The following is a 57671-nucleotide window of genomic DNA, read 5'->3' as shown; positions in this document are numbered from 1 at the left end:
CAGTCAAGAAAAAAGTTTCCGTCCATGTCCTCTATGATGGCACCCTGTGCCCGTTTCATTGCGCAGGGATAAACACATCGGATCGCTCCGGGCGTCGCTTTTTCCCGCCTTGCGATCAAAGCTTCGGATTTTTCACCCGGTACGGTTTTTGTAATAATCTTTGGCAGCTCATCTTTCAGCATTTCGATTCCTCCATAAAATAGATATCATTTATTCCAGGCGTTTTGTAAAACGTCGAAACCTGCGGTAATCTTTTGGCAGCGGTCGTCACTTTGTCCCGACCGCTTTGCCGGATTTTTTACTGAATCGTTTTTTCAGCTTATTGGTGCCGCTGGTAAATTCCGATTTGCTGTTTAAAACTCCGCCTGGTAGAAAGATCATTACCAGAATTAAAATACCGGCGTAAATAAACAGCTTAAAATTGGCAAGGGATTTTAAGGATTCCATTAAAATAGTAATAAAGAAAGCGCCGAAAATGGGGCCGCTGATAATCCCTGTGCCGCCGAATAAGCTCATCGCGATAAATTCCGTCATCAGGTTCTGACCGAACATGGCGTCCGGGGTCAGGATCTTCATATAGTGCGAATAAAAAGCGCCAACTACGCCGGCCATGAACGCGCTGACAACAAAAACCTTGATTTTGGTCCTGGCGATATTTACTCCGATTGCCTCCGCCGCTTCCTGCGATTCGCGAATGGCTTCCATGGCCAGACCCGTCGGAGATTTTACGATGTAAGCGCAGGCGCCTACAATCACCGCGAAAATAAGGAGGATCAAATAATAATAAGGGATTTTATCCATGCCGCTGAAGTCGATTCCGGAGATGTTTTCATACGAACGGATCTGCCAAAAGCCGCTGGAGCCCCTGGTCCAGGTCTTAAGGTTCGTAAAGACAAGCCTGACGATTTCCGCCAAAACCATGGTCGCTATGATGATATAAGGCGCTTTTTTCAGCCGAAGGCAAGGAACGGCAATAACGACACTGACTAACGCCGCACAAACGCCGCCGATCAGAAAACCCAGCCAGGGGGATGTCCCGGCGTACAGGCCGAACATAGCCGTGGCATACGCGCCGATCCCGAAAAAAACCTGATGGGCCATGCTGAAAATTCCAAGATAGCCCGCCACCAGATTCCAGGAGGAAGTAAGCGCAGCCCAGTAAAAGCACATGATAAAAATGTTCAGGAAATAGTTCTGCTGACTGTTGTCACAAACCAGACGGATCAAGACCGGCAAAATGAGCAGCACCAGAAAAAACGCGACGGAAACATTCCTTTTGGACTTTTTATGATCAAATAGTTTCATGATTGTTTCTCTCATATTTAATGTCCCTTCTTTTCAAAAAGTCCATTCGGCTTAAACCAGAACATGAGAATCAGCAGGCTGTAGGCCAGAACATTCTGCCAGTCCGTTCCGATATACTGTACCGCAAAGCTTTCGATCAATCCCAGAAGGAGTCCGGCTACGATGGAACCGCCGATATTTCCGAATCCCCCAATGACGCAGACCACAAAGGATTTCAGCTGAATGCTGGCGCCCATCCAGGGGTTGATCCCGTAAATCGGAGCGAGCAGGCCACCGGACAGCGCCGTCATCCCGGCAGCTAATCCAAACGTATACATATAAATCTTTTTTGTGTCGATTCCCATCAGGGTCGCGGCGAAGGTGTTCTGGGAGGTCGCCGAAATCGCCCAGCCAAATCTTGTTTTCCGGATAAAAAGCATGGCGGCGAACATAGCAAGAAACGCGACGATCACAACGATGATCCGCTGAGCCGCCAGGGTAACGCCCAGAAATTTGATAATGGCGTCGTTAAAATAGGGAACGCTTTTATATCTTTCGCCGTAAATCAGCTGCACGAAATTCTGCAGCAGAATGGACATCCCGAGCGTAATGACAAACGGGGAATTTCCCATGCTGTCCCGTGTCAAAGCCGGCGTAAGGATTGCGCGCTCCAGAATCATTGCCAGAACGGCGGCGACGAGAACGGCAATAATGACGGCGGGGATTACGGGAACTCCAACCATGGTTAAAAAGGTATATAACATATAAGCGCCCAGCATATAGAAATCGCCGTGGGCCACATTGATAATCTTTAAAACGCCCCAAATGATGGTCAGCCCCATCCCCAGGACCGCGTAATAGGAACCTGCGACCAGTCCGTTGATTAAATTCTGTAAAAAATTTGTCATAATGTCACCCCTTACAGCCCGAGATACAGTTTCTGTATTTCGGGGGACTCCAGCATCTCATGGGCGTTCCCCGACATTTTGATTTCGCCGGTTTCCATAACATATGCCCGATCGGCCGACTGCAGAGCCATATTGGCATTTTGTTCCACGATAAGAACTGTGATGTTTTTTTCCTTATTGATTTTACCGATGATGTCGAAAACAAGGTCGACAATATTGGGAGCCAAGCCTAAGGACGGCTCATCCAGCATAAGAAACTTCGGGTCGGAAATCAGCGCTCTCGCAATGGCGCACATTTGCTGTTCCCCGCCCGACATGGTGCCCGCAAGCTGATTCAAACGCTCTTTCAGCCGCGGAAACATATCCATAATCTGCGTGAAGGATTCGCTTTCGGCAACTTTTCCCTTCTTTGTGTACGCTCCGAGCAGTATGTTTTCCTTTACGGTCAGCTCCGGGAAAAGATGCCTGCCTTCCGGTATCAGCGCGATTCCTTTGGAAACGAGCCGATAGGCCGGAACCGCCATGATATTCTCGCCGTTCAGCTCGATGCTTCCGGAGCGATTTTTGATAACGCCGCAGATTGTTTTCATCAACGTGGTTTTGCCTGCCCCGTTGGAACCCAAAATGGTGACGATCTCGCCATCCCGCACTTCCAGACTGATATCGTACAGCACCTGTACATCGTCGTAAAAAGCGTTTAAACGGTCGATCTTAAGCATGCTTGACCTCCCTCTTATTCCCCAGATAAGCGCTGATCACATCGGGATTTTTTATGATCTCCGCCGGTTCGCCTTCCGCGAGCTTTTCTCCGTGGTTCAGGACCAGAATCCTGTGGGAAACGCCCATGACCGCTTTCATAACATGCTCGATCATCAAAATGCTGACTCCTGATCGATTGATGCTTTTGATGATCTCCATCATATCGACGACCTCCGTCGGATTCAATCCGCCGACGACTTCATCCAGCAGCAGCAGCTCGGGCTCCGTGCTTAACGCCCTGGCCAGCTCCAGCTTTTTTCTCTGGGATACGTTGAGGCTGCCGGCCGGATCATTGATTTTATCCGAAAGCCCGACCTTTTCTATCAGATCATAAGCTTCTTTTTCACAGTCCTTGATAGAGCTTTTCTTTTTCAGGCTTTTACCATAATAAGCGCCCACCATGACGTTTCCAAGAATGGAAATATTTTCGAACGGCTTTGTAATCTGGAAAGTTCTGGCGATCCCCATGCAGCACCGTTTGTCCGGGCGCATGCCCCGCACCGATGTTCCATTGAAAAGAATCTTTCCGGAATAAGTCTGGTAATATCCCGTGATGGTGTTGAACAGCGTCGTTTTTCCCGCGCCGTTCGGCCCGATAATCCCTAAGATACTGCCTTTCTCCAAATCAAATGAAATGTCATTGAGGGCCATAAAACTGTCAAATTTCATTGTTATATTGCGAACGCTTAATATCATATTCTCTGCCATTTTGTCCTCTCTTCCCATATCATGTGTCAGCATTGGGCGCCGTCCCACAACACTTTAAAGCCGCATCACACAAGTTCCCATACAGGCTGAACAAGTTTGCTGTCAAGCCCTTCCGCCGCCGAAAGAGCATATCTTCCTTGGAAAACATGCTCTTTTCAAGCAGCGCCGGGTCAAAATATTCTATTAATAAATTATCCCTGTGAGGGCCACACGACTTTATTGCTTCCGCTTTCGATCTTGCAGATTTTGATCGGAATGAAGTCCGCGCCGTCTTTGCCCGTGTGGGTCTCAGGATCGAACGAGTAGGTTCCCGAGTATCCTTTGTAATCAAGGCTCAGCAATGCCTGCGACAATTGCTCCCCTTTTGTGGTTCCGGCCTTTTCCATTGCCTTCAGCACTTTCATCATCATATCGTAGCCCTGAATATTGTCGAGATTCACCTTGTCTCCGTTATGCGCCTTGAGTTTCTCCGCAAATTCCTGAATGCCCTTATCTTCTTCATTGATCAAAAACGGAGTCCAATACAAACCGTTTGCAAGGTCACCGACCTGACTGACAAATTCCTTCTGAGACGGATAATAAATCGCGAAGTGAGTAGACTCGATGCCGTTTTCCTGATATTGCTTTACAAGCGCGGCCCCTGCGGCGGTGGAAGTAAAGCAGGAGACCAAAAGATCGCTTTTCTTATTTTTAATATTGCTCAATACCGAGTAGAAATCAGTTGTATCCATGGGCACATAATCTTCAGAGTCGATCGTATAGCCCGCCTGTGTCAGCAATTCTTTGCAGGCGCCCAAATTGGACCGGCCGTAATCGGAATCTTCTCCGAGCAAGGCCACCTTTTTATCGCCGGCATTCAGTTTTCCGGATTTGGCCATGTCTATGATCGAATTTGCGATCGCGTTGCCATACGCTTCGCTGTTAAACTCAAATTTGAAGAAATTTTTGTAGCTGTTCGGATCGGAAACATATTTTTTTGAGATTTCGGTACTTACGCATTCCAGAGTCGCAACACAGATATCGGTGGTTTTGGCGACTTCCATCGCCGCAATGCCAACGGAGCTGTTGATCGTATCGGCCCACAGAAAATCGACATTATCCACGGAAACCAGTTTCTGGCAGTTGGAAAGTCCCGTCGCTGTATTCGTCTGGCTGTCGTAGAAAATCGCTTTCACCTGCTTCTTGGCACCGTCAACCTGAATGCCGCCCGCTTTATTCACGTCATCAATCGCCATCTGAATGCCGGTATTAATTGCAACGCCTGATTCGGCACTTGTTCCCGACGTAGGGCCGGATACGCCAATTTTAATCGTATCACCGCTTGAACCGCTGCCGGCCGCATTGTTCGCCGACGAGGAAGTCGTACCATTTGTTTGACCGCACGCACCTAAGCTTACGGACAGTGTTACTGCCAACAAAATAGATATGAGTTTTCTTTTCACTGTTCTTTCCCCCTTAGAGATGGTTGTGTTTTTGAAGTTCTGTGTATGATAAAAGCAAAGAATTCTCTGCTTCTATTTCAAGCTGAAAATGTGCTGACAGAAAAATCAAAAAAGCAAAGGGGCTTATCCGGATGAATAAAGCCCCTTTGCTTTTAACCGTGCTCGACAGTTCCCAATATTATAATTTCTGTTTTCTGTTGCTTACAGAATTTCCAGTTGATTCTGCAACAAGTTTGTCTTGCAAACTGAAATGGAATTGCTGTAGATTCTTTCTAAATTGAATAAATATGCAGACTTTAATGAATAAAAAAAGGGCAAGGAAACTCCCGTTAAGGAATAGCTTCTTTGCCCTCAATTTGTAAAATTTAGTGTATGTGTCTTATGTTAGGACGATTATAGCAGATCATATCCGGATTGTCAACGAACACGATTGCGAATTATTTTGTGCGCATGCACAATTCATAAAAGATCATCCATAAAAATACTCAGATGAATTTTTAGCCTGTCCTCCCAGTTTTCCAAATTTATATTACATATTTTTTCAATTTTTCTCAATTGGTAATTAATTGTGTTTCTATGGACAAAGTTTAAGTCGGCCAGTTTCTGAATACTTCCGTTCATTTTAAAATACTGCTTTAACAGTTCGCAGCAATTTGTATGGTTCGCTTTGTCATATTCGGCAAGCCGGCCATAGGTATTTTTGTGAAAATCTTTGATTTCATTCTGTGAACCGACTGCCAGAATCAGTTTGTAAATAACTTCCTCGTCATATTCCGTCATTTCCCGATTCTTGCCGACGGCCAGCTTCAGCATTGCGTTCAGCCGCTTATAGTAATCACTCAGAGATTCAACGGGTAAATTCCTCGGGGAAAAAACCGCATTCAGCTGAAATTGTTTCAAATACGTCTTTTGAAGCTTCTGAAGACTCTGTTTGATTAAGTCGATTTCTCCCTCACTATAATTTGCAGAGACCATATAGATATGTTTATCCCTTGTAAAAAGGATAAAGGAAGCATTGACCCTATTTAAATCCTCGATGAGCTTACCGGTTACCAGATTGATATAATATTCTATTTTCTCTTTCATGCCGGCCTGCAGGGCCAAAGCGATCAGACAATATCTGGTTTCCTCGCCAAAGCCGTTTCTGGCCAGTATTTTTTTATATACATCCTGTTCCTTCGGTGAAAAAATAGCATTCTGAACTGCTTCGGATAGGTTGTCTTCAATCTGCTCTCTCTTCAAAATGGAGCGGCCCATATCATGCATGATATCAACCAGACGGACCTCCCATGGTAAGACGAAAAGCGGAAACCCTACTTTATTGCAGTATTGAATGATTCTGGGAGATATGTTTTTTATATAAGGTCCAATATTAATAATCAGCCCGCTTATATTCCTGTCATATAACTGTTTGCAAAAGGATATCAAACCTTCTTCGTCATGGTTCGCAACGCCGGTTGAAATAACCAGCTCATTCTGTCTCTGGAAAGGAATCAGGTTGCTGTTTTCAACAATCTGGACCCAATCCACTAAATTAAAGATTCCTTCTTTCCCCGCAATCAGTTTCAGCTGATACTTCGGGCCAATTTCGGAATATAATTTCCCCAGTAAAACCGCCATAATGCGCCTCCTTTAAACCATGAAGAGCGGAGGAGCTTCTCACCTTAACCACACCCGGCAATCGGCAGATTTTCATTCCGCTAAGGCTTGGACATAATAAATTAGTATATCACAATTTCACCTTAGAAAGATAAAAGATAACGAAAAAGGGTATCGGCTTTTTTAATAAATCTTAGCGGCATTTCTGCATCCAATAAGGTAAAGGATCGCTTTGTCGAAGACACAGTAAACAGCCTAAGCAAAAAAACGTCTTAAATGGGCTGTCAGAAGCCACTTTAAGACGTTTTTTTGCTCTTTTTAAGGCCGTCGCTTTATGCAATGTGTTATTGTATGTTCAATTTTCAGATTGATCCTTAAATATTTTTCAACCAGCAACGAAAAAATTTTATTGATAGAAGCATTGACATCGGCATAACAACACCCTATAATAATAGTTGAAAAATGATTCAACTATTCAACAATTGGAGGTTATGATTATGTGCGCGTATGCAGCTGATATTGACCGTTGCGATTGCAATACGATCCACGAAGAAGTCGTAAACGATGTCCGCAAACATATGCCGGATGACGATACCCTCCTGGATCTGGCTGATATATTTAAAGTATTCAGCGATTCAACGCGGGTGAAAATTCTTTGTGCCTTATTCCGTGCAGAGATGTGTGTCTGCGATATTTCCGTTCTTTTAGGCATGACTAAATCCTCTATTTCTCACCAGCTTCGGATTTTAAAACAAGCGAAACTGGTAAAATACCGTAAAGACGGGCGTGTGGTCTATTACTCGCTTGACGATGAACATGTCAAGTCCATTTTTGACCAGGGATTGATTCATGTCTGCGAAAAATAACTTTTGCAAACATACCTGGTCCTCCTGAGTATCTTTCATTAGCTTTCCCGGCCTGTGGCCACAGGCTTTGGGATTTTTTGCATTTTTAGTTGAATATTTAAACAACTATTCAATCAAATAATATTTTAATTTGAAAAGGAGAAATTAACTATGGCAATCAGCAAAAAGCAATATCTTCTGGAAGGACTTTGCTGCGGCAACTGTGCCGCAAAAATTCAAAACGATATCCGGCTTTTGAATGGTATTAAAAACGCAGAAGTAAATGCTGACACCGGAATCCTTTTGCTTGAATTGGATACAGATATTGAAACACTGGTTAACGATATTACCAATATAGCCGTTTCCCATGATGAGGACATCGTTGTGAAAGAAATATAAAGGAAAGGGATGGAGATCAGAAAATGAACGCAGCTATTAGAAAAGAGTTTACATTAGAAGGGCTCTGCTGTGGAAACTGCGCCGCCAAGATCGAGCGGGACATTGGAAAACTCAACGGTGTGTCTTTCTCTGCCGTCGATTTTGTAGCTAAGACCCTCACCATGGAAATAGAGAACAGTTCTGCGGAAAACAAATTGATTTCCCAGGCGGAGGCAATCGTAAAGCAGCACGATTCCCAGGTGATTATGAGTGAAAAGCCAATTTCCCAGCCGGGTCAGAAAACACTCTATTTACTTGGGCTGTGCTGCGGAGAATGCGCACAGAAAATAGAATCTCAGGTCAAGCGCATTGAAGGCGTCAAAACAGCTTCGCTGGACTTTGTTTCACAGAAGCTGAGCATTGAGGCAGTCGACCGGAAAGACCTGCCCGCTATCGTACGCCAGGCGTCCAAAATCGCACTGGACATCGAACCCTCGATCCAGATTTCCTTTACCAATCAAAAACCGGCTGAAAGCGACGGCTCCGCGAATCTGAGGAAATGGGCGTATCGCTTCAGTCTCGGTATAGGAGCAGTTCTTTTTGTGGTAGGCATCGCGTTTGACTTTCCGCAGCCGGTCGGGTTTCTTGTATTTCTTGTAAGCTACCTTCTGGTGGGTGGCGAAGTTGTTCTTCAGGCTCTGAAAAACATCGCAAAAGGGCAGGTATTCGATGAAAACTTTCTGATGAGTATCGCTACCATCGGCGCTTTCGCGATTGGCGAGTATCCGGAGGGCGTGGCGGTCATGCTCTTTTATCAGGTAGGAGAAGCTTTTCAGAGGATGGCTGTCAACCGTTCCCGAAAATCCATTTCCGCACTTATGGATATCCGGCCTGATTTTGCGAACCTGAAGGTGGGCAATGAAGTTCGTAAGGTTTCCCCGGAGGAAGTGGGAATCGGCGACATTATCGTTGTTAAGCCCGGCGAAAAAGTTCCGCTGGACGGCCGCATTACAGAGGGCGTCTCCGCTCTGGACACCTCTGCGCTCACCGGAGAATCCCTGCCCCGCGACGTGGAACCCGGCAGCGAAGTGCTGTCCGGTTCGATCAATAAAAACGGAGTATTGACCATAGAGGTCTCAAAGGAATTCGGTGAATCCACAATATCCAAAATTTTGGATCTGGTACAGAACGCCAGCAGCAAAAAGGCTCCTACCGAAAATCTGATTACAAAATTCGCCAGATACTACACACCGGCCGTAACCTTTGCCGCACTCGCTTTGGCGGTGATTCCGCCGCTCGTAATTCCGGGAGCCTCTTTCAGCTCATGGATTTATCGCGCGCTTGCGTTTTTGGTGGTATCGTGTCCCTGTGCCTTGGTAATCTCCATTCCCCTCAGCTTTTTCGGCGGTATCGGCGGGGCATCCAAGAACGGAATTCTTGTTAAGGGAAGCAACTATCTGGAGGCACTGAATAATATTGACACGATTGTCTTTGATAAGACCGGGACCCTGACTAAGGGCACTTTTAAAGTGACGTCTGTTGTGGGCGCAAACGGCTGGTCAGAGCAGGAATTGCTCTCCTATGCCGCCCATGCGGAAAGCTTCTCAAATCATCCCATTGCTCTTTCCATACAGAAAGAGTATGGCAAGGATGTTGAAACCCAACGGCTCACAGAACAGGAAGAGATTCCCGGACAGGGAATCCGCGTAAAGATTGATGGAAAATCCGTGCTGGCCGGTAACGGCAAGCTGATGGAATCCGGGCATATTGACTGGAAACCTGTAGACGCGTTGGGCAGTGTGGTGTATCTTGCGGTCGACGGCAATTTTGCCGGCTATATCGTAATTTCCGATGAATTGAAGCCGGACAGCAAAAAAGCGATCTACGACCTGAAAAAGATTGGTGTGAAGCATACGGCGATGCTGACCGGAGACAGTAAAGCCGTAGGAGAAGCCATTGCCCGCGAAATAGGGCTGGATACCGTCTACACGGAACTTCTTCCCCACCAAAAGGTCGAACAGCTGGAAAAGCTGGACAAAAACAGAAAAGGAAAGGGCAAGCTGGTTTTTGTAGGCGACGGAATCAATGACGCGCCCGTATTGGCAAGAGCAGATATCGGGATCGCCATGGGTGCGCTGGGGTCTGATGCCGCTATCGAGGCGGCCGATGTCGTACTAATGACCGATGAGCCCTCCAAAATCGTCTCCGCCATCCGCGTGGCACGGAAAACGCGCTCTATTGTCTGGCAGAACATTCTGTTCGCAATGGGTGTAAAGGTTGCTGTCCTGATTCTCGCCGCAGTGGGTATTGCAACAATGTGGGAAGCCGTGTTTGGCGACGTCGGCGTTACGGTGATTGCCATCTTAAACGCTATGCGGGCGATGAAAACAATACGATAAAGGAAGCCGGTACAGGCACGGGACCCCATTCCCAATTTTTGGGCCGGATAAAGACGGATAGACAAAGAGCAGGCACATTTGCTGTACAAATGTGCCTGCTCTCATTTTTTGTCTTTTCCGTCTGCGCCTTTAAACCAATGATTGCCACGGACGGACGATACCCAAGTGGAAGCGGATATACTAGAAATTTTCCGACATTAATTTTCGTATCCTCTGTACCGCATCGTCCTCGTCGGGTCCTTCCACCGTAACGGTGACTTCGTCGCCGAATTGTATATTCAGGCCCAGCAGGGAAAACAGCTTTTTCAGGGATGCGTTCCCCTGCTTTCCGCTAATCTGGATTTCCGACTGAAATTCTTTGCAGAATTTCACAAGGGTACCCGCCGGGCGGGCGTGTATCCCGTTTTTATCCTTCACCGTGTAAGAAAATTGTTTCATATCAAATTCCTCCTAAATGATGCTGAACGATCAGATTGAATCGGCGGATGCCTTCAGCTCTTTTGAGATCTCCGCTCCAAGCAGGCTGCAAAAAACAAAGTTCGAGGTGCTTGTCTCGACACATATGGGATAATGCAAAGTGCTCCACGTAGGCAGGCAAACCGCTTCATCCACCGCCCCGAAGAGCGGGTGCTTGGGGGACTGCGTAATCAGAAGCGTACGCGGGCGCCGCGATGCGGACACCTCCGCCGCCATAGCCAGGAAGTCCTTGTGTGTGGCATTTTGGGCGGAAAAAAGAATCACCAGATCGTCCTTCCGCATGATGTGCAGGGCCTCCACCTCCAGTCCGGGTTCTATAAAATAGGTAGGCAGGCAAAACTGAACCAGCTGACTGGCCAGCAGCTGCGCGGAAATACTGCTTCTGCCCGTTCCCGCGACATATATATAATTTGCCTGTGTAATCAGTTTCGCCCAGGAAGTCAGAAGCGCTTTGGGAACGGCCTTCTCCGTGGAACGCGTCAAATCGCACAGATAGTCCGTTAAGCCTCTTTCCTCCTTTTCTTCCTCTGCGGAGAAGGAATGGGAGGAAAGGGACAGAGTCAATGCCATTCGAAAATCTGCAAAGCTGTTGAACCCGATTTTCTGGCAAAAACGGCTGATGGCGCTCTGCGCAATTCCGTAACGCGCGGCGATTGCCACCGTTGTATTCTGTGCAATGACATCGGGTTCATTTTTCAGAATCCGGTAAAATTGCTTTTCACGGGGAGTGAAATCATTTTTGCGCAGCTCCATTTGATCGAAAATATCCAATTGATCTCCCCTCTTTATCATGATTTCAGATGGATAATCCATTTAAAAAACAGTTAAGCATCTGATTGTAGTGTAGCATAAAGTTGATCTATTTACAAATATTTTTTATAAAAAATATATTATATGTGAATTCTATACAATAACAAAAGATTTGTTTTGTTGCATATTTCATTCAAAATTTATTGAATGGATTATCCATTTGTGCTATGATGATCACAGATAAGAATTCACCTCCACGTTGTGAGGTATATCCTTTGAAAGTAATCTTAGTAAAGGCGGCGACTTTTAGAAATGGTTCGTTTTACAAGGGAGCAAGTCACGCCCAGGATCAGCCGAATCCGGGGCGCGGGAGATGTATGCATGTATTTTGTCGAGGGAAGCAAGCGTGCCGCCCTGATCGACACCGGCTATGGACTGGGAAATTTAAAGGCGTATCTGGACAGCCAGACGGACAAGACCTATGACGTCATCCTGACGCACGGACATGTGGACCACGCGTCCGGGGCGGGGCAGTTTAACCGGGTTTATCTGAATGAGGCCGATTTGGAAACGCTCCGCAGGCATTGCGGCATCGAAAAAAGAAAGGAAGCGCTGAAAACGCTTTCTCCGGAGGTTTTCAGGACATTGACGGAGGAAGACTTTATTCCGCCGAAGGAAGACGGGTTCCTTCCTCTGGGAGACGGACAGCTCTTCGATCTCGGCGGAGTCACCCTGGAGGCAATCCATGTACCGGGGCATACGAGGGGAACGATGGTTATCCTAATCAGGGAAGAGCGCGCCGTGATGTTCGGCGACGCGTGCGGTGTAGGCGTCCTGCTGTTCCTGCCGGAATCGACCAATATTCTGGAATATCACAGGAGCCTTTTAAAGCTGAAGCGTTTTGAACCGCAATACGACAAGGTGCTGCGGGAGCATGGGGCCTGTGAATCCACAAAGCATGTGCTGGAGGACTGTATCGAAATCTGCGAGCGGATCCTGAACGGAACGGATGACGCCGTACCGGCTGAATTTATGGGAGAAACGGCTTACCGGGCCGTAAAAACCGATCCCCGGACGGGAAAACGCCTGGACGGCAGAGAAGGCAATATCCTGTACTCAAAAGCCAAAATCCGATAGAGCAGGCTTCGCAGCCTGTACGATTCGGATCTATTACGCTGAAACTGGAGGTATTTTTATGAAAAACGGAATTATTCATGTTCGTGTGGACGACCGCATGCTGCATGGAATCGTGGCGACGGACTGGATTCCGAAATCGGGAGCCACCCGCGCGATGGTAGTCGATGAGGCGGCCTCAAAAAATGATATTGTACGCTCCTCGCTGAAAATGGCGTGCCCGGCCGGCGTGGCTCTCTCGGTTTTGGATCCGCAGAAAGCGGCGGCGAATATTTTAAGCGGGAAATACAATTCCCAGAAGGTCTTTGTAATCTGCCGTTATATTAAATGGGCCTATACGCTTTTCCAGGCCGGGGTGTCTCTGGAGCAGATAAACCTGGGAAACGTTACGCAAAATAAGGAGAACGTGACCGCGCTGGACAAGACGGTGCGGGTTTCTCCCGAAGAAAAGGAGATGTTAAAGGAAATGCGGGACGCGGGCGTAAAAATCACTGTGCGCTTTCGCCCCGACAACCCGGAGGTAGGAGTAGGAGATCAGTTAGGCTGATTTTTTAAAAGGGAGGAAAAAACATGTTCAGTCCACTGCAAATTATCTTTATGACCCTGTTCATCGCATTTTTAACCTGGCAAAAGTACAATATCCAGATGTTTATGTACGCCGGGGTGGTTTTTGTGGGTCTCGTTTCGGGAATCGTCATGGGAGACGTTCAGACCGGCCTGCTTATTGGCGGCGAAATGTGTCTGATGAGTCTGGGGATCGGCGCCTACGGCGGTTCCTCTGTTCCAGACTATATGTTTGGCGCGGCCGCCGGTACGGTATTTGCCATTGGGATGGGCCAGAGCGGTGAAACCGCGCTGGCAACCGCACTGGCGATCGGCGTTCCGGTCGCGGCCCTGAGCGTTCAGTTGGACGTTGTGGGAAAAATGTCCGGCTCTTATTTCATTCATAAGGCAATGGCCTGCTCTGACCGGCAGGACTGGAAGGGAATGGGCAGATGGATCTGGCTGTCCCAAATTCCGTTCGTCGGTCTGTGCGCGCTGCCGATGCTGCTGCTCATGACGGTCGGCTCCAGCTATGTGCAAGCCCTGGTCAACAATTTCCCGGCATGGCTGTCAAGCGGGCTGAGCGTCGCCAGCGGGATGCTCCCCGCACTGGGATTTGCCATTCTGCTGAAATACATGCCCATGAAAAAATACGGATATTTTATGCTTCTGGGCTTTGTTCTGGCCGCCTACCTGAAGCTGAGCATTCTGGCGATTGCGATGCTGGGTACGGTATTCTGCATTTTCATTTTCCAGCTGAAGGAAGAAAGCGCAAAGCGTGAAATGGCGGCGGCGACCGCGGGAGGAGACGACGAAGATGAGTGAGACAAATTCGGTGCTGACCAAAAAAGATCTGACAAAAACTTTGACGCGTTATGTTCTTGCGCGGCAAATCTGCTTTAATTACGAAACCATGCAGTCCGGGGGCTGGGTATGGTCCATGCATCCGGCAATGAAAAAGATTTACGGCGACGATCAGGTCCTCAGTGAAAAGTATAAGTCTTACTTCAAATTTTTCAATACCAACCCTTGGTTCGGCAACCTGATCCTGATGGCCTGCCTTGCAGTCGAATCCACCAAGGATGAAATGGCGACAGAAACCGCCGTGGACATCCGCACCGGTCTGATGGGACCGCTCGCCGGTCTGGGAGACGCGATCGTATGGGTGCTTCTGCCGACGGTCATGGGTGCCATAGCCGGGTATCAGGCGATGCAGGGAAGCGCGATCGGCTGGCTTCTGGCCGAAGCGGTCGGAATCGCGCTGTGGATCGCGTTCTGGAAAATGTCCTATGTGGTTTATCATCAGGGAATTTCCTTCATTACCTCAAAGAGCAGCTCCCTGAAAAACCTGACCGACGTCTGCTCCATCATGGGCCTGATCGTTATCGGCGCAATGGTCGCCTCCACGGTCAACGTCAACATCGCGCTCTCCTGGACGGTCGGGGACCTGACCCAAAAGCTGGGAGACCTGCTGGATTCGATTATTCCCCATTTCGGAAACGTCTTCTTCACGGTACTGATCTATCTGGGCCTTGGAATCAAGAAGATGACTTCCGGAAAAATGGTGTGGATTGTTCTGATTCTCTCTATTCTTCTGGGGGCTTTCGGAATCTGCGCTTAAAAAAGCAAAACTACCGGGAAAAGGCCGTCAGAAATACGACGGCCTTTTCCCGACATGGAGGTAACTATGAAGGTAAGCACTTACCGAACGAAGATCACGCCGGAAGGCAAATTCTTTCCGTGCTATCTGATGGGGCACGCTATCCGTACGAAGCCGGCCACCGGCATTCTGGATGATTTGTGGGCAACCGCCCTGGTGCTGGAGGTGGACGGAGAACATCTTGTCTGGGTAACGGTCGAACTGATCGGCCTGACACGGGAATTTACGGATCGGATCCGCTCCGCGATTTCACAAAAGTACGGAGCCGCTGTGGATGCGGTAACCGTTTCGTTCACGCACACACATTCCGCGCCGGAATACGAGGAACGCCGCGATTCCATGATCTTTGGAGAAGGGGCCGTCCCCGGTTACATGGACTGGGTGGAACAGCAGATTCTGAGCGCGGTCGGCGGCTGCTTTGAGGCCGGATTCACGGAAGCGGAGCTTTTTACGAACAAAGTGACGATTGACGGCTGCTACGGAAACCGGAACGGCAAAGAAAAGCCCGGCGATCCTTCGTTTGTCACGCTGGAATTCCGCTCCGGGGACAGTGTCGTTGCCGGTGCTTTCAGCTTCGCGTGCCATTCCACGGTACTGGGTCCGCAGAATCTTTGCGTCAGCGGCGATCTGGCGGGATATGCCGCGCGTTCCCTGAAAGAAAAATGGGGCGTTTATCCGGTCGCGATGATCGGCGCCGCGGGCGATATGAGCAACCGGCTGTACCGCCGGGGAAACGATGAGGCGGAACTCAGGCGCGTGGGGGATCAGATGATGCGCCAGATATTTGCGGCCGGGGGCAGCGGAGAATCCCTTGCGCTCCACAGGCCGGAAATCAGGACCTTCCGTTACAGGGAGACGTTTTACCCGGATCCTGCCGAAAAACGGAGGCAGTACGATTCCATCCGGGACAAAGTTGAGCATGCAAAAACCTTTGACGAACGGAAGGTATATTCCTCCGCCCTGCGTATTGCCGAAATCGGCCTGAAAAGCAGCGGACCTTTTGATTTTGACCTCGAATGCCGCTACGTCAATCTCGGCGATCTCCGGCTGTTCCTGATGCCGGCGGAACTGTTTGCGCGTTTCGGCCTGCAAATAAAAGACGCCATGGGCGGCAGATGCCCTGTCTGCTGGTGTTACAGCAATTACAGCGCGGGATATCTGGCCGACCGGGAGGACTACGGGAAAAGCTTTGAAACCTCCGCCTCAGACATTCCCGCGGGGACAACGGAAAAAATCGTTGAGAAGGCAATTGCCTTCATCCAAAACGAGCATCAGCAATCAGGAGGAGCACTGCAATGAAAATTCTTTTGGTCAGTCATGGAAAATTTGCCGAAGGACTCTGCGATACCATGAAAAATTTCTTTGACGACGATCATTTTTATTTTGCCTCGGTCACACAGGAATACGGCTCCGACGGTCTGAAGCAGGCGGCAGAACAATACCTGAGCCAATGGGAGGGCGAACAGGTGGTCATCTGTTCGGATATGATGGGCGGCAGCGCAAATCAAACGGTCTTTCCGTTTCTCAGCAGGCCGAACACGTTCCTTGTCGCCGGTATGAACCTGCCCCTTTTAATGCAGCTGCATTTGGAGGACGGAGATATTACGGCGGACTCTCTGCGGGAAATGATCCAAGAGGCGCAGGCGGAGATTGTGCTGGTCAATGATCAGGATTTCAGCCGGATGGACGAAGACGACGAATAAGATGGAACGAAACACTGTACTTTGGCAGGCGGCAAAAAATATCCGCCTGATCGCCATGGATCTGGACGGCAGCTGCCTGAATTCATCGAAGGCTGTTTCCGAGCGTACCGCAAAAGTGATCCGAAAACTGATCCAAAAGGGTGTGGAGGTCGTTCCGGCCACGGGCCGCGGCTTCTATCGCCTAAGGGAAGACGTAATAGGGGTCGGCGGCATCCGCTACGTAATCTCCGGTAACGGGGCGGTTGTGACGGACGGCAATACCGGACTGCATCTGTCGGAGCATTTGATTCCGTGCCGTACGGCGGCTTCTCTGGCCGATGAACTGCTGGCGCTGCGGGCCTGTGTGTATATCCATCAAAACGATGGAAAAAGCACGCATATCGCCGCGTGCCGCGACGCGGAAGTTCTGGATCACTGCCGCCGGGCACGGGAAAAAGGCAGGTCGGAAGCGGGCCCTGTGCTGAGAGACGGATTGGGCGATTTCATTTTAAGGGCCGGACAGGATGTGGTAAAGCTCGGAGCGGCCCTCTGGAAGTTTGACGGTTTTTCCGCCCTCTCGGAGCGATTAAAAACCGATTATCCGGATATCAGAGGGTTCCGGGTAGATTCTTCCTCAATGGAATTCGTTTCCCGCCGGGCAGGCAAGGAAAAGGCCCTGCTTGATTTATGCCGGCATCTACGCATTGCTCCGGAGCAGATCTGCGCCTTTGGAGACTACGAAAATGATATCGGAATGCTACGCATGGCAGGAATCGGGGTTGCCATGGGCAACGCCGCGGAAACGGTAAAGCAGGCAGCCGACACTGTTACAAAAAGCAACGACGACGAGGGAGTCGCCGAATTTTGCGAAACCTATATTCTGACGGAGCAGGAGGATGAAGAATGCGGCAGGATGTAGAAAAGCTGTTGCATAAAGATAAGGTGTTTTTGTGGGGAGCCCGTAAGAAACGGCTGGAAGCCCTTTGTGCCCTGCTGGACGGAAACGAAACAGCGGAAATCATTCTTCTGGGGCAGCTGGACATGTATCATGGGACAATCAGCGCGCCGGAGCGCATGGAGGCGGCCATCTGCGTGACCGACCGCGGGATCGCGCTCTACGGAAGTGTCTGGAAATACTCCGCTTCCTTTCGTCAGACGTGGCGGCAGCTGAAAAAACTGGACACAGAGAATGGGCTGGCCGCGGGGGTCCGTATCGGGCTTGCGGATCAAAACACCGGATATCTCTTTCGGGAAAACTATCGGGGAAAACTATCGGAGCAGCACAAAAAGGAGCTTGAGCGTATGAAGCAAATCTATTTCTATCAAAAGCCAACGCCGGACGGAGAAAGCCTATGAGCTGCTTTAAGGACCGCGTTGAACAGTTCTATGCCCAGTTTTCCCGGGAGGAGCCGGAGCTGCGTACCCTTATGGACAACGGGGAAATGGAACCGGCCTCCCGCCGGATGCGGGAGCTGCTGCAGCCGGTGCTGGGAGATCTGACGTTTCAGCTTTATAAGAAACCGGGATGCTACATTCTGGAATGCAGCACGATGCTGGATTCCGGCAAAAAAATTCCCTGCTTCTATTTTTGCGACTGCCTTCCGGAAAAGCTAAGGAAACACTGGACTTTTTATTATTACCATCCTGCGTTCCGGGGAAGCCTGACCATCGGGGATACGATGTTCTCCCCCCAGGATTTCCGCATCATTCCGTCGGTTAACGAAAAATTGCATAAAATCGACCTGAAGATTTCCCTGACGGAGAAATTCACAAAAGTCGGCGACGAGGACCGGTTTGCCGTCACTTATATGATGCTGATGGATTATCTGGGGGAAATCGCAGCAGAGGCCTATGCGGGCCAGATTTCCTTCAGCCAAAAAAGCAAAGCTTTCCAGCAGGCCCTTTCCATGGAGGAGCTGCAGACCTTTTTGCAGCATACCATTCAGTCAAAGGGCTGGGTAAAGCCAGGCGATATCCGTCTGATTGCCGACAGCTTCCAGCTGAAAAACCGGAACCGGGAACTCCGCCGGGATATTTTGCACGGGATCTCCTACAGCCTTGATTTACTGAACGAGGAAGAGAAGCCCACAGGGGACCGCGCCGGAACACAATATATTCTGTCCTGCGGTATCCGGTACGGCTCTCTGGTTCTTCCGCGCGGTAAGAATACCGAAGAGGCGGTTCGCCGTGAGCAGGAAAAATGGGAAAAAAGACTTTCCGAAATTTTTTCTGAATCCCGTTCCGGTACGATTGTCACCTCATCGGTCGGAAATACCTATTGCTATCTGGACTTCTTTGCTTACGACGACGAAACCTATCAGCTAGTGTGCAGAGAGGCATCCGGTGCGGAGGGTACTGTGTCCGTCTTGGATTTGGGAACGTTTCAGGCGCCCTCCTGAATTTGACGGCGTGACCGTTACAGCAACATTCCGCCTGTTTGTCTGGTGCGCTCCGACAGCGTGAATTTACCGACCAGCGCCTTCATTGCCTGCGCCTGCCCGGAGAGTTCTTCGCTGGCGGCGGCACTTTCTTCGGCTGCTGCGGAATTTGCCTGTACAACATTTGAAATCTGCTCTATTCCCGAGGTTATCTGACCAATAGAATTTCCCTGCTGAATCGATGCCTGTGAAATCTGGTCGACAGTATCCGATACGGTTTTTATACTGCTTACAACTTGAAAGAGGGATTTGGCAGTTTTATCCGCGATTTCAGTTCCCTTTTCCACCTGATTTACGCAATTCTGAATTAAAGCGGCGGTAACTTTTGCTGCCGCCGCGCTTTTACTGGCCAGATTTCTTACTTCATCCGCTACGACAGAGAAGCCTTTGCCCGCCTCCCCCGCTCTGGCCGCTTCAACGGCCGCATTCAGCGCCAGTATATTTGTCTGAAAGGCAATGTCTTCAATCGTCTGAATGATTTTCCCGATTTGACCGGATGATTCGTGAATCTGAGATATCGCTAAAACCATATCGCTCATATCCCGGCTGCTGATTTCTATTTCTGAACTGACCTGATTTACATTTTTACCGGCTTCCGCCGCATGCCGCCCGTTCTCCCTGACCTGTACCGATATCTCCATAATAGAAGCGGACAGCTCTTCAATAGAGCCCGCCTGTTCGGTTGAACCCTTTGAAAGTGCCGCTGCACTGACGGAAATCTGCTCTGAACGTAAGGAAACCGATTCGGCCGCAGTGCTGATATCGTAGAATGCGGTATTCATGGAATCAATGATATTTTTCAGGGCGTTTTTTATTTCAACAAAATCACCGAAATATTGCCTGTGCGTTTCTACCGTCAAGTCCCCTTTTGAAATCCCGCTCAGCACGCTGGAAATTTCGCCTATGTACATTTGCAGGCTGCGGACGGTGTTTCCGAGAGCGTAAGCGACCTGCCCAACCTCGTCACCAAAATATGCGTCGTGAACAGCCGTATCTCTGCCTGTAAAACTGATTTCACCGTGTTCCATGCTGTTGGCAAGGGTCACGACCTCATTCAGCGGTATTTTGATCCTTTTCTTGATAAACCGCCTCAATATTATGGTAGAAACAAAAATCATCAGTACCGCGATTCCATTGGAAAAAAGCACGGTAACGTTCAATGTTTTTTCCATTTTGGTGATATCTTTTCCAGCCATTAGCGCACCGGCCGTTTTTCCATCGGGACCTAAAACCGGAGCGTAAGACACCATCAGGCTGCTGCCTGATACATTCATTTTTTCCTCATAATTCTGTTTGTCGGCAATCACTGTCTTTGCGGCCGCGCTGCCCATTTTTGCGCCGGTCCGGCGTTTTCCGTCTTTTTCGAAGGTCGTGTTGATTTGTTCATCACCGAGGAAAACGGAAAAATCGCATCCGGTATTTTCTTTGAGTTTGTCAAGGAAGTTTGGGGTATTCAAAGAACGTACGGCAGAAACCGTTCCAATAATTTCATTGCCCTTTTTTATCGGTACACCGTAACAAATACAAAGAGTCTTCCCGGCGATGACCTCGCTGGTAAGACTTTTTTTATTTTTGAGGGCCGACTGGACATGGCTCAGCTTTGAGAAATCAGGGAAATCAAGGTCCTTGGCCGTTGATACAACTACTTTTCCGCCGGAATCAGTCAGAAAAGCATAGCTCAGACTGTAGGCGCTTACCTGGCTGTTCAGTATACTTGACAGCGTGTAATGGTTATTTTCAGCTGCGGCATCAGCCAGGTTCCGGTCTTCCGCCATCTGGTCGCCAGCCTGCTTCACATTGATCTGATAGCCTTTTATGGTGCCGGTCAGATTCTGTAAAGCAACCTTGCTTTCCTCTTCAAAAGAGCTTTCAAACGCCCTGCCGGTAAATATGGAATTTATCGATACAACAACTATCAGAATCGCTGTCAGAAATGCAACAAAAAATATAGACAAAATTGAGCTAAGATTTTTACAACTCTTTTTCAAAAAGCTCACCCCTTTGTTTGCATCGCCAAATCATCATTTTTACAAGTATCCTCCACTTTGATCTATATACACGGTTGCGTATAATCAGGATGGAATCTCATCATGTTACAGCCCATCAGGAAACAAAACAACAAGGTCTACAGCGAAGAGAAGAAGCTATAGATCTTGTTGTTTTCCTTGTAGCGGGGGGATTTTATCAAATAAATTAAGCGGCCTTTTTATTCTTACGGGTTGTGATATCGAAAACAACGGCCAGAACCAGAATAGCGCCTTTAATAATGTATTGGAACGAAATATCCACGCCCATCAGATTCATGCCGTTCGTCAGAGAAGACATTACAAAGGCTCCTACGATCGTACCCGTAACCTTGCCGATGCCGCCGTCCGCGGATACGCCGCCAACATAAGCCGCCGCGATCGCGTCCATCTCAAAGGCGGTACCCGCGGTTGTTGTGGCTGATTTGGATCTTGCCGTAAACAGGATACCGGCGAGTGCCGCAAGAACACCCATGGACGAGAACACCATAAAGGTAATCTTTTTTACATTTACACCGGAAAGCTGTGCTGCCTGGGCATTGCCCCCCACCCCGTAAACATGACGCCCGAACGGTGTTTTGTTCAGCGCAAAATTATAAATAGCAACCACCGCCGCTACAATGACGAGCGTCCAGGAGATACCCTTGAAGCCCGCAAGAATGTAAACCACGTAACCGATGATGGCGGAAATAAAAGCGAGCTTGATGATAAACATTGGCATGGATAGAACCTCAAAGTGATATCTGATCTGATTGTTTCTGTTTTTCACCTGAGAGAAAACCAGGCCGATAATCGCCAGCACACCGACCAGCAGGGTCAAAAAGTTATAGCCGCCGATTTTGGTGATTTCCGGAATAAACCCGTTTCCGATCGCATTATAGGCATCATCGGGAACGATAATCGTACCGGTCCCCTGTGTTACAAGCATCAGCAGCCCTCTGAACACCAGCATTCCAGCCAGAGTCACGACGAAGGAGGGAACTCCTACCTGTGCCACCAAAAAGCCTTCGAACATACCAATACAAAGGCCGAGGGCCAGAGAGGCAAGGATTGTCAGCCAAGCCGGAAAATGCGCCTGCGTCATTAAAATGGCCGAAAATGCGCCGATGAATCCGCATAAGTAGCCAACCGAGATATCGATGTGCCGGATAATCAGAATCAGTGTCATACCAACTGCCAGAACAGCAATATATCCCGTTTGATTAATCCAATTGCTGATATTTCTGGAGGAAATAAAATTTCCGTCGGTACCCAATGTAAAAATGATAATAATGACTCCAAGCGCTATGTACATTCCGTAGTCACGGATATTTTTCTTCACCAAAGATTTTGCTTCAGCAAAAAGGTTCATAATTCTATCACTCCTAACCAACTGTTGCCATTCCCATAATAATTTCTTCTGTTGCGTCCTCTGTTTTGATTTCTCCGGTGATTTTGCCTTCGGACATGACATAAACGCGGTCGCTCATACCCAAAATCTCCAGCAATTCCGAAGAGATCATAATGATGCTCATGCCAGCCTCTACAAGCTGATTCATGATCGTATAAATTTCATATTTCGCGCCAACATCGATTCCCCGTGTCGGTTCATCCAGAATCAGGGTGTGAGGGCCGATAAACAACGATTTCGCGATGGAAACCTTTTGCTGATTGCCTCCGCTTAGATTCCCCACGATCTGATCCACCGACGGAGCCTTGATATTGATGGATTTCAAATATCCATTTGCGACACGCACTTCTTCGTTCTGATTGATAATCCCGCTGCTGCAGATCGCCTTCAGGTTTGCCATCGTGATATTTTCTTTAATATCCTTAATCAGGACAAGCCCGTTGCCCTTTCTGTCTTCCGTTACATAGGCAAGGCCGTCCCGGATCGCTTTCTCAGGATGTCTGTAATTTTTTTCTTTCCCATTGACCAGAAGCCTGCCTTCGATTTTGTAATTCTGCGGATTTCCGAACACACTCAGCGCAAACTCTGTGCGTCCGGCTCCCATCAATCCCGCGATCCCCACAATTTCCCCTTTGCGGACATTGAGGCTCACGTTGTGCAGGATCTCTCTGCCGGCGGCCGGGTCGAATACGGTCCAGTCCTTTACTTCAAAGCTCACATCTCCGTACTCGTGCTTTTCCCTCGGCGGGTAAACGTTATCGATCTCGCGGCCCACCATATACTTAATGATCTCACTTTCGGAAATCCTGCGTTCTTTCGCATCCATAGAGCAGATTGTTTTTCCGTCACGCAAAGTTGTGATGGTGTCGGCGATTGAAATGATTTCTTTCAATTTGTGGGATATCATAATGCAGGAAACGCCCTGTTTTTTAAGCTCCCTTAATAAGTTCAGCAGATTTTCGCTGTCTGCTTCTGTCAAAGCTGCCGTGGGTTCGTCCAGAATCAGCAGCTTGACATTTTTACTGAGCGCTTTTGCGATTTCGATCAGCTGCTGCGTCCCCACGCCGTATTCCTTTACCTTGGCGACCGGATTGGCGGAGGAACCCACCTGTTTCAGAACTTTCTGCGCATTAATAATGGTTTGGTTCCAATTAATTGTTTTGCCGCTCATAATTTCGTGGCCAAAATAAATATTCTCATACACGGTCAGCTCCGGAATCAACGCAAGCTCCTGATAGATAATTGCGATCCCGGCTTTTTCGCTGTCCGCAATGTTGGAAAAATGCTGTTCCACTCCGTTTAAGACAATGCTTCCGCTATATGTTCCGTGCGGATATACACCGGACAGCACCTTCATCAAAGTTGATTTCCCCGCTCCGTTTTCTCCTACCAGACAGTGAATTTCTCCCCGTTTCACTTTGAAATTCACCGTATCCAGGGCTTTTACTCCCGGGAATTCCTTTGTGATGTCATTCATTTCGAGTATGTAGTCTTCCATATCCATAGTTCCCCTTTTGAACACTTTAAGAAAACAGATGAGATGCTCGGTTTTTTTCACCAATATCCCATCTGCTTTTCTTATTGCGGTATGTATCAGCTATTGAAAAACATTTGCTTTTTTACTTCAGGTTTGTAAAATCGGAAGCCGGATAGTAGCCGGATTCTATAATCGCACTTTTCACATTCTTCGCGTCGACAACCTGAACCGCCGTCTGCTTGGCTTTTACGTCGATCTTATTATTGTTATAAGAACCGGTTGTTTCGGGAGTTTTTCCTTCCAGCACGGAAACAGCCATTGCGATGGAATCCTTCACAAGAATGCGGACGTCCTTAAATACGGTCATGGTCTGCTTGCCGTCGATGATATACTGGATCGACGCCTTTTCGGCATCCTGTCCGGTAATCACATAGGACTTGATGTCTTTATCAGCCTTGAATTCGTCCGCGATGGAACGTGCGGTACCGTCGTTCGGGGCAAGAATGCAAACATCCCCTTTGTCGGCTTTGGTAGCGGAGGTCAAATGCGCCTGCGCCTTGTTTTTTGCCTCGTTGAAGTCCCAGTTTGTGGTAACCTGCGCAATGATTTTGCTTTCTTCATCACGGGTGAGCTCCGCTTTATCTTTTAAGCCTTCCGCTGCACTGGAATTCTTGATCACAAATGTTCCGTCTGCAATCTTCGGCTGCAAAGTCTCCCACGCGCCCTGGAAGAACAGGAAAGCGTTGTTGTCGGTCGCAGCACCTGCGTAAATGTAAAGCGGAACACTTTTCTTGCCGGCGGCGTTGTCGATTAAGTACTGGCCCTGCGCTTTTCCAACGGAAACGCTGTCAAACGTAACATAATAGTCAACCGAGCCGGTATCCGTAATCAGTCTGTCATAGGAAATAACGGTGATTCCTTCTTCTTTGGCCTCGTCAACCGCTGCTGCGGCCGCGGCGCCGTCCTGCGGGCAAATAATCAGGACTTTGATTCCCTTGGCGATCAAAGCTTCCACATTTTCTTTTTCTTTTGCGGACGAGCCTTGGCTGAACAGTACCTCTGAAGAATAATTTGTCGATTTCAGCGCTTCGGTAAACCTTGTCTCATCCTGTACCCATCTCGGCTCATCCTTGGTAGGAAGAACAATACCGACGTCCACCGTGCCTTTTTTTGCTTCGCTGACCGCAGCTTCGCTTGCCGTATCCGCCGTACCGGAAGCTCCCGTCGTGCTTCCGCAAGCGGCCGCACTTATGAACATCATAACGGAAAGGACTATTGCGAAAAACTTTTTCAATTCATTTCCACCTTTCAATATCACGTCCAGAGGCAAATGTACCACATTTATTCGCATCATTCGCCGTCTTTTGTTGTATTTATGATACTATGGCGGCAATTCCTTTACAATGGAACCAATTGCTGTCTGTTATGACTATATTGTTTAAAATGCTTACGCGATCATAGCGAGGTAAAATATTGTCCTGAATCAGGAAAGGAAAGCCTGACCGGACTGCCCTTGACACAAAAAAGCCCCCCTTTTGTCGGTCCGGTTTCAATGAAACTGATCAACAAAAGGAGGGGCTCCTATTATCCCGCGCCCGCCGCTGTAAATAAGCGGCGGCACAACCTATTTTGATGTTCTGTAAACATCCTCCTTTAACTGAAAGCCGTCTTTAATCACGGTAGCGTCAATATTATCGATGGTCACCGGAATTACATCGCACATCAGATAGGGGACATCGTAAGCGCCGTTGTTGATTGTTTGCTCATAGGAAATCTTTTTCTTCTGCGCTAAAGTTCTACATATTTCCACCGTTTTCTCCACCAGTTTATCAATCGGCTTATAAATGGTAAGATCCTGCGTACCGTCTACGATGCGCTGGCAGGCGGCCAAATCGGCATCGTGACCCACCACAATCACCTTTTTGGTGAGCTTTGCCTCGGAAAGAGCGTCGATGGCGCCCCAGGCAAGCGAGTCGTTGGCGGCCAGAATCGCATTGATTTGTCCGGCATTGTGTGTAAGCTGTTCGGAAACAAAGCTGTACGCGTTTTCTCTGAGCCAATCCTGCACCCATGTTTCCGCGATAATTTTAATTTTCCCATCCAGAACAGACGGCTGCAGTTTATCGAAATACCCCTGATGGTACATCGTACTGTTGTTGTCGGATTTTGCACCGTTTAAAATAAGATACCCGCCCGTGGGTACCTTTTTCAAAAGCTCTTCCGCCTGTAGCTGCCCCACTTTCACGTTGTCGAAAGAAACGTAAGCGTCCACTTTGCAATTGCGGACCAGACGGTCATAAGAGATGACCGGTATGCCCGCATTGTTGGCAAGCTGTACACAGTACGCCGAACGCTCACAGTCCTGCGGGACCATGACCAGCAGATCGATCCCCTTGTCTATCATGCTTTTTACTTGCCGGTACTGCTCGTTGATGTCGTTGTTGGCATTGGTGACAATGACGTCAATGTTCTCCTGTTTGGCCTTGGCAGAAAAAATATCCCGGTCGCGGAGCCAACGGTCTTCTTTGAGCGTGGCCATAGAAAAGCCGATGGTCATTTTTTTCGTTCCGGAAGAAACCGGGGCAAAATCATTTTTACTGGTGCAGCCCGCGATGGTTCCACACAGCAAGCTGCAAATCAAAAGACAGCAAAGGCATCCAATCGAACGTTTTGGGGTAAATTTTTCTGACACTGTACTCATCTCCCATATTGTTCTTTATATTCAGTTGCTGTTATCCCGGCAATTTTTTTGAAAAGCTTGGAAAAATAATTTGGTTCCATATAACCAACCTGTTTTGAAACTTCCTTGATCGACGCATCTGTTTCGGATAAATATTCTTTTGCCTTTTCAATGCGGATCGTCATCAGACGATCGATAAAATTAACGCCTGTCTGCGCTTTATAAAAGCGGCTGAAATAGTAGGGACTGAGATTGACCTCTTTGGCAATTGAATCCAGCGTGATCTCGTCGCTGAAATGTTCCTCCATGTATCGATTTGCCTTTTCAATGATACTGTTTATTTTTTTCTTCTTTCCCGAAACGGTCCGGTTTACTGCCGACGCGATACAGCAGCAGCATGCCCTGCGAAGCTCGTCCGGTTTCTGAGCCTGTAAAATCTGACCGAGCATCACAGAATGATTGCTTCCCAGGTTCACCCACAGCTTGCTGAAACCCAGGATGAGAGAAATGCTTTTATTCTTCAGCTCGTCAAAATCAGGCATTATCTCCGAGCACATACGTGAAAATATGCTTTCAAACGCAAGCTGAGCTACCAAAGCGTCCTCCGTATCCACACTAAGGTAATAGCTTCGCATAAACTGCTTTTCATAGCAGGTTTCCACACCCCCCTCTTCCGCCAGAACATCATCAAAGTGTAAAATATTGCAGTCGATTTTCGAGATGGAAAGCATAAGCAGCGCGCGCAGAGCCTGCTGGTAGGACTCGTGCGCATTGTCAACGCTCTTACAGTGTCCTCCTATTCCCACAGAGATTTCGATGTCCAGCTTTTCTGCGCGTTTATAGAAATTCTGTACTGTTTTTTCAGCGGAAAATTTTTGCTCAAATCCATTTTCCTGCTCGTCCAGGATATAAACAATCAGCCGGTTTAACATCATTGGTCCCACAACACAGACACAAATCGACTTTAAAATGCTGTAGTAATGCTGGTACAGCTTTTGGCTTTGTACCCCCGCGCCGATTTTGTTTTTCACCTCACCGCCCTCCTTTTCGCCAAACTGGATCGCAATGACATACCCGCTGGTACTTTTGAAATCAAAGATACGGCAATAATTATGAAGATCCGTACCGGCGTCGTCGAAAATGCAAATGGCGTTGATAAAACCTGTTTCCAAAATCGGCATGACCATCTCGAATTTCTCTTTCAGCTCCATCTCCCGCCGTGTTCTGTCGCGCCGGGCATCAATCTGTTTCATTACCTTTTCGAGCGTTTCCACCAGCGTTGCCTCTTTGACAGGCTTTAAAAGATAATCATCTACATTGAGAGCGACCGCCTCCACCGCATAATTAAAGTAATCAAAGGCAGAAACTACAATAAAACGGACATTCGGATTCCCTTTTCGAATCTGGCGCATCGCCTCCAATCCATTGATTCCCGGCATATTGATGTCCATAATTATAATATCGGGGTAGGTACTCTCCGCTTTTTCAATGGCCGCTCTGCCCGAGCGCTCTGTACCTTCCACTTTCAAAGCCGTAAACTTTTTATTGATAATGTACTCTATAAATTTCAGCTCAATCGGTTCGTCATCCACAATCAGCACACGATACATGCTCCTCCCCCTTCTCTATTTCTGTCGGCAGTATAAAAGTAAATCTTGTTTCTCCGTCCGTACACTCAATTTTCATCACATCCTGTTTCCCAAAGAAAAGGCGCAGCCGTTTCATCACATTCTCAATGCCGATGCCCGTAGTGTGGCCCCTCTGCCTGGGTTTCTCCTCCGCCGATTCTTCCGGTTCCCCGTTTATAATGGCAGCGATCTTTTCCTCCTCAATTCCTTTCCCGTTATCGCTGACGGTCAGATAAACGTATTGAGCATCCCGCCGGGCAATGAGCCGGATGGTTCCCCCTTCTTCGATTTCTCCTATCCCGTGAATATACGCATTTTCAACAATCGGCTGCAGGATCATACGGGGCACCACAAAACCGAGCAGTTTGGAATCGGACTCATCAAGATCAAGAGAAAACTGAATTCTGTCGCTGAACCGTGTTTTAAGAAGATACATATAGGAGACCACATTATCAATTTCTTCTCTTAACGTTGCGTTGGAATCCAGCCCGTTCAGATTGTAGCGGAAAATATCGGCGGCGTTTTCAAGGTAGGTACAAGTGGCCGCGTCTCCCTGCAGCATTGCGATCTTTGCACCGATATTAATGGTGTTAAATATAAAATGCGGGTTGACCTGCGACTGCAATGCTAAAAGCTCCGATTCGTGCAGCGCGTTCCTCATCTTCAAGTTGTTCACTTTCTGTTCGCTGATCGTTCTTTCCAGTCTCCTCTTTTCTTGCAGCTCGTTCACATATTCTTTCACATTGACCGCCATGGAAGAAAAAACGCTGTAAAGCATATTTACTTCCCTGCTGGACTTGACGGGAGTAATTTTAATTTCAAAATTTCCTTTTGATATTTCAGCGGCATAGGAAGCTAGCTTTGTAATCGGCTTGGTAATTTCAAAGCTGAAAACAAAAATCATTACGATAACGTAGATCATGACAAACAGAATAAAGATATTGTTGAACACCGTTGCCTGCAGCTGCCGTTCGCTGATCGCTTTATATTTTTCGGCGCTGTCCACAATATCCTGACTCATGATTTCTTCCATATATACCGTTATATAGTTACATTCCTTCACCGTGATTTCATAAGCGGTCACATACGCGTCTATATTCCTGCCGCGCTTCGCGTTGATTGCGTTTTCCGCTTTTATCATATAATCCGTAATCATGTTGGCGACATTTTTGATTTTCACGCCGCGCGGCGTATAGGTTACTTCATCCATCAGCTTGTTTACGTTATCAGTAATGGCGTTGCCATCGTCGTAAAATGCCAGCAGGCTGTCCGAGCTGCCGGTGGAAAGATACAGTTCTATGTCATTTTGAATCTTTCTCAGCCGGCTGTATGCTCCGGTAAGCTCTAAATTTTTCCGGAACATTTCCGACGTATCCTGCATTAAAATCTGGGAGGATATGTAAGTGTACACGCTTGCCAGCATTATAATGACGGCAGAAGACAGGAAAAAGGTGATCAGCAGTGTACGGAATTTCATATCACGGGATTTGACCGCATTATATTTCATCTTATCTTTCATTCGTTTTTACCATAAATTGATCAACATTGGTCTTATTAATCGGAAACAGCTCGGTGTTGAGGCTTTCGCTCACCTGGTTGCCGTTTAAAATGGCGTAAAGCTGAGAAACCGTATCGTAACCGATATTATACGCATCCGGGCATACCGTGCCGTAGATCACCCCGCGCCCCCCAATGTACTTCAGAGTCTGCGGCATGGCGCCGTACCCGACAATGGATACATCGCCCACCCGGTCGGCGTCAACAATGATCTGCGCGATACTCGGCGTGTTGCGCTCGTCGGTGCAGACGATCAAATCGATTTTCGGATTCTGGGCCAAAATTTTACTCATTAGTTTTTCTGTTTCAAACATGCCTGCACTCAGCGTATAAACCGCCTGTACGGAGATTCCGGCATGCTTTGAAAAAACATCCATAATCCCCTGTAGCTTGAGGCTCTTAAACTGACTGCTTTGGCTCCCTGCTCCGTTTACAATCAGGACGGCGTTTCCCTTTCCCTTGCAGGCCTGTACCCCCAGCTCTCCTTCTTTCTGGCCGATATCATACAGGTTTGAGCCAACCGTCGGCACATCGGGAATATAACTCAGCTCATTTTCAAAAGTGATCGCAGCGATGTTTTTTGATTTTGCAATTTCCAGCACGGCAGATGTCTTCGTAATGTCCTGTCCCTGCAAGGCAATGCCATCCACGCTGGAGTAAATCGCTTTTTCAACCGCCTGTACGGATGAATCCACATCTTTTTGAGTAACGTCGACAAATTCTACATAGGTGTTCAATTCAGCTCCTGCGGCGCTTGCACCTTTTTTAAACATCGTCCAGAAATGCTCATCCGAATTCTGCGTAATAACCTGTATGTGATATTTCGGCTGTTTTCCCGCCTCATTTTCCACTGTCCCATCATTGACGGTTCCATACAGATCATAAAATAAAGCGGCAATAATCACCAGCGCAACAACCAAAGATGCAAAGATCCTCTTCATTATGACCCTTCTCTTCTAAATAATTGTAGTAGAAATATTGATGAATAAATGGCCGATGCTCCTGTGCACGGCGTAAATTATAAATTTGAGCGGTCTGATAATCATTGAATTTCACTCTATAATTTTGAAAATTAGGTAAAAATAATTATATATAACTTCCATTTTTATTTAATCTATTTGACAGAACTTATGCAGCATTTAACAAAATGGATGAACAAAGAGGTACCCAAACCACCGATTTCCGTGATTCAAGTACCTCTCCGTCTGGAATTTTCCGAGAGGCCTTTTTGCCTCTCCACGCTGCCGTATTATGCTACTTGACTACTGAGATATAGCACAGGATTACCGGCTGCTGTCCAGGCAAAGTGCTGTAGACCGCAGTCATCGTACCAACTGACCCAACCGCTTTTACGGTGAAATAGTACTTGTTTCCCTGACGCTTTACCATACTCGTAAATGCCTGGCCGTTCCCCACGCCGAATGACGGAGTCGAATTTTCGCCGGCTGTCATCATAAAGGTATAGCTTTCTCCGTGCTTCACCCCGACGGGATAAGTAGTGTCTGATTTTACAGGATACGGATTTACCGCGGCTTTCGGCAGCAGCACGTAATCGGAACAGTGGATAATATCAATTTCCACATACCCGTTTGCATCCACCGTGTACTCGCTTCTCGGCAATTGCTCCAGAACCTTTGTTGTTCTGTTTAGATAATAGAGGAACACCTGTGAATTCGGAGCACATCCCTGCTGATTTCCCACATACACCCTGACTTTTGCGAGTCCGGGGAGAAGTCCTTTATTACTGAATTGAATCAAAGTACCTAAGGAATTTTGATCCGCAGCATTTTTTGCCACTACTTCGGCAGCCGATGTGTCATTTCTCACCGCGACAACGTTCAGCGCAAGATTCACGTTTGTAACGGGAGCAATGGAACTGCTCAAGTCTGCACCGGAGAAGGTCCATGAATAAGCTTCACTGCCCATGTCCGAATCGGTCACTGTAAGGGTAATGTCCTTCTTCGCATCCTTAGCCGCCTGCAAGGCCGCTTGTGATGCCGTTATGGATATATTTGCATTTGCATTGGTATTGTTTGCCACAGAGGAAGGAACCTGCATGTTCACAGTAACGGTTTGAACCGTACTGCTGCTTAATTGTTCCAGTATTGTTTCGGTTGGCAGAGCGATCGTTACCTGGGCGGGTTTTTCCGCCGTTGCATTGGAGATCACGGACGTGATCTCTGTCGGGATCGAAACGGTAACGCTTGACTTGCTTCCCGACACAGCCGGTGCTGTATCCGGTTTTGTTGTTACCTCTGCCGCCGTGCCTCCGCCTGCGGTTGTTGTGGTAGACATCGTACTTTGCGTTTTTGGAGTATTGCCGGTACTGCTTGAAGAAGAGCTGCTGCTTGAGTGATTGCTCTTTTTCGGTTTAACGGTTACTGAAATGCCGGGAAGTCCGGCGTTATCTTCCAGTACATAGCCGCTGTCCAAAACCGGCGCAAAGCGGTATGTTTTGGAAGCCAGCGGGTTGTAAGTGATGTCGCTGACCCATTTGGTTATGCTGACCCAGGTATCCTTTATTCCGTCAACTTCCGCCTTGAGCTTCTGAGGCAGATTCAGGGAAGAGAACGGCGTTCCATAGGCAACTGTTTGATTTTTCACCGACGGATTCAGCGGATTAAATGAATTGATGATTTTATCCGTGCCGGGGGAGGAACTGTCCTCTACCGTAATCTGAATGGACGCCTGTATATTGCTTGTATTGGTTATGCCATCTTCCAGAATCAGCGAGCCCTTTAAGGTGTAGGTACCCGCGCGATTGCCGTTGTAGCCGCCCTCTATCCAGTTGACGGAAAGGCTGATATCGGTATCGTCGCTGAGAGTCACATCCACAGTTTCAGGCAGCTCTAAGCTGTCATAATCGGTACCGTACTCAACAGTCAACGGATCAGACTGCTGAACGCTGCGGATATTCAGTGTATCGGGAGTTACATCCTGCAGCTCCACATCGACGGTAACAGACGACGCGGGCATGACAAACGTATATTTTTTGCCGGCCGTTACCTCCGCAGTAACGACGGGCTCGCCGTCCGCATCGGTCACAGAGATCGATTTGAAAGCTTTGCCCTGCACGATATCTTTAATGGTAACGCTCACGACTTCATCCGCCTGTGCCTGCGATTTGTCTGCAGTAACCGTCGCACCGCTGACCGGAGTCACCGTTATGCTGTTCGCGGAGGAGGCCTGAAGATCAAATCTGATGGAATCCAGATTAAAGTTTCCGGAATTTTCGCTGCCTTCGGAACGGATCTTGAAGGTATGGATGCCCTCTTCAATGGGGATACCCTCAATGACATGTTCAAACCATTCGCCCCATGTTTCGTGTACTTCGAGGCCAAAATCCGCGGCCTTTACGCCGTCGATGTACAGTACACCCGTACGAGGAGTATCATCATACTGCGAAGCATTCTTCTTGCCGTTGGCGACGTTCAGAGTAACATCATAGTTCCCCGTCTGTGCAACGTCCGCCTGGAATTCCACATAATTCCCCACGGACTTCCAGCCCGCGACGTAACCGGTACCGGTATATCCCGGCCACTGATTATCGACCCGTACGGTCCCGCTGCCGTCACCGGCCGCGCTGGTTGTATCGCCTTGTGCATCTTCCGCCTCAAAGGTATCGCCGGAATCAATTCTTGGAATGAAGCGGAACCAATCCATGTCGCAATCCAGATCTGATGCAGAGTTTGCGACGAATTCGAAGAAAATATTGCTTGTATCCGCGTCTGTGTCCTTGGACTTTTCCGTAAGAGTCGTCCACTGCCCGTCCTCCGGCAGGTCAAAGGTGGCAAGCACCTTATCGCCCACACCGTTTTCATAAGCTATGATACGGCCCCCCGTCGTGCTCTTTACCCGAAGCTGGAGCCCGCCTTTGTTGGAACCTCTCACTTCATTAAACTGCGCCCACGCTCCGTTTGTGGATGTGCTCAGGACATTGGTGCCGTCTCCCAGAGCCGCCTTCGACACATTGGTGAGTGTGCCGGCCGACTCCGCTTCAATCCGGCTAAAGGCGTTTACCGTGGTATCCAATCGGTTGAAGGTAAGCGAGTCCAGATTGTAGTTGCCGGGGTTGGAACCTTCCGCCTGGATTTTGAAGGTATTGACGCCGGCGTCCAGCTTGATGCCCGGAATGGTATAATCAACCCAGACTCCCTGTTTTACACTATTTACGGTATTTCCCCAGACATCCGTCACCGCAAAGGACAGATCGGCCGCTTTTGTTCCGTTGAGGTACAACCCGCCTGTACGGGGTGAGGAATCATATTGGGGATCGTTTTTCTTTCCGCAGTTTACGCGTATTTTCAGGTTGTAGGTGCCCGCCTTTACAATATCGGCGTCGAACTGAACCGCATCCCCGGCCACCTTAAACCCTTTTGCAAAGCCCGTTCCCGTATAGCCTTTCCACTCCGTGTCGGCGATTACCTGACCGCCGGACTGCGGGAGGAATTTCCCCGTTTCCAGTTCAAACGTGTCTCCATCGTTTACCTGCTTGGCGGGAATCCCTTCGTTTTCATTGCCGAGCGCCGGTTCAACAATTCCGCCGGAAGCGAGTTCCACATTGATTTCCTCTCCGGTGTCGGGAGTCTTCACATAGACAATGTTATTTGTTGAATCAAGCCAGTAAGCCTCCTGCGAAGCATTGTACTGCTCCAGTGTCGATACGCCGGAAATGTTGTTTCCGTTTACGGTCACACCGTTTATCTGAGCAATATGGTTGAACTTCAGATTGTAGGAGCGTTCGACCGGTTTGTAAACAGCCGCGTTGTGATCTTCCCTTGCAAAGATTTTAAAGGAAATATCATTCCCGTTCTGTGCACTTTCGTATTTTGTCGTGCTGTATGCATTTTCAGTTATGTATTTACGGCTTACCCCATCGTCTTCATAAAGGGTAAAGTCCGTGGTTCCCTTCGGATAAATATCCAGTGTAAGGGGATCCAAAGGTTTTTCATCCGCATAATCCATATCCGGACCCATGGGAACAATGGCCCCCGCTTTTACGAACACGGGTATATCCGTCAGGGCTGCCGCGACGTTGATCGTTTTTCCGCTTGCGCCTCCCTCATAGCGTTTCCCTGTGTAATAATTGTACCAGGTAGTCTGCGGAGGAAGCCAGACCGAAACCACGGTATCGCTGGTGTCCTGTGCCGGGGCCACCAGGAACCAATCTCCAAAATAATACTGTTTGTTCAGATTCCATGCCGCCGGGTTATTTTGGCTGCCGTCTTCCAGCAGCATGGCGCGCATGATCGGTGTCCCCTGGCTGTAGCCCTGCCATGAAAGAGAATAAATATACGGATACAGCTCATAACGGGTCTTCAGATTCTTTTTCAGCGTATCCTGAGCCGTCTGGCTAAATGTCCACGGCTCGCGGCCATCGTGACCATGGGTTCTCATAATGCCGTTCCATGCGCCGAACTCCGAGACCCACCGGGTATACAGAGCATCGGTAGGCCGCGACATAAATCCGCCGAGGTCATGCGAGGTCGCCCAATAACCGATCAGGCCGGTATCAATGCTGAAACCGATCTGGTTGCCGATTTCCGCAGAGGTGGGATTAATATCGCCCGACCACGCGGTCGCAAAGTGCTGTCCCGCGTAACCTCCTCTGGCCATAAACATCGGCCGCGATTCATCGGTGTATGCCTGCCAGGCTTCATAAGCGCCTTTGGAGGAAAGCGTAGGCGCCGTATTGGAGCCAAGTACGTCAAATTCATCGGGCCAGAAAAAATCCCCGAACCCGGTGGTAATGACGCTGTCCATATAGGATTTTACCCATTTCTGTTCGTTTTCAGGCAGGTAAAGCGTCTTGCCGCCCGAGGCTTCCGGCGTACCCGCGTTGTTGTGAAGTCCTACATGGAACCCCAACTGCCGCGCTTCGTCAAACATTGCCGGAATATCCGGGAACTTCGCGGTGTCGTTGCTCCACATCTGTTTGCCGAATTTTTGGCCTGCTCCGGTTTGGTTGCCGCCGTTGTCCGCAACATCGCCGCGCCAGCCGTAGTCAAAAACATAGGCATCGCTGGGATAGCCTTCATCTCTCAATTTGTGGAGCCATTCCAGAAACTCTGCCTGTGTTGCATTGTCATTGCCGTATTTCGACAGCATGAAGCCGTTTGCCCATTTGCCGTAAAGCTCCATCCTTCCGGTAATTTCCGCGTATTCATTCAGAATTGTTTTGAAATCAGGACCATACATGAAATAATAATCCAAATAGCCCTGTGTCTGAAAGCCGCCGCCCTGTTTAAAAAACTTCGTGTTTGTCTCGATGGTGTTCAGGAAAATCCCATAGCCAACGGTACTCATGAAAAAAGGAGCGACCACTCTGCCGTGTGACATAGTGAATTCACTGAAATCCGTGCTATATCGGTTCAAATCCGCTCTGCGGCCATGATCTCCGGAGCCAAAGCCGAAAATGCCTCCCGCATTTTTTGTACCCTCTGTTTTCTTGACGCCGCGGATTCCCGTATCATCCCAATACATTCCCTGGTCATCGGCATCCTTACTCAGCAGGTTGCCGTCGAGATCATACATTGCAATACGCAATGGACTTTTTTGTATATGAATATCCATCTTGCTTGTCAGAATCCTGATGTATCCGCCTTCGTCCGTAACGGTTCTGCTTACAGGATCCCAAATATTTTTTTGCACCATGTAGTATTGAGGATCGCTGGGACGGTATCCGTCCGCGCCGTCCAGCGACAGCTCAATATGCGCCGTCTGTGGAGTACACAGTTCGACCTTAACTTCCTGCTCCCCGCACGTAAAGGTCAGAATGTTTCCATCCTCCGCCACCGACGTGTTATCCCCGATTTTTACTATTTCCGCCGCCTGTACTTCCGTCTGGAGAGTATCCGGCAGAATCAGTAATGAAAACACGATGGAAATGGAAAGCACCATACATAAAATCTTTTTCTTAATCATTCTTCTTCCTCCCGAAATCTCAAAGCCCCGTATCATCCGCCGATTCTCATTTTCAGTTCTATGGCGAACCTCCTTTTTTAGATTAAATGTTTCGTTTTTTTGTAAGTGTTTCTAGTATATTGATGTTTTTAATCATTATCAATAGAATATATTGCTGACCATTACATCTTTTTTGCCATTTTTTATATAAGGCACCCGTATTGAAACTTCTTGCTTCCTCACTGTCTTTATAAGCAAAAAAACTCAACACCAGGCTCGATGAGCCTGGTGTTGAGTTTTTTGCTTATGCTTCTTCTGCGGCGAAATTTTTTCTGGTGTAAAGGCAAATCCCGCTGCAATCCGATCGTTTATCTATCTGGACAGCGAGCCTTCCGGTCAGTCTGTGCTCAGAAGTCAGGCATGGTTATTGGAACCTAACAGCAATATTTTATCCCGGACAACCTTCTTCATCGCTTCAACCGGTTCCTTATTTGCGGTGCAGGGCCAAATGGACATGTTTTCCGTTTCGTTTAACTCTTTCTTCATGGCCGAATAGAAAGCAGCCAGCATCTCTGAAAAGATATTCAGTTTGCAGATGCCGAGCTGAACGGATTTTCGGATCAGATCGTCGGGCGTACCGGAACCGCCGTGCATGACCATCGGGACCGTGGAGAGGCTGTTCAGCTCTTCCAGGCGGTCAAAATGGATTTTGGGCTTATGGACATAAACGCCATGAGCTGTCCCGACAGCAACAGCGAGAGCATCCACCTTTGTTTCCTCAATAAAGCGGGTCATTTCCCCGGGATTCGTGAGATAATCGTCGGGATTATCGAATGCCGCGTTTTTGTCTTTTTTTACTCCGGTTTCCGAATTTCCAACGATGCCGTCGCCCACATGCCCAAGTTCCGCCTCAACCGATACATGGTGGCGGTGCGCGTACTCGACGACTTCTTTGGTGTTCTTGATATTTTCTTCCAGGGGAAGGGTGGACCCGTCATACATAACGGACGAGAAACCGCTGTCCACGCAGTTCCGGATAAAGTCCGGATCGGTCGCATGATCCAGGTGGATGCATACGGGAACCTTTGCTTTTTTCGCCATCGACTTGAGTCCCTCGATCCAGTACTCAAGCTTATCGCCCTGCAGGTCTACCGTCAGGCCCATCAGGATTACGGGGGATTTCTGTTCCTCCGCAACATCCAGCACGGCCAGCGCCATATCGTGATTGCTTACGTCAAATGCTCCGACCGCATATTTGTTTTTGCGTGCATCCTGAAGCATTGTGTTTAAATTTACCAGTGACATGAAAGGATACCTCCAAATCAATCATTTTTTCGTTGTTTTCTTTATCGCATCAGCATTCCGCCTGAAACGTCAATGGTTGCGCCGGTGATATAATCCGCTTTGTCGGAAGCCAGAAACAGCACCGTGTAGGCGACTTCGTTCGGCTCTGCAATCCGTTTGAGGGGAATCCGGTCTTTGTAATATTCTTCTCCATTCTCCGAAGACAGCGCTCCGGACATCAATTTGGTCCGCATGATCCCGGGGGCTACGCAGTTGCAGTTGATCCCGTACTGGGCGACTTCCCGCGCAAGGGAAACGGTGAAAATCACCAGGCCGCCTTTAGCCGCGGCGTAATGCGCGTGGCCGGTCGTGGAACCATGGAAAGCCGCCTGCGAAACAATATTGATGATTTTCCCCCTGCTTTTTTGCTCAAGCAAATGATTCACCATTTTTTTACTGAGCAGAAACGGCGCTTCCAGATCCACCGCGAATGTCTTTTCAAAATCTTCTTCCGGCATGTCTTTGACGTAAGACGAGAGCCAGACTCCCGCATTATTGACCAGGATATCCAGTTTTCCGAACGTTTCGCAAGCCGTATCAAAAAGGGAACTCAGATCCTGCTTATTCGAAATGTCCGCTTTCACGGCAATGCTTCTTGTGCCGTACCGGCTGTTGAGTTCCTCCAGAAACGCTTTGGTTTCCTTTTCTTTTGAGCGGTAGCTCACCGTAACATTGACGCCCTCCCGGGCAAATTCCTCGGTGATCGCTCTCCCCAGGCCGCTGCCGCCGCCGGTGACAAGAGCCGTTTTGCCTTTCAGGTTTAAATCCAAAGTCTGTCACACCATTTCTCTGTTAAAATTACATTTATTACTTCTTTTGAAACTGCTGACGATAAACATCGGGGTTCAGCACAAAACGTGAGTCCGTTCCCTCGAGGAGCTTGATCATTTCCGCGGCCAGCAGCTTGGGGGAGCTGGTAAAAGCGTCCCGCGTTCCGCCGGCAAGGTGCGGAGTAACCGTTATGTTCTCCAGCTCAATGAGAGGGTAACCCTTGCGGGGAGGTTCTTCGTCAAATACATCGATTGCCGCCCCCATTATCTTTTTCTCTTTCAAGGCTTCGCAGAGGGCGTTTTCATCGACCAGACCCGACCGTGCCGTGTTGATGAGGTAAGCGGTCGGCTTCATCAAATCCAGCATCTCTGCGCTGACCAGATGCTCCGTTTCCTCGGTAAGTCGGGCATGGACGGTGACAAAATCAGAGACCTGCATCAGTTTTTCCAGCGGCAGCATTTTCACGCCGTCCGGGGCCTGCTGTACAAAAGGATCGTACGCAACGATTTTCATATTAAACCCGGCAAGTCTTTTCGCCACCCTTCTGCCGATTTCTCCGAACCCGACAATCCCGGCGACTTTGTCCGCTAAATCCGGTACGCTGTCCTTATTATTATAATCCCGAACCCATTGCCCATTTTTCAAATTTAGATGACTTTTGGCAATATTTCGGCATTCGGCAAGGATCATACCCACTGTGAAATCGGCAACCGCGTTGGCATTGCGGCCCGGCGTATGAAAAACCGCAACTCCCCTTTCGCTTGCATAAGGCAGATTCACATTTTCAATACCGCCCCTTAATACTCCGATCGCTTTCAACCGGCTGCACGCATCCAGCACCCTCCGATTGATCGGGCAGAACTGCGTAATGATGATGTCTGCGTCCCGTACGGCTTCCAGAATATCATCCGGAACCTCGTACGCTTCGCTTCCTCTGGTCTCAATCAGCAGGTTGATGTTTTGCAGCTCTTCATAATCCCCAAGTTTCCAACTGATGGTTTTCAGGGAAGCTCCTGCCTGTTCGAAATTGCGGAAACCTTCCCGAATGAAATTTTCGGGGATCAGCAGATCTCCAACGCCAACAATGTTCAATGTGCTAACTTCCTTTCCCTAGTTACTTGTGTTTTGATTGCTATGTATTTTATAAAAACAGGCCCGCCTATTTTTGAGCGGGTCAATGGAACAGCTTTCCCAGCTCAATAAGAATCCAAGCGAAGGGAGCATTATAAGGCGATACCAGGTTGCCGATCTGGGTCCCCTGCGCGCTTGCGGGAAGTTCGACCCCGGACAGCACCGCTGCCTGCGTGTAGAGAGGGGCGAGGAATGTGCCGCCGTACAGCGCAATGGTCACCACAAAAAGGCCCGTGATGAAAATACGGAACATATTCTTTTTGCAGAACGGGGCGACCATGGAAATCAGAAAAACAATGGAAGCCAGGTCGGTAAAGGGCAGCATTTTATTCCCGGGCAGAATGACGGCCAGAAGCAGCGTGCAGGGAATCAGCAAAAGGCCGGTCGCCAGAATGGTCGGTTCGCCGATCAGCAGCGCGGTATCCATGCCGATGTAGAACTCGCGGTCCGGGAATATCTTTTTCAGCCGGATTTCCGCGGCCTCACGCACGATGGTCACGCCTTCCACAACAACCCCGACCATATAGGGCAGCAGCTTCATGACCGCTGCCATCTCCACGGCCAGTAAAACGATCTGACCGGCATTCCAGCCCGCCAAAAGGCCCAGTACGGCGCCCAAAACCGAAGAAAGTACCAGCGAATCCCCCAGAATACCGAGTTTTTTGCTGATTTTATCCGGGTTCAAATCGATTTTATTCAGTCCCGGCGTTTTTTCGATCAAAAAATTGATGAGAATGCCGATCGGCACATATGCCGTACAGGTAGCATGCGGAAAGGACACTCCCTTCATATCGTAGCTCTCCTGGATAATTGGAGCCGTCTTATCGCCGACGATCAGTGCGACGGCGTAAAGAATCAGGGAGGTAGCGACCGCTGCGACCAGATTCTGGTTGACGGAATACACCATGCACCCCGGGAGCAGCAGCAGCCAGAAATTGAAAATATCCAGGTTCACCGTTTTGGTCAGTTTCAGCACCAGCAGCAGAAGATCCACAGCAAACGCGCCGACGACCACAAACGGAACCAGTACGGATGACCAGGCAATTTGCGACGCAGTGGGCCACCCAACGTCCAGCACGGTAAATTTGAGGCCGAACCTTGTGACCATGTCCTGCGCGGCGGGTCCTACGCTGTTGAGAAGGAGACTGACAATCAGATTAATGCCCTCAAATCCTACGCCCACCAGAACGGCACATTTAAACGATTTCCCAATTTTTACGCCGAAGATCAATGCCAGAATGAAGAATATGATGGGCATCATTCCCGGAGCACCCAATTTAATAATTTGATTGAACCATTCCATAACAAGCATCCTCCTAAAATTATTTAAGCTTTCTCCTCAAACTTAAGAACGGTGTTTCCGTATCGCTCCCTTCCAGAATAAAATAAAAAACGACTAAAAGCTGTTAATCAACAGCTTTTAGTCGAATTCTTTACTACCATTCAACCTTTTATTTTGTTTTATAGCTCCAAAGTTTGTTGTTGCTGAGGGTCACTGCCTTAAACTGGAGCAGCCGCGCTTCGTCTATGATTTTCTGAGTATTGATAAAACCGGCGAGAAAATACGGAATATCCGCCCGGGTCTGACGCAGCCGGCTGATATATTTGATCCCGTAAACAGAGGGCCGTAATTCCACCGCGTCGCAGGAAGTTTCAGAAACAATCCGCAAAGAATTTTCAAGGGCAAGAGAATCCATCAGCATAATCCGCTGAATCACAAAAAGGTTCAATCCCTTCAGGTAATTCGTCCACATGGGATTGGATACGATGACGACATCCACATGGAAAATCTGCTTTAAAAAACGGGCACCGTCCCTGTCGAGATTAAATCCGCCGATCAGTTCCACATTCACAACCGTTTTCTTTCCCGCCTGATGCACCGCATCGACCATCGGTTTTAAATTTCCGATATGCGTATTGCTCAGATGAATATACGGTGCTTCTGTAGTCAGCGCATAAGACAGATGCTTGATCTCCCGTACAGAAGGAATTATGTAAAACTCATTTTGAAAGTCTATGTCTTCACTTCCCTGTTTTGGCTTTGGGTAATTTCTGTAGTTTTTATCTTAATCGACCTGGAAACGTTTTGTCAAGGATTAAACATACAAAAAAATATATACTTTTTTGTATTTATTGTTCGTTGACAATGGAATGGTATTGCCATATAATGCAGATTGTAACTTGCAGCGGCTGCTTGAAAAACAAAATAGAGTACCGAATAGTAGTATTTTTGAATTCGGCTGACGGCTATGAAAAATCATAGCTGTCAGCCGAATTTTTGTTTTCAGCGCTTCCCGGTCGTCTGAACGGAAAGGGAAGCAATATGAAGGAGGTTACGTATTGAAAAAGTATTTACTTGGTATTGACGCGGGTTCTTCCTCTGTAAAATCCGTCCTGTTTGACACAAAAGGAAATGCACTTGCATCCGCTTCCGAGCAGAACCGACGTGTAGAGGTCACCGAGGAAAGCCGGCGGCTCGGCTTTGAAGAAGTGGACGCCGACGGAATCTGGGATTCCACGAAAAACTGCATTCACGAAGTCATCCGGAAATCCGGGATCGACGCGTCTGAAATTGCGGCGGTTGGAATTTGCTCCTTTGGCAACGGGGTCCTCATCGTCGACGAAAACGGGAGGCCGAATGCAAAGGGCGCGCTGTCACAGGACTACCGCGCTGCAAAAATTCTGGAAACATACCGTCAGGAGGGATCCCTGGACAAAATCAATCATATCATTGCCGGAACTCTTTTCGCGGGCGAACCGGGTCCCATCCTGCGCTGGTACAAGGAGAACCGGCCCGATATTTACAGTCATATCGGGAGTATCTTATTATGCAAGGACTATCTGATCTACAAGCTGACCGGCGAACTTTCCGCCGACATCAATTGCTTTGGCGGGTCCGCTCTGCTGGATTTGAGCACCTTCCAGTATTCGCGCGAACTGATGAACTTGTATGGAATTCCGGAAATGTATGACAAACTTCCGAAGCTGAGGGAAAGCGCCAGCATCGCCGGGACGGTTACCGAAAAAGCCGCCGGATACACCGGGCTTTCCGTCGGCACCCCGGTAGCCGCGGGCATGATGGATATTTTGGCCTGCCTGGTTGGAGCGGGCGCAGCGGACGAGGGTGTTGTGACGATTGTCGCGGGCACCTGGTGCATCAATGAGACCCAGTCCACCAAAATCATTCCGGGCGCTTCTGCAAACCAGCCCTCCCTTGGAAAGGGGCTGTATTTAAACTGTTCCTATACCGGCGCGTCTGCCATTAATTTCGACTGGTTCGGCAAGGCGCTGGGCGGAACCGCACAGATGGAAGCAGTGAAACGTTCGGTATCCCACTACGATATACTGGATGAGATGATCGGGCAGATGTCGCCGGACCAGACCGAGGTCCTGTTCCACCCCTTTGTCGCCCAGCCGAGCGTTCATCCCAATGCGAAGGCGAACTTTTTTAATATTGACCAGAACACTTCCTACCGCGAGGTGGTTTACGCAGTGGCGGAAGGCATCGTATTTTTACATAAATGGCATATTGATTTCCTGCGAAACACCGGGTGCAAGATCACTTCTGCGCGGCTTACCGGAGGAATCGCAAAAAGCCCTGTATGGGCACAGCTTTTTGCGGATATTCTGCAAATTCCTGTTGAGGTGGTCGACTGCGACGAAGTCGGAGCTTTGGGTGCCGCGATCACTGCGGGCGTCGGCGCAAAGACCTATCAGGATTATCAGGATGGATTCCGTCAGGCGGTAAGAATCCGGGCAAGATTCAACTCCTCCAGCCGATATCTGCCGGACTTTGAGGTCCGGTACCGCGAATGGGAACATCTTATGCGCTGTCTGAAACCGTATTGGGACGCAAAATAGAAATTTGTCCTGCTATCCTGTTGCGGTTATCTTCTTATTTGATTATTTTTGAAAGGGACTAAAAAATGAAAAAAACAAAGGTGCTGCTTGTATCAGATGGCGGAGTGACCAAGGATCTGATGCAGAAAATGTTTGAACTGGAGGCCTACGGGGCGGAAATCACTCTTATAGAAGACAAAGAAATGTCCGCAATGGGGCCGATCACGGACCGCATGGGCCTGATTGAACGGGATGGCATCGACGCGGCGCCCACCTGCGGGGCTCTGCTGGAAAACTGTGCCGATAAGGAAATCATTGCCGTACACGTAGCCTCCATCAACCGGGAGGTAATCAATGCGAGCAAAAATCTGAAGGTCGTCGCCGTTCTTCGGGGCGGCATTGAAAACGCCGATGTTCCCGCGCTGACCGGGAAGGAAATCAAGGTGATCAACGCCCCGTGGCGAAGCGCGGACGCCGTAGCCGACTTTACAGTCGGAATGATGATTGCAGAAAACAAGAATATCGCGCGCAGCCACAGGCTTCTGTTTGAAGGCAAATGGTGTAAAAATTATGCCAACCAGTCTTACATTCACAACTTGAATCACTGTACGGTCGGAATTATCGGGTTCGGCTATATCGGGCGCCGCGTTGCCGAGCGCCTGAAGGGCTTCGGCTCCAGGATTGTGGCGTATGACCCGTTCCAAAATGCGGATGCCATTGAGAGTGCGGGCTATACCGCCGTTACGCTGAATGAACTGCTGAAGCAGTCCGATTTTGTGACCGTGCATCTGCGGCTTTCTCCAAAAACAGAAAAATTTATGAGTGATCGCGAATTTTCTCTGATGAAGCCGACCGCCTATTTCGTCAATACGGCGCGTTCCGGACTTGTGGATACCGACGCTCTGCTGAAGGCGCTGCAGACGAAAACAATTGGGGGAGCCGCCATTGATGTTTATGACAGCGAGCCACTTTCCCAGGACAGTCCTTTCCTGAAACTGGATAATGTGACCCTTACCCCTCATCTTGCGGGCACTTCGAGCGACACTATGCGCAATTCGGTGGATATCTGCTTTGAGGATTTAAAAAATTACCTGCAGGGAAAATCCATGCACAATCTCTGCAACTGAACAACCGATCCGGTTTGTCTGTGTGCTGTTCTGCATACCGCAGGCTAATAATTACTGCATATATAACACCGCACTATTCTTGGAATATCAAGAGTCCCACAACAATTCATCCTCCTAGATAAATAGTATCTTCCCAGATACCGAACTCCGACAGAGCAGGTTGGGGAGGCAGAACAGTAAAAGGTATTGTTGAGGAGCGCGCCGTTGAGCTCGGCGAGTACATAATTAAGAACAGAACTACCGTGCGCAGCGCAGCGAAAAAATTTGGCGTAATGTTTTCGATCGTGATGAAACAGATCATCAATCCATAGATACCGAAGCTCATTCAAACGTAAAAGTACAACAGGAACTGTGGTTCCTGTTGTACATTTATACTTCTGTTTCAATTTACTCCACGCAAGACACCGCATTCATCTGCACGGATCTGATATTGTTTTCAGATTACTTCAGCAGAGCTTTGTTCGTACAGTTAATAGGACGACCGCCTCCGAGAATATTGACAACCTCCTCGGCCACTTTGCGCTGAAGTGTTGAAATAGCTTCTTCACTGTACCATGCGCTGTGCGGTGTCGCAATTACATTATCCATTTTCAGCAGTTCGCTGTCAGAAGAAATCGGTTCTTTTTCATATACATCCAGACCTGCCCCGGCAATTTCTCCTGTGCGCAGAGCCTCGATCAAGTCCTTTTCGTTGATAACAGGACCACGCGAGGTATTAATCAAATAAGCGGTTTTCTTCATCATCTGAAATACATTTTTATCGAACATATGGGTAGTAGAGGCGGTCAGAGGGCAATGAATAGAAATAAAATCACTTTCCTTGCAAAGAGTCTCAAAATCCACCAGTCTGACTCCTCGCTTCTCTGCGTCCTCAGCAGTCACATAGGGATCAAAAGCCAAAATGCGAACATCGAAACCCGCCATTTTTTTTGCAACCAGAGACGGTATGCGCCCAAGTCCTACAAGCCCCAAGGTGGATCCCGCCATACGGAATAGCGGAACTGTACTGGTATAGCCCCAATCCCCGCCGCGCAGGGCCTTTGTAATAACAGGCAGCTTCTTTATCAATGCCATCAGCATACTGATGGCATGATTTGACACTTCGTCAACCCCATAATCCGGAACATTGCACACATAGATTCCTTTGCTTGTCGCAGCGTCAGAATCAATATTATTGACTCCGATGCCATACCGAATAATCACTTTGCAGCGTTCCATCCGGTCAATAATATTTTTGGTAATATCAGCGTACTGAACAATCACAGCATCCGCATCCTTAACCGCGGCAATGATTTCATCCTCGCTTTTCAGATGGCAAGGCATTAGCTCCGCGCCGGATTCCGTTATGATTTTTATTTCTTGATCTACATTTGGGTACTCAAAATCCGTAATTACAACTTTCATAATCATTCCCCTTATTCAATAAATTGGTCCGGTTTATAAAATATGGCTCAATTCCGCAATAATATAAGCACCCATGGCCGATAACGGGATATCGGCTTCATTTTCAAAGTATTCCACATTGGCAAAACCTCCGTCATGCTCCAAAATATCAACAAAGGCAGTACTGAACGGTTCCTTTCCGCCCACTATTACCATCGTTTCGGCAGACGTATGCAGAGCGCTGGAATTCTTGATGGCCAGGATATCGTTTTGCAGGGCTACGCCAAAAATAAAGTTTGCAATTTTTGATTTATCATCTACCGCAAACTGATTCAGAATTCTGCCGGAAAAGCACGCCCTTCCTATCCCGCAGCGGCAGGCGATATCGTAACCAAGCAGCATCATCTCTTTATTGTAGGTCTCTTTTTCCACGAACTGGCGACCTACCGCGTCAGCAATAATCGTATCGTTCGTAATGGAGGAAAGCAATTCACCGGTAATTGTAGTAAGGCATCCCGTAATCTGTCCTTCCTTATCAACAGAAACAAACTTTGTATGGGATCCCGGGAGAATCAGCAGATAGTCCTTTGCCTTGGGGTAATGGTCGATAATAGCGATGCTCTCAACCTCTTCCCCACGCATAATATCCATCGATTCAAAGTTTTCCAGAGTGATTTTTCCACCGGAGTTTTTTACTCCGGGAATAAACCAGATTGGAAGCGGGCAAACATCCTCCAACAGCACAGAAGAAGTAGCCGAAGCCAACGCTTCCTTGCTGGCAGGCACAACAACGTGAGGGATTTCCACTAATCCAACATTGGAAGTGATCATTCCGCTGGCAATTACCCGTTTTATGTCGTCATAGCCGATATGGTTCCTGACCATCAACGCGTCCAAGCATCCTTTGACAGCTGCTTTCAACTTGCTGTTATTGCCATCGATTGCGGTATTTCTTACCCCGACAGGGCTCTTTTCCGTGGCGATATTCTCCCTTTTCGCATTCCATAAAATACAGCGCGTATTAGTAGTACCGGTATCAATTGTAATAATATATTCTTTCATTTTGTAACTCCTTATCGATCGGTTTCGCTGTGTCAGGCAACTGTGTTTTTGCGGCTGCGACAAATTGCTTAGTTTACCAGAGATTTCCGGCAGAATCGAAAGAGAATTTCTGCGGACCGTTCAAAATTTCCACCATAGGATGTTCCTGTGCTTCAGGAAGGAGCGCCGGGGAAATATAAATTTCTTCAATATCCCTCGTATTGCCAATCCGCACTATCCGAGGATTGTTAATATCGTAATTAACACAGCACCTAAGCGCAATTTGAATCGCCTCCTGGTCGGAAGCGAATACCATAGGCAGCCGCCCCTGTTCCAACACTTTCGTAGTAATCAGGTTTGGATAGGTCTGCTCCATGTCTATTTTTCTGAACAGTCTTTGCGTAATGGCATGAGCCATGCCGATACCGACAGCGCTTCCATGAGTCTCATCGGTCAAATCCAAGGCAACTACTCTCTGCGCCGTTACTCCTCCCGTTGCAAAGGACGTCCCAAAAGTACCGGTTATGTTGGGGTCCATCCCATCCCCGCTGATATTTTTTCCCACTCTGTCCACAATCAGGACATCCAGCGGATCAAAATAGATCTTGGGCATTAGCGCTTTCGCTTTTTCCAAATAGACGGGTTCCAATTCAACGATCTCCTGCGGGGTAAAAGCATGAAGTTCGCAGGTGTCTTCCATCGCATTTTCGATGATGCCGATACCTCCGATAACATTCGTACATTTAAGAACCGTTTTCCCAAAACTTTCTACATTGTACGCCATCCCGCCAAACCCATCCCTATGGCAGGCTTCTGCACCTTTTTGCTGTGCAAGCCCGATTGCCATCATTTTCATGAGACCGCTTTCATATTTTCCGCGAAACGAGGTATGGGGCTTAATGCGATTAACAATCAGAATGCCATCCGATTCAGCAGCAGTTTTAGAAAGGAAAACCTCTTTCCCGTCCGGGGTTTCCCCTATACAAATTGTTTCCGTACCGCAAACGACAGAGCATCCCAGACTTTTTTCCGTCAGGTTCAAAGAATCCAGAATATTTTGCTGTCCTGCGCTCACCGCACCGCCATGGCTTCCCATGGCGGCTACGATGACCGGACAGGCCTGCCGTTCCCGAATAAGTTTTACAATCGTTTTTAGAATCAGGTCTATGTTCTTAATTCCTCTGCTGCCAGCGGTAATGGCGATTTTTTCGCCTGGTTTTATTTTGGAACCGATCCCTGAACGAACAAATTCCTGACCCAGAACATCCGGAATTCTCTCCGGCTCCAACCGAGAGTCCGGAAATCGCTGCCGAACCTTTATCATTTCCGGAAGATCCACCTGCTGTGCTAAAGTAGAAACTATTTTCATAAGCCATGGCTCCTATCATTAAGAAAAGCAGCTAAATTTGTTGTGTATACTTTCTGGCAAGTTCCGTAATTGAGTCGAAATTTTTATCCCGGATCGCTTTCGCGTCCACAATATTGGAACCGATTCCAAAACCGATTACCCCTGTGTTCGCAAAGATGTTTAAATTGTCGGAATGAATCCCTCCGACCGCGATCATGGGGATATGATTCAGCGGGGCGCGCAGAGACTTAATATAATCAGGTCCTAAATCCCCTGCCGGAAAAACCTTCACACAATCCGCTCCATAATCATAAGCGTCTACAATTTCTGATGGTGTAAAAGCTCCGGCAAACACAGCCAGTCCAAGGTTACCGGCTGCCTGAATCACCTGCCGCTTTGTGTTAGGCGTCAAGATATACTGAGCTCCCGCTTGACAGGCAGCTTCCACCTGTCCAACCGTCAAAACCGTTCCCGCACCAACCATGAGACCGGGCAGATCAAGATTCCGCGCCGCCTCTATGGACTTTTGCGTATCGGTAATACAGGTGGAAGAATTCTGGTTGAAGGTGATCTCTAAAAGACGAATTCCCCCTTCGTACAAAGCGCGTACAGTCGGTGTGACATCTTCAACTGCAAGGCCGCGCATAATAGCGATAATCTTATTGGTTCTCAGCGCACGCATAATTTTATCGATGGATACAGAGCCGGATTGCATAAAGCCTTACCTCCCCAGCCATCCGCCGTCAACGGGAATCACAATACCGTTTATGTAATCGGAAGCGGAAGATGCTAAAAACAGGGCGACCCCCACAATATCCTCTGGCTGTCCCCAACGGCCCGCCGGAATACGCTCCAGAATCTGTCTGCTGCGAACCGGGTCGGCGATCAATGCGGTGTTCAGATCAGTTGCTAAATATCCCGGAGCAACACAGTTAATATTAATTCCGTCCTTTGCCCACTCGTTAGACAGGCTCTTGGAAAACTGCATGACAGCGCCTTTGCTGGCCGCATAGGCCGGAACGGTAAAGCCCCCTTGGAAAGACAAAAGGGATGCTGTATTGATGATTTTTCCATACCCTTTTTTCAGCATTTGACGTCCTACAGCTTGACAAAGGAAGAATACTGAATTTGCATTTACATCCATCACAAAATCCCAGTCGCTTTTTGGGAATTCGGTGCAGGGATGGCGTTTCTGCGTTCCGGCGTTGTTATACAAAACATCAATGTCGCCGCATTCCACAGTAATTTTCTCAATTAAATCGCTGATCCCATCGATATTCATTAAATTATAGGGATAAGGATGACATTCCACTCCACAATCCTTAATTTCCTGTACCGTTTTTTCATTTACTTCCAGATCAATAATAACAATATTGGCACCGGCTTTCGCGAAGCCCAGAGCCACCGCCTTCCCTATCCCTCTATTTGCCCCAGTAACAACAGCCAATTTTCCTTTAATATCTTCAAACATGTGATCTCTTCCTTTCAATATCATTCATAGACAATTCTTAATTTTACAGCGAACACCGACGCCCTCCGGTACAATGAACATTTTTCCACAGCCCTATTGAATTTCAAACATTACCTTGATCGCACCGGCAGGAGAGGAAAACCCTTTTTCCGCCTGATCTATGGGAAGGATACAATTCAGCAGTTTTTCGTAGCCAAGTGGCTGAGCGGCCATCTGACAAGCAATGCCGAAATCCTTGCGTGTACTGTTGCGGACAAACTGGATATTGAATTCACGAAACATCCCTTTTTGAAAATTCATGGCAGGCGGTGTTTTGTAGCCGGCTACCATCACAACCTGTCCGCCCACCTTCACCGAATCAGGGAGAATATCAATAACAGATTGATGTCCGGCACAGTCAAACACATAATCGGCACCATTCCCACGGGTAAATTCCAGCACCTGGTCCAAAGTATGTTCGTCAGAATGAATTGTGTGGAAACCAAAAGATTTTGCCAGTTTCAGACGTCCCGCGTCCGGTTCGCAGATGACAATATTATCCGCTCCAAATTTTCGCAGTGCGATAGCGGTCGCCATCCCAATTCCGCCTGCGCCATAAACCACAACACTGTCCCCCGGAAGATATTTGCCCCGACGCGCCGCATGGACCGAAATCCCAATCGGTTCGATATAGGCTCCTACCTGAGGAGACACTCCTTCGGGAACAGGAAACAGGCTGTTCTCCGGCACAAGGGCATATTCCGCCATACCGCCGTCTTTGTCGATTCCCACGACGCGCGAGGTGTGGCAAGCGTTAGAAAAGCCTTCCTGACAGGCGCTGCATGCGCCGCATGATAAAAACGGATAAATGGAAACCAGGGTTCCCTCCGAATATTTCGGGTGCGGCGATGCAACATATCCGGAAAATTCATGACCTAATACAAGAGGGGCTTTTGCCCTGGGATGCTTACCGTGGAAAATGGTCATATCGCTTCCGCAGATTCCAGCATAACAAACCTTGATAAGCGTCCACCCCTCCCGAACACGAGGGATCGGAATGTCTTTTACTTCAATATGTTCAAGTCCCGTAAAAACAATCGCTTTCATAACAAACCACTCCTTTAATTAAATAATTGAAACTTTTTGTTCACAAAACTGGTATACTAGTATTCGTGTTATTATAGTAAACGTTATTCCCTTATTTGTCAATTGTATTTTCATATTTTATTAAAAACAATAACGATATTGATATTTCTTGTTTAATTTTACAGATAACACATAATAAAATTTCTACCCACTATCAATATTTTTGCTACAATTCATGATATAATAGAATATAAATATTTAAATTTTTCTAATTAAAGAAAGGAACATTCTATGGAATATATATTTCAGGATAAAGAGTCTTTACATCCGGACAATAACAGTCTGGAAAATATCATCTACCGTAAGATCAAAGAGGAAATCCGTACATTAGTAATAAAGCCCGGAGAAAAAATGAGTGAAATGAAAATTGCAAAAAAAATGGATTGCAGCCGCTCCCCAGTACGCGGAGCTTTCCGACAGCTGCAGCATCAGGGATTTCTGGAAATCCGGCCGCAGATTGGTACTTTTGTGCCTTTTATTGATCTGGTATCTGCTGAAAAAACCAGATTTATTCGAGAAAGTCTGGAAACTTCGGTGCTAAAACTAGGGATTAAGACCTCAGCATACGATAACCAGATTGAGTATCTTCAGGATTTAATCAATAGACAAAACGAGCTTTATAAAAATAAGAGATATGTTGAATTTGAACATTTGGATCAGTTATTTCATTCCTTTTTTTGCAATACTGTGAATAAACCATTTATAAAAGAATATCTGGGGAGCGCAGATGTTCATTATTCGCGCCTTCAATCTATTTCTCTCCGATATGATCCTTACCCAATCGTCACTATAGAGCAGCATCAGGAGATTCTGAACTCGGTGAAAGCAAAAAATATTTCCCAGATGGAAAAAGCTGTTTCCACTCATCTGCAAAATCTGTATCGTGTAGTTCGCCTATGCAAAAATAATGTACAGCCATTAATTGCAAATATAGAATTACTAGATAGTTTAATAGAAAGTTTATAATTTAATATTCTAAATTGATATTATATTTTTATTTGCAATAGCTAAACGAGTAGATAGTCGTCGGAATAGATACTTTTTATATAATTAATAGTAAAAAAGAGTAAAATTTATATTGACTTTGTAAACGAAATAGTATATTGTATTTTTATGGATACTAGTATTCCAGTTTTATGTAAAAATCGCGACTAAACAAGACATCTATCAAATAGCCAATAATGCCGTGAATTGTTTAATCGGAGGTGTTGTTATTAAAAAGCAATGTAAACGGTTACGGGCAATTGGCCGGCATAGATGGGCACACAACGGGGCTAACCCGATTTCCGTAATCACTTGAAACGGCTTATCAAGGACGTAAAGAGAAATATTGTATTCTACTTGTATTACACTCGAAATCGCACTCAAAGAGCAGACTCCTATTTTCATACCGTATGTCCGCTCACGATTGCAGTGATCGAGCGTAAATTCTTTAGGAGGAATTTGTATGAAAAAAAAATTGTCATTATTGCTGGCAATCGTCCTTATTATTGGAAGTTCTCTTGCAGGCTGTGGTGAAAAATCTTCCACCCAAGCCGCCGCTGAAGGTACCAGTGCTGCCGCCGGCAACTCCACGGCGGCGTCCGGCAAGCCCATTTTAATTGGCTTGTCCATGGGCTTAACAGGAAGCGACGCATCCGGTGGATTGCGTATGCAGCAAGCGGTTACCATGCTGGTAGAAGAAACAAATGCGGCAGGCGGCATTAACGGCCGTCCCCTCCAACTAGAACTCTGTGACAATCAGAGTACGCCGACCGGGGCAGTCAATTCCGTCAACAAACTGATTGGACAGGGCGTTGTTGCAGTCATCGGCCCTCACCTCAGTTCCGCAGCTGCAGCCGTAAATCAGATCTTTATGCAGGCAAAGATTCCCTTCATCCCAGGCGGAACCAGCGCTATGCTGCTGAAACTGAAGAATCCATTTTTCTTCCGCTCCGCCTGTCCGGACAATGAGACTTTCCTAATCGGCACCCAGTATATGCAGGAAAAATTCGGAAAAAACAACCGCGTCGCAATCCTGTACGATACGGATGAAGCAGGCCGCGGCACGCAGGACGTAATTCAGGAATACTGCAAAGCGAACGGGATTACCTGCTACGCCGAAGGCTTTAACACCGGAGACAAGGATTTAACAGGTCAGCTTACTAAAATTAAAGCATTCAACCCGGACTATATTATGTTCTACGGACATGACGCCGAAACCGCAATCGCGGTCCGTCAGATTAAAGAATTAAATATTGAAACCCCGGTCGCCGCATCTTCCGCATTGGGAATGGATACCGTGCTGAAGCTTGTTGACGGGAAAGATGTTGACGGAATCTATTGCATTACCGACTATATCCCTACAACAGAGGATTCCGTTACCGCGGATTTTGTGAAACGTTTTGAAAAACGATGGGGAGTAACTCCCGAAAGATATGCGGCTTTACATTACAGTGGTGGGCAGTGTCTTGTTAACGCACTGAAAAACGCGAAAAATGTCGACGATCCTGTTTCCATTCGAGATGCTCTGAAGGAAACAAAAAACTTGCAGACAGTGATGGGTGTTTATAATTGTGATGAAAACGGCGAACTGCTTCACACTGCTGTCATGACTCAGCTTGATTCTTCAAAAAACGTTAAGCTGATTGCCCGGAAAACACTCGGTTAAGTAAAACATATGGAGGCCAATTGAACAGCTGACTTTTTATAAAATCAAACACCCGGAGCCGGGGTTATGGGAGGTTATGAAAATTTGCGGTTCAATTGGCTTTATGATTGTTTTTTGCCTGCAAAAACTCAACTAAAACACAGCCAATCACAAAAGGGGAGGCGACTTGATGTTACAACTGTTAATCAATGGTCTGGCTATGGGATTTATCTACGCTCTTGTAGGTGTGGAATTTACTCTAATTGTAAACTCAACAGGATTAACAAATTTCAGTCACGATAAATTTATTGCATTAGGCGCTTACTGCTTTGCGGGTCTCTATGTACAGCAGCTGGGACTTTCACCCGCACTTGCAGTAATAGCAACACTGGCTACCATGTTCTTTTTCGGCGTGATTGTCGCCCTGGGTATTTTTATTCCTCTTTCAAAAATGTCTTCAGACATCTTCGCCCTGATAGGGACAGTGGTGTTAGGACGGATTATCAGTGAAATCATCCGTCTGATCTGGGGTCCGTTACCGTTTACAGTAAACAATTTTCTTACCGGAACGCTTAAGATCGGAAATATTGTAATCGGATGGGCCTATGTTTATATCATCATTATATCAATTATCATTGTTGCCGGCCTGCAAATCTTATTCAAATTTACAAAGGTTGGTAAAGCAATCCGGTGCGTTTCTCAAAATAAAGCCGCCGCGTCCCTCATGGGAGTTAACGTCGCGCAAAACATTGCTTTTACAACAGCTTTAAGCACGGTTATCTGTATGGTTATCGGTATTTTAGTCATTCCGCTTTTCACTGTTGAAATGAACATGGCCGGCATGGTGGGGCTGAAAGGGTTCGCGGCCGGTGTAATCGGCGGCTTCGGGTATCTGCCCGGCGCTATTTTAGGCGGCCTTACTTTAGGGCTTGTAGAGAGCATTAGTGTTACCGTGCTGCCGGCAGTATATAAAGACTGCGTGGCTTTCATCATCCTCATCGTATTTCTGCTGTTCAAACCAACAGGAATGCTGGGACATAAAAAGTAGGAGGAAAAAATGAAAAGCAAAATAGTTACTCCTAGCAGAATGTTCGTTCTGCTTATGGTTTTTGTCGCTGCCCTTCTCCCCTTGCTTGTTTCAAATAGTTACACTCAATCGCTGTTTGTACAGGTTGTAATTAATATCGTTGTTGTCATGGGATTAAACTTTATCACTGGCCTTACAGGGCAAATGAATCTGGGAACCGCCGGTATTTTTGCTCTCGGAGCCTATACTTCAGCGATCTTGAATACCCGGCTGGGCTGGAATCCCTGGATGTGTCTGTTAGCGTCCATTGTAATGGGTGCTGTAATCGGAATAGGACTGGGATACCCTAGTCTTCGGGTAAAGGGAGTCTACTTGTCACTGACTACCATTGGGTTTGCGGAAGTTGTGCGTTTGATGATCACTAACCAGCCTGATTTGACAGGCGGCGTTCAGGGCGTACTGAATATTGAAAAATTCTCGATATTCGGTTTTCAGTTCAACAGCAACCAAAGCATTTACTATCTTTATTTATCCATTGCTATCCTGCTGGTGTGGGTTGCACACCGCATTGTGAATTCAAAATGGGGCAGATCCTTTAAATCTATCCGGGACAATTCAGAAGCTTCGGAAGCTTTGGGAATCAATATTTCATCCCTGAAAATTCAGGCGTTTGTACTGACGTCTATTTATACCTGCATTGCCGGTTCCTTTTATTCCCATTTTATGGGATACCTCAGCCCGACTCCTTTTACTATGGATTTTTCCATCAATTATGTTCTGATGCTGATTATCGGCGGAATCGAATCTGTTCCGGGCTGTATCTTAGGAGCGATCCTTGTTACACTTGTGCCGGAAATCCTGCGTTTTCTGCAAAACTATTACTGGCTGGTTTTCAGTATTATCACCCTGCTGTTCATTGTGTTCCTTCCGTATGGAATTGTTTCTCTGTTTAAACGTAAAAGGAAGGGAGGGGAGCAGCATGTCGACAGTTCTAAAGCTTGAAAATGTTACAAAGCGGTTCGAGGGCTTGGTCGCAGTCAATAATTTAAGCCTTGACATGAAGGAAAGAACGATCCATGCCCTCATCGGCCCCAACGGTTCAGGCAAAAGTACTACGGTAAACATGATTACCGGAGCACTGTCCCCCACAGAAGGAAAAATTTGGCACAAAGACCAGCAAATTAGCGGGCTTCCCGCTTTTAAAGTAGCCCGAACCGGCATGTGCCGGACATTTCAGAATCTAAAATTATTTCATTCCATGACTGTGATGGAAAACCTGATGACCGGCATGCGGATGGAACAGGCGTTGGTTCCGTTCCTCTTCAATCTTCACAAAGCCCATCAGGAAGAAAAAGTGATGACAGAAAAAGCAAAAGAGGTTCTGGATTTTATCGGGATGTATTCCCTCCGGAACGAATATGTTGATAACCTGCCTTATGGCAGACAAAAAATGACAGAATTAGGCCGCGCGCTGATGAACGAGCCTGAACTGTTGCTGCTGGACGAGCCTGCAGCGGGTTTGAATCCATCCGAGCGGGCGGATTTCGTAAATATCCTGCTCAAAATTTTTGAAAACGGCGTGGATCTGTTCCTCATTGAACACAACATGGATGTCGTCATGAACATTAGCAATATGATTACCGTCATAAACTTCGGGACGAAAATTGCTGAAGGGACTCCTAAAGAAATTCAGGAGGATCCTGCCGTTATTAAGGCTTATTTAGGAGAGCGCTACAAACAAAACATGGCAAAGGAGGCTGCAAACATTGCTAAAAATTGATAATATCAATGTGTTTTATGGTAAGGTACAGGCGCTGTTTAATGTTTCCTTTGAAATCGGCGGCAATGAAATCGTGTCAGTTATCGGTGCCAACGGAGCCGGAAAGTCCACTCTGATGAAAACAATTATGGGTCTGAATAAAACCCCTTCCGGAATGATTACCATGGACGGCACTGCCATCAGCAATCTCCCTACCCATGAAATTGTAAAAAAAGGGATTGTTTATGTCCCGGAAGGGCGAGAAATCTTTCCGGATCTGAACGTATATGAAAATCTGGTCATGGGAGCTTACAGCAAACCGTTCAGCAAACGTGAACTGAACGAACATATTGAAAAAATGTATGATATGTTCCCGCGTCTAAAAGAGCGGAAAAAGCAGGCCGCCGGCTGCCTCTCAGGCGGCGAACAGCAGATGGTGGCTATCGCCCGCGGCCTGATCAGCGACCCGAAGCTAATTATGTTTGACGAACCCTCTCTGGGACTGGCACCCATTATCGTGGATGAAGTATTTGATATCATTCTTCGTATCAATAAGGAAATGAACATTCCCATCGTCATCGTAGAACAAAACGCTTTTATGGCAATGTCCATATCCAGCCGTACCTATGTGCTGGAGGTAGGAAAGATAACCACAACCGGAAATAGCGCAGAGCTTATGAACAGCCCTGTAATCAAGCAGGCATACCTCGGAGGATGACGAAAATGAAAATCACGGCAATACGGACATATTTGGTGAGGCCCCGCTGGTGCTTTGTAGAAATTGAAACCGACGAAGGTCTTACCGGCTGGGGGGAACCGGTGCTGGAGGGAAAGGCTTCCACCGTCAAGGCGTGTGTGGACGAAATGTCTTCTCAGCTGATTGGTGAATCCCCGGAACAGATTGAAGATATATGGAACAAGCTCTATCGAGCCGGTTTTTATCGGGGCGGTCCTGTTCTGATGAGCGCCATCTCGGGCATCGATCAGGCTTTATGGGATATTAAAGGAAA

At 47.7% G+C, this 57671-nt stretch carries 51 protein-coding genes (2 of these 51 cut by a window edge); 22 read left to right on the top strand and 29 right to left on the bottom strand.

Annotated features, from left to right (window positions below; all coding sequences use genetic code 11):
- The 7 genes from LY85_RS15215 to LY85_RS15185 all read right to left on the bottom strand — a co-directional run.
- Positions 1-182, bottom strand: the 5' end (the start) of a protein-coding gene (locus tag LY85_RS15215) for an aspartate aminotransferase family protein (protein WP_141827323.1). It extends 1171 nt beyond the left edge of the window; the window shows 182 of its 1353 coding nt (coding positions 1-182); its start codon is at positions 180-182; the stop codon falls past the left edge of the window.
- Positions 183-267: 85 nt separating this feature from the next.
- Entirely contained in the window at positions 268-1305 is a 1038-nt protein-coding gene (locus tag LY85_RS15210) for a branched-chain amino acid ABC transporter permease (protein WP_185741239.1), read from the bottom strand.
- A 17-nt stretch (positions 1306-1322) separates the two neighbouring features.
- On the bottom strand, positions 1323-2192 hold the full coding sequence (locus tag LY85_RS15205; RefSeq protein ID WP_141827321.1) for a branched-chain amino acid ABC transporter permease: 870 nt from the start codon (positions 2190-2192) through the stop codon (positions 1323-1325).
- Between the two features lie 11 nt (positions 2193-2203).
- The gene (locus tag LY85_RS15200) at positions 2204-2911 is read right to left on the bottom strand and encodes an ABC transporter ATP-binding protein (RefSeq protein ID WP_038322785.1); all 708 of its coding nucleotides are present in this window, start codon (positions 2909-2911) and stop codon (positions 2204-2206) included.
- Positions 2904-3692, bottom strand: a complete 789-nt coding sequence (locus LY85_RS15195) for an ABC transporter ATP-binding protein (RefSeq protein WP_207705573.1) — start codon at positions 3690-3692, stop codon at positions 2904-2906. Before LY85_RS15195 ends, LY85_RS15200 begins: the two co-directional genes overlap by 8 nt.
- A 158-nt stretch (positions 3693-3850) precedes the next feature.
- Positions 3851-5101, bottom strand: a complete 1251-nt coding sequence (locus LY85_RS15190; protein WP_038322783.1) for an ABC transporter substrate-binding protein — start codon at positions 5099-5101, stop codon at positions 3851-3853.
- Between the two features lie 459 nt (positions 5102-5560).
- The gene (locus LY85_RS15185) at positions 5561-6721 is read right to left on the bottom strand and encodes a PucR family transcriptional regulator (protein ID WP_141827319.1); all 1161 of its coding nucleotides are present in this window, start codon (positions 6719-6721) and stop codon (positions 5561-5563) included.
- Between the two features lie 476 nt (positions 6722-7197).
- Between LY85_RS15185 and LY85_RS15180 the strand changes: the two genes are divergently transcribed.
- From LY85_RS15180 to LY85_RS15170, 3 genes are all read left to right on the top strand, one after another.
- Positions 7198-7566: a metalloregulator ArsR/SmtB family transcription factor gene (locus LY85_RS15180; RefSeq protein ID WP_038322767.1), complete on the top strand. Its 369-nt coding sequence runs from the start codon at positions 7198-7200 to the stop codon at positions 7564-7566.
- A gap of 150 nt (positions 7567-7716) precedes the next feature.
- Positions 7717-7944: a cation transporter gene (locus LY85_RS15175; protein WP_141827318.1), complete on the top strand. Its 228-nt coding sequence runs from the start codon at positions 7717-7719 to the stop codon at positions 7942-7944.
- Between the two features lie 23 nt (positions 7945-7967).
- Positions 7968-10322, top strand: coding sequence for a heavy metal translocating P-type ATPase (locus LY85_RS15170; protein WP_141827317.1), 2355 nt, complete (start codon positions 7968-7970; stop codon positions 10320-10322).
- Between the two features lie 180 nt (positions 10323-10502).
- Here the strand turns inward: LY85_RS15170 and LY85_RS15165 are convergent, their stop codons facing one another.
- Entirely contained in the window at positions 10503-10760 is a 258-nt protein-coding gene (locus LY85_RS15165) for an HPr family phosphocarrier protein (protein WP_141827316.1), read from the bottom strand.
- Positions 10761-10790: 30 nt separating this feature from the next.
- Positions 10791-11570, bottom strand: coding sequence for a MurR/RpiR family transcriptional regulator (locus LY85_RS15160; protein ID WP_185741238.1), 780 nt, complete (start codon positions 11568-11570; stop codon positions 10791-10793).
- A 360-nt stretch (positions 11571-11930) separates the two neighbouring features.
- Between LY85_RS15160 and LY85_RS15155 the strand changes: the two genes are divergently transcribed.
- The 9 genes from LY85_RS15155 (at position 11931) to LY85_RS15115 (ending at position 18967) form a co-directional block, all read left to right on the top strand.
- Positions 11931-12686, top strand: coding sequence for an MBL fold metallo-hydrolase (locus LY85_RS15155; RefSeq protein WP_185741237.1), 756 nt, complete (start codon positions 11931-11933; stop codon positions 12684-12686).
- A gap of 58 nt (positions 12687-12744) precedes the next feature.
- Positions 12745-13230 (top strand): PTS sugar transporter subunit IIB, encoded by a 486-nt coding sequence (locus LY85_RS15150; RefSeq protein WP_141827313.1) that lies wholly within the window; start codon positions 12745-12747, stop codon positions 13228-13230.
- A 23-nt stretch (positions 13231-13253) separates the two neighbouring features.
- Positions 13254-14051: a PTS sugar transporter subunit IIC gene (locus LY85_RS15145; protein ID WP_141827312.1), complete on the top strand. Its 798-nt coding sequence runs from the start codon at positions 13254-13256 to the stop codon at positions 14049-14051.
- A complete protein-coding gene (locus LY85_RS15140) occupies positions 14044-14847 on the top strand; it encodes a PTS system mannose/fructose/sorbose family transporter subunit IID (RefSeq protein ID WP_141827311.1) in 804 nt (267 codons plus the stop codon). Before LY85_RS15145 ends, LY85_RS15140 begins: the two co-directional genes overlap by 8 nt.
- A gap of 66 nt (positions 14848-14913) precedes the next feature.
- Positions 14914-16185 carry a neutral/alkaline non-lysosomal ceramidase N-terminal domain-containing protein gene (locus tag LY85_RS15135; protein WP_185741236.1) on the top strand — a complete coding sequence of 424 codons (1272 nt, stop codon included), beginning with the start codon at positions 14914-14916 and terminating at the stop codon, positions 16183-16185.
- Positions 16182-16589, top strand: a complete 408-nt coding sequence (locus tag LY85_RS15130; RefSeq protein WP_141827309.1) for a hypothetical protein — start codon at positions 16182-16184, stop codon at positions 16587-16589. The genes LY85_RS15135 and LY85_RS15130 overlap by 4 nt, the downstream gene beginning before the upstream one ends.
- Positions 16549-17487 (top strand): HAD hydrolase family protein, encoded by a 939-nt coding sequence (locus tag LY85_RS15125; protein WP_141827308.1) that lies wholly within the window; start codon positions 16549-16551, stop codon positions 17485-17487. The genes LY85_RS15130 and LY85_RS15125 overlap by 41 nt, the downstream gene beginning before the upstream one ends.
- Positions 17472-17924 carry a hypothetical protein gene (locus LY85_RS15120; RefSeq protein WP_141827307.1) on the top strand — a complete coding sequence of 151 codons (453 nt, stop codon included), beginning with the start codon at positions 17472-17474 and terminating at the stop codon, positions 17922-17924. The genes LY85_RS15125 and LY85_RS15120 overlap by 16 nt, the downstream gene beginning before the upstream one ends.
- Positions 17921-18967 (top strand): hypothetical protein, encoded by a 1047-nt coding sequence (locus tag LY85_RS15115; protein WP_141827306.1) that lies wholly within the window; start codon positions 17921-17923, stop codon positions 18965-18967. Before LY85_RS15120 ends, LY85_RS15115 begins: the two co-directional genes overlap by 4 nt.
- Before the next feature lie 17 nt (positions 18968-18984).
- On the opposite strand, the gene LY85_RS15110 is transcribed toward LY85_RS15115, so the two are convergent.
- The 14 genes from LY85_RS15110 to LY85_RS15045 form a co-directional block, all read right to left on the bottom strand.
- The gene (locus tag LY85_RS15110; RefSeq protein WP_185741235.1) at positions 18985-20994 is read right to left on the bottom strand and encodes a methyl-accepting chemotaxis protein; all 2010 of its coding nucleotides are present in this window, start codon (positions 20992-20994) and stop codon (positions 18985-18987) included.
- Between the two features lie 205 nt (positions 20995-21199).
- Positions 21200-22381 carry a sugar ABC transporter permease gene (locus LY85_RS15105; RefSeq protein WP_038322763.1) on the bottom strand — a complete coding sequence of 394 codons (1182 nt, stop codon included), beginning with the start codon at positions 22379-22381 and terminating at the stop codon, positions 21200-21202.
- Positions 22382-22394: 13 nt separating this feature from the next.
- Positions 22395-23918: an ATP-binding cassette domain-containing protein gene (locus LY85_RS15100; protein ID WP_141827304.1), complete on the bottom strand. Its 1524-nt coding sequence runs from the start codon at positions 23916-23918 to the stop codon at positions 22395-22397.
- Between the two features lie 121 nt (positions 23919-24039).
- Positions 24040-25191 carry a sugar-binding protein gene (locus LY85_RS15095; RefSeq protein WP_243122581.1) on the bottom strand — a complete coding sequence of 384 codons (1152 nt, stop codon included), beginning with the start codon at positions 25189-25191 and terminating at the stop codon, positions 24040-24042.
- A 330-nt stretch (positions 25192-25521) separates the two neighbouring features.
- Positions 25522-26589 carry a substrate-binding domain-containing protein gene (locus tag LY85_RS15090; RefSeq protein ID WP_185741234.1) on the bottom strand — a complete coding sequence of 356 codons (1068 nt, stop codon included), beginning with the start codon at positions 26587-26589 and terminating at the stop codon, positions 25522-25524.
- Positions 26590-26594: 5 nt separating this feature from the next.
- Positions 26595-28187, bottom strand: a complete 1593-nt coding sequence (locus tag LY85_RS15085) for a response regulator (protein ID WP_141827302.1) — start codon at positions 28185-28187, stop codon at positions 26595-26597.
- Positions 28162-29724, bottom strand: coding sequence for a histidine kinase (locus tag LY85_RS15080; RefSeq protein WP_141827301.1), 1563 nt, complete (start codon positions 29722-29724; stop codon positions 28162-28164). The genes LY85_RS15085 and LY85_RS15080 overlap by 26 nt, the downstream gene beginning before the upstream one ends.
- Positions 29714-30703: a substrate-binding domain-containing protein gene (locus tag LY85_RS15075; protein ID WP_141827300.1), complete on the bottom strand. Its 990-nt coding sequence runs from the start codon at positions 30701-30703 to the stop codon at positions 29714-29716. The genes LY85_RS15080 and LY85_RS15075 overlap by 11 nt, the downstream gene beginning before the upstream one ends.
- A 313-nt stretch (positions 30704-31016) precedes the next feature.
- Positions 31017-36686, bottom strand: coding sequence for a TIM-barrel domain-containing protein (locus LY85_RS15070; protein WP_185741233.1), 5670 nt, complete (start codon positions 36684-36686; stop codon positions 31017-31019).
- Between the two features lie 393 nt (positions 36687-37079).
- Complete coding sequence (locus LY85_RS15065) at positions 37080-37970, bottom strand: class II fructose-bisphosphate aldolase (RefSeq protein ID WP_141827298.1); 891 nt, start codon at positions 37968-37970, stop codon at positions 37080-37082.
- A 41-nt stretch (positions 37971-38011) separates the two neighbouring features.
- Positions 38012-38779, bottom strand: a complete 768-nt coding sequence (locus LY85_RS15060) for a 3-oxoacyl-ACP reductase family protein (protein WP_141827297.1) — start codon at positions 38777-38779, stop codon at positions 38012-38014.
- Between the two features lie 37 nt (positions 38780-38816).
- Entirely contained in the window at positions 38817-39872 is a 1056-nt protein-coding gene (locus LY85_RS15055; protein ID WP_141827296.1) for a 2-hydroxyacid dehydrogenase, read from the bottom strand.
- A gap of 82 nt (positions 39873-39954) precedes the next feature.
- Positions 39955-41214, bottom strand: a complete 1260-nt coding sequence (locus LY85_RS15050) for a PTS transporter subunit IIC (protein WP_038322748.1) — start codon at positions 41212-41214, stop codon at positions 39955-39957.
- A gap of 148 nt (positions 41215-41362) precedes the next feature.
- Positions 41363-41902 carry a glycerol-3-phosphate responsive antiterminator gene (locus tag LY85_RS15045; RefSeq protein WP_279231020.1) on the bottom strand — a complete coding sequence of 180 codons (540 nt, stop codon included), beginning with the start codon at positions 41900-41902 and terminating at the stop codon, positions 41363-41365.
- 349 nt (positions 41903-42251) lie between these two features.
- Between LY85_RS15045 and LY85_RS15040 the strand changes: the two genes are divergently transcribed.
- The 3 genes from LY85_RS15040 to LY85_RS15030 all read left to right on the top strand — a co-directional run bounded on the left by LY85_RS15040 (position 42252) and on the right by LY85_RS15030 (position 45189).
- A complete protein-coding gene (locus LY85_RS15040; RefSeq protein WP_141827295.1) occupies positions 42252-43772 on the top strand; it encodes an FGGY-family carbohydrate kinase in 1521 nt (506 codons plus the stop codon).
- 65 nt (positions 43773-43837) lie between these two features.
- Positions 43838-44878 carry a 2-hydroxyacid dehydrogenase gene (locus LY85_RS15035; RefSeq protein WP_141827294.1) on the top strand — a complete coding sequence of 347 codons (1041 nt, stop codon included), beginning with the start codon at positions 43838-43840 and terminating at the stop codon, positions 44876-44878.
- Between the two features lie 122 nt (positions 44879-45000).
- Positions 45001-45189, top strand: a complete 189-nt coding sequence (locus LY85_RS15030; protein WP_347562455.1) for a sporulation transcriptional regulator SpoIIID — start codon at positions 45001-45003, stop codon at positions 45187-45189.
- A gap of 130 nt (positions 45190-45319) precedes the next feature.
- Here the strand turns inward: LY85_RS15030 and LY85_RS15025 are convergent, their stop codons facing one another.
- From LY85_RS15025 to LY85_RS15000, 6 genes are all read right to left on the bottom strand, one after another.
- Entirely contained in the window at positions 45320-46282 is a 963-nt protein-coding gene (locus LY85_RS15025; protein WP_141827293.1) for a C-terminal binding protein, read from the bottom strand.
- A 33-nt stretch (positions 46283-46315) separates the two neighbouring features.
- A complete protein-coding gene (locus tag LY85_RS15020; protein ID WP_141827292.1) occupies positions 46316-47323 on the bottom strand; it encodes a 2-dehydro-3-deoxygalactonokinase in 1008 nt (335 codons plus the stop codon).
- Positions 47324-47396: 73 nt separating this feature from the next.
- Positions 47397-48671 carry a lactate racemase domain-containing protein gene (locus LY85_RS15015; RefSeq protein ID WP_141827291.1) on the bottom strand — a complete coding sequence of 425 codons (1275 nt, stop codon included), beginning with the start codon at positions 48669-48671 and terminating at the stop codon, positions 47397-47399.
- A gap of 31 nt (positions 48672-48702) precedes the next feature.
- Positions 48703-49365: a bifunctional 4-hydroxy-2-oxoglutarate aldolase/2-dehydro-3-deoxy-phosphogluconate aldolase gene (locus LY85_RS15010; protein ID WP_141827290.1), complete on the bottom strand. Its 663-nt coding sequence runs from the start codon at positions 49363-49365 to the stop codon at positions 48703-48705.
- A 6-nt stretch (positions 49366-49371) separates the two neighbouring features.
- Positions 49372-50121, bottom strand: coding sequence for an SDR family oxidoreductase (locus LY85_RS15005; RefSeq protein WP_141827289.1), 750 nt, complete (start codon positions 50119-50121; stop codon positions 49372-49374).
- Between the two features lie 93 nt (positions 50122-50214).
- The gene (locus LY85_RS15000) at positions 50215-51207 is read right to left on the bottom strand and encodes an alcohol dehydrogenase catalytic domain-containing protein (protein WP_141827288.1); all 993 of its coding nucleotides are present in this window, start codon (positions 51205-51207) and stop codon (positions 50215-50217) included.
- A gap of 270 nt (positions 51208-51477) precedes the next feature.
- Between LY85_RS15000 and LY85_RS14995 the strand changes: the two genes are divergently transcribed.
- From LY85_RS14995 to dgoD, 7 genes are all read left to right on the top strand, one after another.
- The gene (locus tag LY85_RS14995) at positions 51478-52212 is read left to right on the top strand and encodes a GntR family transcriptional regulator (RefSeq protein ID WP_141827287.1); all 735 of its coding nucleotides are present in this window, start codon (positions 51478-51480) and stop codon (positions 52210-52212) included.
- A gap of 481 nt (positions 52213-52693) precedes the next feature.
- Entirely contained in the window at positions 52694-53896 is a 1203-nt protein-coding gene (locus tag LY85_RS14990; protein WP_141827286.1) for an ABC transporter substrate-binding protein, read from the top strand.
- Positions 53897-54065: 169 nt separating this feature from the next.
- A complete protein-coding gene (locus LY85_RS14985) occupies positions 54066-54923 on the top strand; it encodes a branched-chain amino acid ABC transporter permease (RefSeq protein WP_141827285.1) in 858 nt (285 codons plus the stop codon).
- Between the two features lie 9 nt (positions 54924-54932).
- Positions 54933-55904 carry a branched-chain amino acid ABC transporter permease gene (locus tag LY85_RS14980; protein WP_243122580.1) on the top strand — a complete coding sequence of 324 codons (972 nt, stop codon included), beginning with the start codon at positions 54933-54935 and terminating at the stop codon, positions 55902-55904.
- A gap of 25 nt (positions 55905-55929) precedes the next feature.
- Complete coding sequence (locus LY85_RS14975) at positions 55930-56682, top strand: ABC transporter ATP-binding protein (RefSeq protein WP_347562442.1); 753 nt, start codon at positions 55930-55932, stop codon at positions 56680-56682.
- Complete coding sequence (locus tag LY85_RS14970) at positions 56669-57379, top strand: ABC transporter ATP-binding protein (protein ID WP_141827284.1); 711 nt, start codon at positions 56669-56671, stop codon at positions 57377-57379. The genes LY85_RS14975 and LY85_RS14970 overlap by 14 nt, the downstream gene beginning before the upstream one ends.
- A gap of 5 nt (positions 57380-57384) precedes the next feature.
- Positions 57385-57671, top strand: the 5' end (the start) of a protein-coding gene (gene dgoD / locus LY85_RS14965) for a galactonate dehydratase (RefSeq protein WP_141827283.1). It continues 862 nt past the right edge of the window; only the first 287 of its 1149 coding nucleotides appear in the window; it begins with the start codon at positions 57385-57387; its stop codon lies beyond the right edge, outside the window.

The sequence above is a fragment of the Clostridium sp. KNHs216 genome, assembly GCF_006714885.1.
In the GTDB taxonomy this organism is placed as follows: Bacteria; Bacillota; Clostridia; order Oscillospirales; family Acutalibacteraceae; genus Caproiciproducens.
This window is presented reverse-complemented; position numbering and strand designations above follow the sequence as displayed.

What these genes read in the sequence shown, in the direction of transcription:
- LY85_RS15015 (WP_141827291.1), bottom strand. Translation starts at nt 48,671, where the DNA reads ATGAAAATAGTTTCTACTTTAGCACAGCAGGTGGATCTTCCGGAAATG.
- LY85_RS15070 (WP_185741233.1), bottom strand. Translation starts at nt 36,686, where the DNA reads ATGATTAAGAAAAAGATTTTATGTATGGTGCTTTCCATTTCCATCGTG.
- LY85_RS15125 (WP_141827308.1), top strand. Translation starts at nt 16,549, where the DNA reads ATGATCAGGATTTCAGCCGGATGGACGAAGACGACGAATAAGATGGAA.
- LY85_RS15150 (WP_141827313.1), top strand. Translation starts at nt 12,745, where the DNA reads ATGAAAAACGGAATTATTCATGTTCGTGTGGACGACCGCATGCTGCAT.
- LY85_RS15170 (WP_141827317.1), top strand. Translation starts at nt 7,968, where the DNA reads ATGAACGCAGCTATTAGAAAAGAGTTTACATTAGAAGGGCTCTGCTGT.
- LY85_RS15065 (WP_141827298.1), bottom strand. Translation starts at nt 37,970, where the DNA reads ATGTCACTGGTAAATTTAAACACAATGCTTCAGGATGCACGCAAAAAC.
- LY85_RS15135 (WP_185741236.1), top strand. Translation starts at nt 14,914, where the DNA reads ATGAAGGTAAGCACTTACCGAACGAAGATCACGCCGGAAGGCAAATTC.
- LY85_RS15075 (WP_141827300.1), bottom strand. Translation starts at nt 30,703, where the DNA reads ATGAAGAGGATCTTTGCATCTTTGGTTGTTGCGCTGGTGATTATTGCC.
- LY85_RS14990 (WP_141827286.1), top strand. Translation starts at nt 52,694, where the DNA reads ATGAAAAAAAAATTGTCATTATTGCTGGCAATCGTCCTTATTATTGGA.
- LY85_RS15185 (WP_141827319.1), bottom strand. Translation starts at nt 6,721, where the DNA reads ATGGCGGTTTTACTGGGGAAATTATATTCCGAAATTGGCCCGAAGTAT.
- LY85_RS15155 (WP_185741237.1), top strand. Translation starts at nt 11,931, where the DNA reads ATGTATTTTGTCGAGGGAAGCAAGCGTGCCGCCCTGATCGACACCGGC.
- LY85_RS15130 (WP_141827309.1), top strand. Translation starts at nt 16,182, where the DNA reads ATGAAAATTCTTTTGGTCAGTCATGGAAAATTTGCCGAAGGACTCTGC.
- LY85_RS15105 (WP_038322763.1), bottom strand. Translation starts at nt 22,381, where the DNA reads ATGAACCTTTTTGCTGAAGCAAAATCTTTGGTGAAGAAAAATATCCGT.
- LY85_RS15005 (WP_141827289.1), bottom strand. Translation starts at nt 50,121, where the DNA reads ATGTTTGAAGATATTAAAGGAAAATTGGCTGTTGTTACTGGGGCAAAT.
- LY85_RS14995 (WP_141827287.1), top strand. Translation starts at nt 51,478, where the DNA reads ATGGAATATATATTTCAGGATAAAGAGTCTTTACATCCGGACAATAAC.
- LY85_RS15025 (WP_141827293.1), bottom strand. Translation starts at nt 46,282, where the DNA reads ATGAAAGTTGTAATTACGGATTTTGAGTACCCAAATGTAGATCAAGAA.
- LY85_RS15205 (WP_141827321.1), bottom strand. Translation starts at nt 2,192, where the DNA reads ATGACAAATTTTTTACAGAATTTAATCAACGGACTGGTCGCAGGTTCC.
- LY85_RS15050 (WP_038322748.1), bottom strand. Translation starts at nt 41,214, where the DNA reads ATGGAATGGTTCAATCAAATTATTAAATTGGGTGCTCCGGGAATGATG.
- LY85_RS15165 (WP_141827316.1), bottom strand. Translation starts at nt 10,760, where the DNA reads ATGAAACAATTTTCTTACACGGTGAAGGATAAAAACGGGATACACGCC.
- LY85_RS15175 (WP_141827318.1), top strand. Translation starts at nt 7,717, where the DNA reads ATGGCAATCAGCAAAAAGCAATATCTTCTGGAAGGACTTTGCTGCGGC.
- LY85_RS15020 (WP_141827292.1), bottom strand. Translation starts at nt 47,323, where the DNA reads ATGAAAGAATATATTATTACAATTGATACCGGTACTACTAATACGCGC.
- LY85_RS15195 (WP_207705573.1), bottom strand. Translation starts at nt 3,692, where the DNA reads ATGCTGACACATGATATGGGAAGAGAGGACAAAATGGCAGAGAATATG.
- LY85_RS15200 (WP_038322785.1), bottom strand. Translation starts at nt 2,911, where the DNA reads ATGCTTAAGATCGACCGTTTAAACGCTTTTTACGACGATGTACAGGTG.
- LY85_RS15000 (WP_141827288.1), bottom strand. Translation starts at nt 51,207, where the DNA reads ATGAAAGCGATTGTTTTTACGGGACTTGAACATATTGAAGTAAAAGAC.
- LY85_RS15080 (WP_141827301.1), bottom strand. Translation starts at nt 29,724, where the DNA reads ATGAAAGATAAGATGAAATATAATGCGGTCAAATCCCGTGATATGAAA.
- LY85_RS15010 (WP_141827290.1), bottom strand. Translation starts at nt 49,365, where the DNA reads ATGCAATCCGGCTCTGTATCCATCGATAAAATTATGCGTGCGCTGAGA.
- LY85_RS15100 (WP_141827304.1), bottom strand. Translation starts at nt 23,918, where the DNA reads ATGGAAGACTACATACTCGAAATGAATGACATCACAAAGGAATTCCCG.
- LY85_RS15180 (WP_038322767.1), top strand. Translation starts at nt 7,198, where the DNA reads ATGTGCGCGTATGCAGCTGATATTGACCGTTGCGATTGCAATACGATC.
- LY85_RS15140 (WP_141827311.1), top strand. Translation starts at nt 14,044, where the DNA reads ATGAGTGAGACAAATTCGGTGCTGACCAAAAAAGATCTGACAAAAACT.
- LY85_RS15210 (WP_185741239.1), bottom strand. Translation starts at nt 1,305, where the DNA reads ATGAAACTATTTGATCATAAAAAGTCCAAAAGGAATGTTTCCGTCGCG.
- LY85_RS15085 (WP_141827302.1), bottom strand. Translation starts at nt 28,187, where the DNA reads ATGTATCGTGTGCTGATTGTGGATGACGAACCGATTGAGCTGAAATTT.
- LY85_RS14985 (WP_141827285.1), top strand. Translation starts at nt 54,066, where the DNA reads ATGTTACAACTGTTAATCAATGGTCTGGCTATGGGATTTATCTACGCT.
- LY85_RS15120 (WP_141827307.1), top strand. Translation starts at nt 17,472, where the DNA reads ATGCGGCAGGATGTAGAAAAGCTGTTGCATAAAGATAAGGTGTTTTTG.
- LY85_RS15035 (WP_141827294.1), top strand. Translation starts at nt 43,838, where the DNA reads ATGAAAAAAACAAAGGTGCTGCTTGTATCAGATGGCGGAGTGACCAAG.
- LY85_RS15115 (WP_141827306.1), top strand. Translation starts at nt 17,921, where the DNA reads ATGAGCTGCTTTAAGGACCGCGTTGAACAGTTCTATGCCCAGTTTTCC.
- LY85_RS14980 (WP_243122580.1), top strand. Translation starts at nt 54,933, where the DNA reads ATGAAAAGCAAAATAGTTACTCCTAGCAGAATGTTCGTTCTGCTTATG.
- LY85_RS15145 (WP_141827312.1), top strand. Translation starts at nt 13,254, where the DNA reads ATGTTCAGTCCACTGCAAATTATCTTTATGACCCTGTTCATCGCATTT.